Below are 56,606 nucleotides of genomic sequence, written 5' to 3'. Positions count from 1 at the left end.
CCGCGCTGTTGACCCAGGGAAAGGCCCCACATGCGACGACCAGGACGCTCCTCTCTCCACAGATCGGCTCTCGCCGCGGGAAGTCTGGTGGCCGTGACCAGCATGTTGCTGGCCGGCTGCGGCTCCAAGGCCACCGACACCGACGCCGCGAGCGCCGAGTCCTGCGTCGACACCTCCGGCCCGGCCATCAAGGTGGGTTCGCTGAACTCGCTGTCGGGCACGATGGCGATCTCGGAGGTCACCGTCCGCGACGCCATCAAGCTGGCCGTCGACGAGATCAACGGCGCCGGCGGAGTGATGGGCAAGCAGATCCAGCTCATCGGTGAGGACGGCGCTTCGGAGCCGACGGTGTTCGCGGAGAAGGCCGAGAAGCTGATCAGCAGCGACTGTGTCGCCGCGGTGTTCGGCGGCTGGACGTCGTCGAGCCGGAAGGCGATGCTGCCGGTGTTCGAGAGCGCCAACTCACTGCTGTACTACCCGGTCCAGTACGAGGGCCTGGAGGCGTCGAAGAACATCTTCTACACCGGCGCGACCACCAACCAGCAGATCGTCCCCGCGCTGGACTACCTCAAGGAACGCGGCGTCACATCGCTGTACCTCGTCGGCAGCGACTACGTCTTCCCGCAGACGGCGAACCGGATCATCAAGGCCTACGCCGACGCGAACGGCATCGAGATCAAGGGCGAGGACTACACCCCGCTCGGATCCACGGACTTCTCGACGATCGTCAACAAGGTCCGCACCGCCGACGCGGACGCGGTGTTCAACACCCTCAACGGCGACTCCAACGTCGCGTTCTTCCGTGAGTACCGCAACGTCGGCCTGACGCCGCAGGACATGCCGGTGGTGTCGGTGTCGATCGCCGAGGAAGAGGTCGGCGGCATCGGCGTGCAGAACATCACCGGACAGCTGACGGCCTGGAACTACTACCAGACCATCGACACCCCGGTGAACAAGGCGTTCGTCGAGGCCTACAAGAAGGCCTACGGCGCCAACAAGCCCACCTCCGACCCGATGGAGGCCGCCTACGTGTCGGTGTACCTGTGGAAGAACACCGTCGAGAAGGCGCAGTCGTTCGACGTCAAGGCGATTCAGGACAACGCGGGCGGCGTCTCGTTCGACGCGCCCGAGGGCAAGGTCACGATCGACGGCGAGAACCACCACATCACCAAGACCGCCCGCATCGGCGAGATCCGCCCCGACGGGCTGATCTACACGATCTGGGAGTCCCCGGGACCGATCGAGCCGGATCCGTTCCTCAAGTCGTACCCGTGGGCCGCGGGCCTCTCCAGCTGATCGGGGCGAGCGAAGCGACGGGAGAAAGTCCTCGATGGATGTCCTGATCGGGCAGCTGGCAACGGGATTGAGCCTCGGCTCGATCCTGTTGCTGGCTGCGCTCGGGCTCTCACTGACCTTCGGTCAGATGGGGGTCATCAACATGGCCCACGGCGAGTTCATCATGGCCGGCTGCTACACCGCCTACGTGGTGCAGCAGGTGTTCTCCAGTGCCGGTGCGTCACTGCTGATCTCGCTGCTGATCGGGTTCTTCGTCGGCGGCGCGATGGGCGCGCTGCTCGAGGTGACGCTGATCCAGCGGATGTATCACCGTCCGCTGGACACGCTGCTGGTCACGTTCGGCGTGGGGTTGATCCTGCAGCAGATTGCCAGGGACATCTTCGGCGCCCCTGCGGTCAACGTCGTTGCGCCGGCGTGGCTTTCCGGCGGGGTGGAGATCCTCGGCGCGGTGGTGCCGAAGACGCGCATCTTCATCCTGGTGCTGGCGGTGCTGTGCGTGGCGGTGCTGGCCACCGTGCTCAAGACCAGTCCGATGGGCCGGCGCATCCGCGCCGTCGTCCAGAACCGCGACCTGGCGGAGACCAGCGGGATCTCGTCGCGCAAAACCGATATCACCACGTTCTTCATCGGGTCGGGTCTGGCCGCCGTCGCCGGGGTGGCGCTGACCCTGATCGGGTCGACGAGCCCGACCACCGGACAGAGCTTCCTGATCGACGCCTTCCTCGTGGTGGTCGTCGGCGGTCTGGGGCAGATCAAGGGCACGGTCATCGCGGCGATGGCGCTGGGATTCCTGAACTCGTTCATCGAGTACAACACCACCGCCTCGCTGGCCAAGGTGCTCGTCTTCGTGATCATCGTGATCTTCCTGCAGGTTCGTCCCCAGGGCCTGTTCACCGTTCGGACAAGGAGTCTCGTATGAGGACGCTGCTCGGGCGGTGGCAGACGTGGGCGGGGTTCGGCGTCGCGGCGCTCCTGCTCTTCGCGGTCGCGCCCGCGGTCCTGTCGGATTTCCGGCTCGGCCTGCTGGGCAAATTCCTCTGCTTCGCGATCGTCGCGGTCGGCATCGGCCTGGCATGGGGCCGGGGCGGAATGCTGGTCCTCGGTCAGGGGGTGTTCTTCGGCCTCGGCGGATACATGATGGGCATGCACCTCAAGATCTCCGACGCACAGCTGCGCGGAGACGACGTGCCGGACTTCATGCAGATCGCCGGTGTGCGCGATCTACCCGGCTATTGGGCGCCGTTCGCCTCGCCCGCCGTCACGCTGCTGGCCATCGTCGTCATCCCGACCGGCATCGCCGCGGTGCTGGGGTTCGGGGTGTTCAAACGCCGGGTCAAGGGCGCCTACTTCGCGATCCTGTCCCAGGCCCTGGCGGCCGCGCTGGCCATCCTGCTGGTCGGGCAGACCGGGCTGGGCGGAAGCAACGGCCTCACCAACTTCCGGACGTTCTTCGGGTTCGCGCTCAACGATCCGGTCAACAAGCAGATGCTGTACTTCATCGCCGCGGCCGTGCTGCTGATCGTCGTGGCGGTGGCGCGCCAGCTCATGCAGAGCCGCTACGGCGAACTGCTCGTCGCGGTCCGCGACGGGGAGGAGCGCGTGCGCTTCCTCGGCTACGATCCCGCCAACATCAAGGTCGTCGCCTACACCGTGGCCGCACTGTTCGCCAGCATCGCCGGTGCGCTGTTCGCCCCGATCGTCGGGTTCATGGCGCCGTCCCAGGTGGGCATCCTTCCGTCGATCGCCTTCCTCATCGGCGTCGCGATCGGCGGCCGCACCACGCTGCTCGGGCCGGTCCTCGGCGCCATCGGCGTGGCGTGGGCGCAGACGCTGTTCTCCGAACGCTTCCCGTCGGAGTGGATCTACGCCCAGGGGCTGCTGTTCATCGTCGTCGTCGGGTTCTTCCCCGCCGGTCTGGCCGGCCTCGGCGTGCTGCTCACACGGCGCCGGAGGAAGAAGGCCGAACCCGCGGCCGCGCAACCGGATCCCGACCCGGAACCCGAGAAGGTGGGAGCGCCCACATGACCACCACCACCGACCGCGAACCGGTCGCAGGCGGCAACGCCGGCATGGGTGCGGAGTATCTCGAAGTCCGCGGGCTGACCGTCGATTTCGACGGGTTCAAGGCGGTCAGCGATGTGAACCTCACCCTGTTCCAGGGTGACCTGCGTTTCCTCATCGGGCCGAACGGGGCCGGCAAGACGACGGTCATCGACGCGATCACCGGTCTGGTCAACGCGTCCGGGTCGGTCAACAAGTCCGGCGTCGAACTGCTCGGCAAGAAGGTGCACCAGATCGCCAAGCTCGGCGTCGGACGGACCTTTCAGACGGCGAGTGTCTTCGAACAGCTCACCGTGCTGCAGAACCTCGACATCGCCGCGGGCGCACACCGGTCGGTCTGGACGCTGCTGCGCCGCAGGCACGGAGTGTCACCGGCCATCGAGGAAGCGCTGGAGACCGTCGGCCTGACCGAGATGGCGGACAAACCCGCCGGCGTGCTGGCGCACGGGCAGAAGCAGTGGCTCGAGATCGGCATGCTGCTCGTCCAGAACGCGGACGTGCTGCTGCTCGACGAACCCGTGGCCGGGATGAGCACCGAGGAGCGCGAGGAGACCGGGAATCTGTTGCGGCGCATCGGCGGTCAGCGCACCGTGGTCGTGGTCGAGCACGATATGGACTTCATGCGTGCGTTCGCGACGTCGGTGACCGTGCTGGCCCGGGGTCAGGTGATCGCCGAAGGATCGGTCGCCGAGGTGCAGGCCAACCCGAAGGTGCAGGAGGTGTACCTGGGCACGGCGGCGGCCGGTGCGGACGGTATCGACGGCGACCTCGTCGTGGAAGGTGACTGACATGCTGCAGCTCGTCGACATCCGTACCGGGTACGGGCGGTCACAGGTCATCCACGGCGCGAGTGTCGAGGTGCCCTCCGACGGGGTGGCCGCGGTGATGGGTCACAACGGCGCGGGGAAGACGACGCTGCTGCGCGCGGCGGTCGGGCTGCTCAAATGCACGGGCGGTCGGGTGCTGTTCGACGGTGAGGACATCACCAGGCTGCGGCCCAGCGCGCGGGTGGCCCGGGGACTGGCCTACGTCCCGCAGGGACAGCAGTCGTTCGGGCAGCTGACCACCGCGGAGAATCTGCAGGTGGTCGCCGACGGCCGCAAGAACGGCAGACAGCTGATCGACGAGCAACTCGACCTGTTCCCGGCGCTCAAGGAACTGTTGACCCGCCGCGCCGGCCTGCTCTCGGGCGGGCAGCGGCAACAGCTCGCGATCGCCCGCGCACTGATCACCAGCCCGAAGTGCCTGATCCTCGACGAACCCACCGAAGGCATCCAGCCGTCCGTGGTCGCCGAGATCGAAGCGGCGATCACCGCGTTGACCGCTCGCGGCGACCTCGGTGTGCTGCTCGTCGAACAGCACATCGGCTTCGCACTGGAATCGTCGCAGCGGTACTACATCCTCGAAGCCGGCCGCATCACCTCCAGCGGCACCGGTGGTTCGGCGTCGGAGGCCGATGTGCGGGCGGCGATGGCGATCTGAGCTACTGTCGGCCCATGAAGGCCGTCAGCTGCGAACGCGGCACCCTGTCGGTGGTCGACCTGCCCACCCCACAGCCGGCGAAGGGCCAACTGGTCCTCGACGTGCGACGCTGCGGAATCTGTGGATCCGACCTGCACGCCAAGGACCACGCCGACGAGTTGACCGACGTCATGGACCACCTCGGCTATCCGGACTTCATGCGAGGCGACACGCCGGTCGTCCTCGGCCACGAGTTCTGCGGTGAGGTGGCCGAACGCGGCAAGGGTGTGGGCAAGGAGTTCAAGCCGGGCACGCCCGTGGTGTCCTTCCCGCTGGTACGGGCGGCCGGCGGCGTCCACCTGACCGGCCTGTCGCCGCTGGCCCCTGGCGGCTTCGCCGAGCAGGTCCTGGCCGAGGCGTCGATGAGCTTCGCCGTCCCCAACGGTCTCGACCTCGACATCGCGGCGCTGACCGAGCCGATGGCCGTCGCCCTACATGCCGTGCGGCGCAGCGAGATCCGCAGACGCGACGCGGCGATCGTGATCGGCTGCGGGCCGGTCGGGCTCGCGGTGATCTGCCATCTCAAGGCGCTCGGTGTGCGCCAGATCGTCGCCAGCGACTTCTCCGCCACACGACGTGCGCTCGCCACCCGCTGCGGCGCCGACGTGGTGGTCGACCCGGCCGTCGACTCCCCCTACGAGGCGTGCGGTCAGCGGGGCGCGGTCACCGAGGCGCCGCAACTCTACGAGCTCGGGGTCGGCTCCATGGAGAAGTTGCGCCGGCTGCCCGGCTGGTCGCACCTGTACCGGGCCGCCGACGCGCTGGGCGCCGCGGGACCGAAACGGCCGATCGTGTTCGAATGCGTCGGGCTGCCCGGGATGATCGACGGCATCATCGCCGCCGCCCCGCTCCAGTCCCGGGTCATCGTGGTCGGCGTCTGCATGGGCGAGGACCGCTTCCGGCCCACCCTGGCGAACGCGAAGGAGATCGACCTGCGATTCGTCTTCGCCTACACGCCGCTGGAGTTCCGGGACACGCTGCACCTGCTCGCCGAGGGCAAGCTCGACGCGTCGGCGCTCGTCACCGGCACCGTCGGCCTCGACGGCGTCGCGACCGCCTTCGAGGTGCTGGGATCGGCCGAGGCGCACGCGAAGATCCTCATCGACCCGCGCAGCACCGCGGTCGCACCCTAGCGCAACCGCGAAACGACCTCGGCCACAACGTCTTCGCGCGCGACCTCGGTCTGGTCGCCGGTGCCGAGGTTCTTCACCTTCACCGCGGCGACCCCGGGGTCGGCGATCAGCGCGACGGACGCGCCAGTGCGGTCCGCCGCCTTGAGGGCGGCCTTGAGGCTGCGATCGCCGTACGCCACGTCGGCGCGGACGCCGGCCCGGCGCAGATCGGCGGCCAGCACGGCGACGTCGACCTTCGCGTCGGGCGCGGACGGGATGCAGTACACGTCGATGCGCGCCGCCTCGTCCGCCGCCTTCCCCTCGGCCCGCAACGCCAGCACCGTGCGGTCGACCCCCAGCCCGAACCCGATGCCCGAGACGTCCTGCCCGCCCAGCCGTCGCATCAGCCCGTCGTAACGGCCGCCGCCACCGATGCCGGATTGCGCGCCGAGGCCGTCGTGGACGAATTCGAACGTGGTCTTGGTGTAGTAGTCGAGGCCGCGCACCATACGCGGGTTGATCACGAACGGCACACCGAGAGCGTGCAGATGCGTCTGCACCGTCTCGAAATGCGCTTTGGCGCTGTCGGACAGGTGGTCCAGCATCACCGGAGCGTCGGCGGTCATCTCGCGCACGTGCGGGCGCTTGTCGTCGAGGACGCGCAGCGGGTTGATCTCCGCACGGCGCCGGGTGTCCTCGTCGAGGTCGAGCCGGAACAGGAAGTCCTGCAACAGTTCCCGGTACTGCGGCCGGCAGGTGTCGTCACCGAGAGAGGTGAGTTCCAGGCGGAAGCCGTCGAGGCCCAGTGACCGGAAGCCGGCGTAGGCGACCGCGATCACCTCGGCGTCGAGCGCCGGGTCGTCCACCCCGATCGCCTCGACGCCGACCTGCTGGAGCTGGCGGTAGCGCCCGGCCTGCGGCCGCTCGTAGCGGAAGAACGGCCCGGAGTAGCAGAGTTTGACGGGCAGCGCCCCGCGGTCGAGCCGGTGCTGGATCACCGCGCGGATCACCCCCGCGGTCCCCTCGGGCCGCAGCGTCACCGACCGGTCCCCGCGGTCGGCGAAGGTGTACATCTCCTTGCTCACCACATCGGTGGACTCCCCCACCCCGCGCGCGAACAGCGCGGTGTCCTCGAAGATCGGGAGTTCCACGTCGCCGTATCCGGCCCGCCGCGCCGCGGTGAGCAACCCGTCGCGGACGGCGACGAACTGCGCCGACTCCGGCGGGAGGTAGTCCGGGACGCCCTTGGGCGCCTGGAAGACGGTCTCGGTCACAGTCTGAGCCCTTCGAGGAACGGGTTGGTGCGGCGTTCGTCGCCGATCGTGGAGGCCGGTCCATGCCCGGGCAGCACGACGGTGTCGTCGTCGAGCACCAGCAGTTTGGTCAGGATGGACCCCAGCAGGTCGCGACCACTGCCGCCGGGCAGGTCGGTGCGGCCGACGGAACCGCGGAACAGGGTGTCACCGGTCAGCGCCACCGGTGTGGTGTCTCCCGGCAGCCGGAAGACCACCGACCCGCGGGTGTGGCCGGGCGTGGGGTCGACGGTCACCGGCATACCGCCGAGGTCGAGCGTCTGCCCGTCGCGGTCGAACTCGACGAGCTGCCGCGGCTCCCGGAACAGCGCCCCCATCAGCATCTGCCCGATCCGGGGTCCGAAACCCTTGATCGGATCGGTGAGCATGAACCGGTCCTCGGGGTGGATGTAGGCCGGGCAGCCGTAGGTGTCGGCGACCTTCTGCGCCGACCAGATGTGGTCGATGTGGCCGTGCGTCAACAGCACCGCCGCCGGGGTGAGTCGGTGTTCGTCGAGGACACGGCGCAGCGGCGCCATGGCCCGCTGCCCCGGGTCGACGACGATCGCGTCCGACCCCGGCCGCTGGGCGAGCACGTAGCAGTTGCACGCCAGCATGCCCGCCGGAAATCCGGTGATCAACACGTATGCCAGTTTCCCATGCCGGACGGGGTGACCCTTTCCAGCGGGTCGTTCACCTGACCCTCAGCAACTTTTGGCACACTCGGTGCCGACCGGACGCGGGTATGACCGCGCAGACGAGGAGGACAGCGGCGGTGCCGACAAACGAACAGCGACGCGAGGCGGCCAAACGCAAACTCGAACGGCAGCTCGAACGCCGGGCCGAGAAGGCGCGTAAGCGGCGGATCGCGACGATCGCCGGTTCGGCGGTGGCGGCGCTCGCCGTGATCGGCGTCGTCGTCGCGACGATCGTGCTCACCGACGGCGACTCGTCGGACACCACCGCATCGGCGCAGACCCCCAGCCCGACCACCTCGGGGGCGCCCGCTCAGCCGGCCGCGGACGGCCGGCTGCCCGCGTTCGCGCCGCCTGCCGGTCTGGGCGCCGACTGCCAGTACCCCGGGGCCGGACCGGCGAGCAAGCAGGTCAACCCGCCGCGTACGGGCACCGTGCCCACCGACCCCGCCGAGGTCAGCGTCAGCATGTCCACCAACCAGGGCAATCTCGGTCTGCTGCTCGACAACGCCAAGGCGCCGTGCACGGTCAACAGCTTCGCCAGCCTGGCGCAGCAGGGTTACTTCAACGACACGCCGTGCCACCGGCTGACCACCAGCCCGGCGCTGTCGGTGCTGCAGTGCGGCGACCCGACCGGCGAGGGCACCGGCGGACCGGGTTACGAGTTCGCCAACGAATACCCGACGAACCAGTATCAGCCGGACGACCCCGCACTGCAGGAAGCGGTGCTCTACCCGCGCGGGACGCTGGCGATGGCCAACGCCGGACCCAACACCAACGGCAGCCAGTTCTTCCTCGTCTACAAGGACAGCCAGCTGCCGCCCGGCTACACCGTGTTCGGCCGCATCGACGACACCGGCCTGGCCACGCTGGACAAGATCGCCGCGGCCGGCGTCCAAGGCGGCGGTCAGGACGGCGCACCGACCGACGAGGTCCAGGTCAAGACGATCCTGCTGGACTGATGAGCCACCCGCCGGGGCCGTGGCCCCCGCCGCCGGGGTACCCGCCCGGTCACCCCGGTGGATATCCGCGTCCGCGCACCACCAACTCGTGGGCCGTGGCCGCGCTGGTGTGCGCGCTCCTCGTCGCACCGCTGGGCATCGTCTTCGGCCACCTGTCGCTGTCCCAGATCAAACGGACCGGGGAGGACGGCCGCGGCCTCGCGCTCGCCGGCCTGATCATCGGGTACCTCATGACCGCGCTGACCGTGATCGTCGTCGTCCTCAGCCTGCTGTTCCTGGTGGCGGTCGCCCAGCAGGCCGGCGAACTGCGCGTCGACGACGGCGGCCGCACCCGCAGCGCCGCACCGCCGTCGGGTGACCGGCTGCCCGCCTTCGTGCCACCCCGCAATCTCGGCGCCAACTGCCAGTACCCGAAGAGCGACCTGCCCGCCGCCGCGCCGGTCAGGCCGCCGCGCACCGGGCGCGTGCCGACCGACCCGGCGACGGTCACCGCCGGCGTGTCGACCAGCCAGGGCAACATCGGCCTCGAACTCGACAACGGCACGTCACCCTGCACGGTGAACAACTTCGCCAGCCTTGCCCAGCAGGGGTTCTTCGACGACACCACCTGCCACCGGCTCACCACCGCGCGCACGATGAAGGTGCTGCAGTGCGGCGATCCGACCGGCACCGGCGCGGGCGGGCCGGGCTACCGGTTCCCGAACGAATACCCGACGAGCCAGTACCGGCTGTCGGATCCCGGGCTGCGGCGTCCGGTCGTCTACCCGCGGGGCACGCTGGCGATGGCCAACACCGGGCCGGGCACCAACGGCAGCCAGTTCATGCTCGTCTACGGGGACACCCTGCTGCCGCCGAAGTACACGGTGTTCGGGACCGTCGACTCCACCGGCCTGGCGACGCTCGACAGGATCGCCGCCCGCGGTGTCGCCGGCGGCGGGGACGACGGGAAACCGGCCGCTGAGGTCACGATCACCACCGCGCGACTCGACTGACCGGTCAGGCCGCGCTGGTCACCCGGTAGACGTCGTACACGCCTTCGACGTTGCGCACCACCCGCAGCAGGTAGCCGAGGTGCTTGGGGTCGCCCATCTCGAAGGTGAAGCGGCTGATCGCCACCCGGTCGTTCGACGTGGTCACCGACGCCGAGAGGATGTTCACCTTCTCGTCGGCGAGCACCCGGGTGACGTCGGAGAGCAGCCGGTGGCGGTCGAGCGCCTCGACCTGGATGGCCACCAGGAACACCGACGACGGCGACGGGGCCCACTCGACGTCGATGATCCGTTCGGCCTGCTCCTGGAGCGAGGATGCGTTGGTGCAGTCGGTGCGGTGCACGCTGACCCCGCCACCGCGGGTGACGAACCCCATGATCTGGTCGCCCGGCACCGGGGTGCAGCACTTGGCCAGCTTCGTCAGGACCCCCGGCGCGCCGGGCACCGACACGCCCGTGTCGTCGGTGCTGCGCTGACGGACCGGCATCGTCGCCGGGGTGGACCGTTCGGCGAGCTCGTCCTCGGCGGCCTCGTCGCCACCGAACTGGGCGAGCAACCGCTGCACGACGTGGCGCGCCGAGACGTGCCCCTCACCGACCGCGGTGTAGAGCGCAGAGACGTCGGCGTAGCGAAGCTCCCGTGCGAGCGCGGCCATCGACTCGGCATTCATCAAGCGCTGCAACGGAAGTCCGCCGCGCCGCACCTCACGGCCGATCGCGTCCTTACCGGCTTCGAGAGCCTCCTCGCGGCGCTCCTTGGCGAACCACTGGCGGATCTTGGCCTTGGCGCGCGGGGACACCACGAAGGTCTGCCAGTCCCGCGACGGGCCCGCACCCTGCGCCTTGGAGGTGAAGATCTCGACGACCTCGCCGTTTTCGAGTTTGCGCTCCAGCGCGACCAGGCGGCCGTTGACCCGCGCGCCGATGCAGCGGTGCCCGACCTCGGTGTGCACGGCGTAGGCGAAGTCGACCGGTGTGGACCCGGCGGGCAGCGTGATCACGTCGCCCTTCGGCGTGAAGACGAAGATCTCCTGGACCGCGAGGTCGTAGCGCAGCGACTCCAGGAACTCACCCGGGTCTGCGGCCTCCCGCTGCCAGTCGAGGAGCTGACGCATCCAGGCCATGTCGTCGATCTCGGCCGCGGTGTGGCCTGCCGGTACACCGTTGCGGCCCTTGGCTTCCTTGTACCGCCAGTGCGCCGCGATGCCGTATTCGGCGGTGCGGTGCATGTCGCGGGTGCGGATCTGCACCTCGAGCGGTTTGCCCTCCGGCCCGACGACCGTGGTGTGCAGCGACTGGTAGACGCCGTAGCGGGGCTGGGCGATGTAGTCCTTGAACCGCCCCGCCATCGGCTGCCACAGCGAGTGCACGACACCCACCGCGGCGTAGCAGTCGCGGATCTCGTCGCACAGGATGCGCACGCCCACCAGGTCGTGGATGTCGTCGAAGTCGCGGCCCTTGACGATCATCTTCTGGTAGATCGACCAGTAGTGCTTGGGGCGGCCCTCGACGGTGGCGTTGATCTTCGACTTCGTCAGGGTGTTGACGATCTCCGCGCGGACCTTGGCCAGATACGTGTCGCGCGACGGTGCCCGGTCGGCGACCAGGCGCACGATCTCGTCGTATTTCTTCGGGTGCAGGATCGCGAACGACAGATCCTCGAGCTCCCACTTGACCGTGGCCATCCCCAGCCGGTGGGCAAGGGGCGCAATCACTTCCAGCGTCTCCCGGGCCTTGCGCGCCTGCTTCTCCGGCGGCAGGAACCGCATGGTCCGCATGTTGTGCAACCGGTCGGCGACCTTGATCACCAGCACCCGCGGATCACGCGCCATCGCGATGATCATCTTGCGGATCGTCTCGCCCTCGGCGGCGGTCCCCAGCGCCACCTTGTCGAGTTTGGTGACCCCGTCGACCAGATGGCCGACCTCGGCGCCGAAGTCGGCGGTCAGCGCGTCGAGGGTGTACCCCGTGTCCTCGACGGTGTCGTGCAGCAGCGCGGCGATCAGCGTGGTCGTGTCCATCCCCAGTTCGGCGAGGATGTTGGCCACCGCCAGCGGATGGGTGATGTACGGGTCGCCGGAGCGGCGCATCTGGTCGGCGTGCCGTTGTTCGGCGACCTCGTAGGCGCGCTGCAGCAGCGTCAGGTCGGCCTTGGGGTAGAACTCCCGGTGCACCGCCACCAGCGGTTCGAGCACGGGGTTGACCGCACTGCGCTGCGCGGTCATCCGGCGGGCGAGGCGGGCCCGCACCCGCCGCGAGGCACTCGACGTCGTCTTGGGAGAGTCGGTCTTGGGCGCGTCGGACTTGGGTGGTTCGGCCGGCGCCGGGGATTCGGGGATGTCGGCGATCGGCAGCGGCGCGGTGACCGGTGAGGTCGTGGTCGTGTCGTCAGCCATCAGTCCACCTCCTCGTCCACCTCTGCTCCGGCCGCGCAGACCTCGAGGATATCCCTCACACCGTGTAGAGGCTGCTGACGGACAGCGGGTGCACCACCTCACGCCCGCCCAGGGCGGTCAGCTCCAGCACCACCGCGGCGTTGCGCACCGTGGCGCCGCCGCTGGTGAGCAGTCGATGCGTGGCCGCGACGGTCCCGCCGGTGGCCAGCACGTCGTCGATGATCACGACGGTGCGCCCGGCGATGTCCAATCCGTCGGCGGGGATCTCCAGCGTGGCCGAACCGTATTCGAGGTCGTAGGTCTGCGAGTGCACCGGAGGCGGCAGCTTGCCCCCTTTGCGCACGGCCAGGACCCCGGTGCCCAGCCGCAGCGCCACCGCGGCGCCCAACAGGAATCCGCGGGCATCGATACCGGCCACCAGGTCCGCGCCCTCCGCGGTGGCGGCCAGCGCGTCGGTGACCGCGATCAGACCGTCGGCGTCGGCGAGCAGCGGCGTCAGGTCCTTGAACTGGACGCCGGGCTCGGGGAAGTCGGGCACCTCGCGCATCAACGACGCGATGACCTGCGCGATGTCGGTCACCGTGACAGCCTCCAGCGGTCCATGTTCCAGCCGGCGCCCCACCGGGTGGGGTTGCCGATCACCGCGTACATCTTCGACGAGGTGAGCAGTGTGCGCTGCTGACGGTACAGCGGCAGGGTCGGCATGTCGGCCCACAGCATCGGCGCGCCCTCGCCGAGCAGCCTGGCCTGTTCTTTGGGATCGGAGCTGACCGCCAGCGAGCCGATGATGCCGTCGATGCGCGGATTGGAGTATCCGCTCAGATTGTTGCCGTTACCGGTGTGCAGCGCGTAGGCGTCCAACGCCGACGCCCCGGTCGAACCACTGCCAGGAGCGCCGCCGGTGCTGGCGAGGAGGACATCGATCTCGTTGGCGCGCAACGTCAATGGCCCGACCGACGGACCCGCGGCGTCGACCACCCTGATACCCGCCGGTTCGCAGGACTTGGCGATGGCCCCGACGGTCGCGGCCAGTCTGGCGTTGGGGCTCTGATAGCCGATCCGCACGGTCAGCGGGCGGTTCCCCAACGCGTCGCGAGCGGCCTTCGGATCGGCGACGGCGAATCGGCCGACCTCGCCGGTGGCCTCCGCGGCGGCGAAGGCGTCCTCGCCGGCCGGGTTGAGCCGGGAGTTGGCGATCGGCGCCTCGGCGTTGCGGGCGATGACGTCGCGCGGTGTGCAGAACGCCAGCGCGCGACGGGCCGGCGGGGCGGCCAGCGGGCCGCGCGGGGCGAAGATCAGCTGTTCGATACCCGCTGACGGGCTGTCGGAGCGGACGTAGTCCTCGGGCATGTTCAGCGCGCCGGAGGAGCCTGCGGCGATGTCGACGACGTCGTAGGCGCCTTCGTTGACGCGCTCCTGGATGTCGGCGCCGCGCGGCCACACCGTGATCCGGTTCGTCACGGGTGCGGCGCCCCACCACTTGTCGTTGGCCACGAGGGTGACGGCGCCCTCGTCGGTCACCGACTCGAGCTTGTACGGCCCCGACGACGGGAACTTCTTCAGATCCTCGGAGCTCAGCCCGGGCTCGAGGTCCCAGGTGGTGTTCCACGCGTCGGCGATGCGGTCGACGACCGGCAGGTCACCGTTCGTCAGCGCGGCGGTGACGTCGACGCCGAGTTCGTCGGCGAGGACGTGCGACGGCATCAGCGCGGTCGCGCTGAACAACTGCCCGAAGTCGACGAATCCGCGGTCCGGCGCAAACGACACCCGCGCGCGTTTCTGGCCCGGGGCGCAGTCGACCGATGCGACGTCGCTGTAGCCGCCCCGGTTGGCGGCGTCGAACCGCGGGAAGCGGCCCGACTGCGACGCCCACGCCAGGACCAGGTCGTCGCAGGTCACCGGTTTACCGTCGGAGTAGACGGCCTTGTCGCTGATCTGGTAGTCGAGCACCAGCGGCGCACGGCCGACCACCGCGATGGTGCCGAAGTCGTGGTCGCCGACGATCTGGCCCTCGGGACCGTGGTAGTTGAACCCGGTCAGCACGCGGGCGAAGGCCTGCGGGCCGCCCGACGCGGCGCCCGCGACGGTGTTGGTGTTGTAGCTGACGAGCGCGCCGTCGACGGCGTAGTCCACCGAGTCCGCGGCGGTGCCGCAGGACGACAGCGCGGAGGCCGTCAGCGTCGCCACCGTCGCCGCCACGGCGGCCCGCCGGATCCGAGCGTGCATCGGGCCTACCGGCCCCGGGGGGTGCGCTTACCCGTGGGGCGACTGGGCCTGCTCGGCAGTGACGGTTTCGCACCCGGCGCGGGCTTGTCGGCCGGCGGGGCGGTCGCGGCCTTGACCGTCGACGTGGCCGTGACCTTCTCCGGTTCGCCGGCTTCGGTGTCGTCCTCGACCGGTGCGGTGAGCGCCGCACCCCTCGGGGCGCCGGGCTTGCGCCGGTTGAGCACACGGCGGGTGTGGTCGCGCACCAGCTGCGTGCGTTCACGCAGCGACACCAGCAGCGGGGTGGCGAAGAAGATCGACGAGTAGGTGCCGACGATCACGCCGACCAGCTGGACGAGCGCCAGGTCCATCAGCGTGCCGACGCCCAGCAGCCACACCGCGATCACCATCAGCGCGATGATCGGCAGCACCGAGATCAGGCTGGTGTTGATCGAGCGCATGAACGTCTGGTTGACCGCGAGGTTGGCCTGTTCGGCGAACGTGCGCCGGGTCGTGTGTTCGAAGCCGTGGGTGTTCTCCTCGACCTTGTCGAACACGATCACCGTGTCGTAGAGCGAGAAGCCCAGAATGGTGAGCAGGCCGATCACGGTCGCGGGACTCACCTCGAACCCCACCAGGGAGTACACACCCGCGGTGACGATCAGGTCGAAGAACAGCGTCGCCATCGCCGCGATCGCCATCCAACGTTCGTAGCGGATACCGATGTAGAGCGACGCCAGCACCAGGAACACCCCGAGCGCGATCAGCGCCTTGTCGGTGATCTGGCCGCCCCACGTCTCGGACACCGCGGAGTCGCTGATGGCCTGTTCGCTGGGCCGGCCGTCCTCGCCGAAGGGCTGGAAGCGGTCGAACAGCGCGGTGCGCAGTTCGGAGGCCTCGTCGTTGGTGAGCGTCTCCGACCGGATCTGCACGGTCGCCGAGTTCCCACTGCCGACGGTGACCACCGACTCCGGCGCCTTGCCGAGGGTCTCGTTGAAGACGGTCTCGACCTGGGTGACCTCGGCGTTGCCGTTGGCTCCCGCCACCGGCATCCCGACCTTGGTGCCGCCCTCGAAGTCGATGCCGAAGGTGAATCCGCGGATCAGGATGCTGGCCAGCGCGATGACGACGATCGCCCCGCTGATCGCGTACCACATCTTGCGCCGCCCGACGACCTCGAAGGCGCCGGTGCCCGTGTAGAGCCGGACGAAGAAACCGTGTCTGGGTGCCGTCTCGGTGCCCGTCCCCGTCACGGCGTCCGGGGTGTGCTTTCTCGCCATTGCCTATCCCCGTCCCGCGGTCGCGTGTGCGGCCGCCCGTCGTTCGCGCGCGATCTGCTGGACCGCGCCGAGGCCGTTGAACTTCGGTTTGGCCGCCCAGGTCGTCTTCGAGGCCAGGTAGACCAGCGGCCAGGTCACCAGGAACACCACGACGACGTCGAGGATGGTGGTCAGCCCGAGCGTGAACGCAAAGCCCTTGACCTGCCCGACAGCCAGGAAGTAGAGCACCGCCGCGGCCAGGAACGTCACCGCGTTGCCGGACACGATCGTCTTCCGCGCTCTGGCCCAACCGCGCGGTACCGCCGACCGGAACGACCGTCCTTCGCGGATCTCGTCCTTGATGCGTTCGAAGAACACGACGAAGGAGTCCGCGGTGGTGCCGATACCGATGATCAAACCGGCGATACCGGCGAGGTCGAGGGTGTAGTTGATGTACCGACCCAGCAGCACCAGGATCGCGAACACCATCGCCCCGGAGGCGACCAGCGACAGCGCGATCAGCACGCCGAGCAGGCGGTAGTACAGCAGCGAGTACAGCAGCACGGCCGCCAGACCGACCGCACCGGCGATCAGCCCGGCCTTCAGCGACGCCAGCCCGAGCGTGGCCGACACCGTCTCGGCTTCGGACGACTCGAAGGACAGCGGCAACGAGCCGTACTTCAGCACGTTGGCGAGTTCACGGGCCGACGCGTCGGTGAACCGGCCGTTGATCTGCGTGCGGCCGCCCGGGATGGCTTCCTGGATCTCGGGGGCGCTGACCACGCGGGAGTCCAACGTGAACGCGGTCTGGGTGCCGACGTTCGCGGCGGTGAAATCCGCCCAGACCTTGGCCGCTTCGTCCTTGAACTCCAGGTCGACGATGTACTCGCCGCGCTGGTTGTCCAGCCCGGACGACGCGTTGGCGATCTGCTCACCGCTGATGATCGACTTGTTCAGCAGGTACACCGTCTGCCCGTCGGTCGAGCAGGTGATCAGCGGCAGGTTCGGGTCGTCGTTGCCGGCGAGGACGTCGTCCTCACCGCAGCGGGTGGCCTGGAACTGCAGCGCCAGCAACTGGATGGACGGGTCGGTGCTCTGCCGCAACTGCTTCTCGTCGGCGATGCGCTGCGCGAGGTCGGCGCGCTCGTCGGGCACGCCCGGCGCCTGGGTCGGCGCGGGTGCGGCCGGACCGCCCGGTGCCTGCGGTGCCGGGGCCGGCGCCGGGGTGGGTTCGGTGGGCGACGGGGCCGGCTGCTGCGGGTAGGGCCGGGGCTGCGGCGCCGGTGGCGTATCCGCGGGCGGAACCTCACCCGCCGGCGCCTGGCCCGGGGGCGGCGCCTGGCCGGGCTGCGGGACGAGACCGGGCAGGCCGGGCAGACCCGGCGCCGGCTGCGGCTGACCGGGCTGGGCGGGTTCCTCGCCGCCCTGTTCGCCACCCCGGGCGGCGGCCGGCTGCGCCTGCATCGCGTGCACGACCGGCCGGATGTAGAGCCGTGCGGTCTGCCCGAGGTTGCGGGCCTCGTTGCCGTCGTTGCCCGGAACGGTGATGACCAGGTTGTCGCCGTCGACGACGACCTCCGAGCCCGACACCCCCAGCCCGTCGACGCGCGCACTGATGATCTGCTGTGCCTGGGCCAGCGATTCCCGGGTCGGCGGGGAGCCGTCCGGGGTCCGCGCGGTCAGGGTCACGCGGGTGCCGCCCTGCAGGTCGATTCCCAGCTTCGGGTCCGCCTTCTTGTCACCGGTCAGGAAGACCAGGAGGAAGGCGCCGACCAGAAGTACCAGGAAGAGCGACAGGTAGCGGGCAGGATGTACCGGCGCCGAAGACGATGCCACGTTGCTTGGGTCCCCTCGAGTTCAGTTCGTCAGCACCGCAAAGGGTACGTGCGGCTGCTGAGGGCTTGGCTGTCAGTCTCCCCGTGATCAGTCGCGCTTGGACCGGTCGGGATCGGACGTCGCGTCGGCGACGGGGCTGTCGAATACCTCGGTGGCCGCCGAATCGTCGGTGTCGAGTTCGTCGGAGGGGTCGATGCGGTCCCGCACCGCGAGCTTCATCCAGGTGGTGACGACGCCGGGGGCGATCTCCAGGTGCACGTCGTCGTCGGTGATGCCGGTGATGGTGCCCTGCAGACCGGAGGTGGTGTGGATCCGGTCGCCGATCTGCAGCGAATTGTGCAGGTCGATGGTGGCCTGCATGGCCTTCTTCTGGCGGCGCGAGGCGAAGAACATGAACGCGCCCATGATGATGAGCAGGGGTAGGAATACGACCAGATCCATGGCAGCAAGCGTCTTTCGTTTCGAGGTATTCGCGGTCACGGCGCCCTTGATCCCCCCGGAAAACAGGCGCCTCGTAGTTGACCAGTGTGCCATTGTCCGGCCCCGGATCCGGATGCCCGGTCGCCTGCGACCACCTCCGCGGGTCCGATTCCACGGAAATCGCACAAATCCCGCGTGCTTGTTGCGCAATCCATAGTGGAGCCCTCCCCCGACAGCCGTTTCCCGCCGCACACCACCGTGTCGCCGACTAGGCTCATGACGTGGACACCCTCGAGCAGAGCCGCCACCTCGCCACGGCCATCCCCGGCCCGAAGTCACAGCAGCTCATCGACCGCAAGGCCGCCGCCGTCTCGCGCGGTGTCGGCACCACGATGCCGGTGTACGCGGCGCGTGCGCACGGCGGGATCGTCGAGGACGTGGACGGCAACCGGCTGATCGATCTGGGCTCGGGCATCGCGGTCACCACGGTCGGCAACGCGGCGCCCCGGGTCGTCGAGGCGGTCGCCGCGCAGGCCGGTCACTTCACCCACACCTGCTTCATGGTCACGCCGTACGAGGGTTACGTCGCCGTCGCCGAGGCGCTCAACCGGCTCACCCCCGGCAGCGGCGAGAAGCGCTCGGCGCTGTTCAACTCGGGATCGGAGGCCGTCGAGAACGCGATCAAGATCGCACGGTCCTACACCCGCAAGTCGGCCGTGGTGTCCTTCGACCACGCCTACCACGGCCGCACCAACCTGACCATGGCGCTGACCGCCAAGGTCATGCCCTACAAACACGGGTTCGGACCGTTCGCCCCCGAGATCTACCGCGCCCCGCTCTCCTACCCGTTCCGCGACGCCGAGTTCGGAAAGGAACTCGCGACCGACGGCGAGCTGGCCGCCCGCCGGGCCATCGACGTGATCGACAAGCAGGTCGGCGCCGACAATCTGGCCGCGGTGATCATCGAACCGATCCAGGGCGAGGGCGGCTTCATCGTCCCGGCCGAGGGATTCCTGCCGACGCTGCTCGACTGGTGCCGGCGCAACGACGTCGTGTTCATCGCCGACGAGGTGCAGACCGGCTTCGCCCGCACCGGCCGGATGTTCGCGTGCGAGCACGAAGGCATCGAGCCCGACCTGATCGTCACGGCCAAGGGCATCGCTGACGGCATGCCGCTGTCGGCGGTGACGGGCCGCGCCGAGATCATGGACTCCCCGCACGTCTCGGGGCTCGGCGGCACCTACGGCGGCAACCCGGTCGCGTGCGCGGCGGCGCTGGCCACCATCGAGACCATCGAATCGGAGAACCTCGTCGGCCGCGCGGCCGCGGTCGAGGTGCTGATGAAGGACCGGCTGGGCCGGCTGCAGGCCGAGGACGACCGCATCGGCGACGTCCGCGGACGCGGCGCCATGATCGCGGTCGAACTGGTCGAACCCGGCACCACCACACCGAACGCCGCGCTGGCCAAGGCGCTGGCGGCCGGGGCGCACGCCGCAGGCGTGATCGTGCTGACGTGCGGCACCTACGGCAACGTGCTGCGCTTCCTCCCGCCGCTGGCCATCAGCGACGAACTGCTCGTCGAGGGGCTCGACGTGCTGGCCCTCCTCCTCCGCGATCTCTGACAGACCGCGACCTCTGACAGACAAGGAGCACTGCATGACCACGGTCAAGAACTTCATCGACGGCCACCTGGTCGACTCCGTCTCCGGCGCCACGATGCCACTGGTGGATCCGTCGACCGGCGAGGAATACGGCACCGCACCGGTGTCCAACGAACAGGACATCGACAACGCCTACGCCGCGGCGTCGAAGGCGTTCAAGGACTGGAAGCGGACCACGCCGGCGCAGCGGCAGAAGGCGCTGCTCGACTTCGCCGACGAGGTCGAGAAGAACGCGGACGATCTCGTCGCCGCCGAGGGCCGCAACACCGGTAAGCCCAACCACGTCACCATGGCCGAGGAGATCCCGCCCATGGTCGACCAGATCCGGTTCTTCGCCGGCGCGGCGCGCGTCCTGGAAGGCAAGTCCGCGGGCGAGTACATGGAGAACCACACCTCGTGGATCCGCCGCGAACCCGTCGGTGTCGTCGGACAGGTGGCGCCGTGGAACTACCCGATGATGATGGCGATCTGGAAGATCTGCCCGGCGATCGCGGCGGGCAACACCGTCGTCATCAAACCCAGTGACACCACCCCGGTGACCACCGTGATGCTGGCCGAACTGGCGGCCAGGCACCTCCCGCCCGGGGTCCTCAACGTCGTCACCGGCGACCGCGTGACCGGCGCCAACCTGGTCGCCCACCCGACGCCGGAGATGGTGGCGATCACCGGGTCGGTGGCCGCGGGCCGGGCTGTCGCGGTCAGCGCCGGCGGCCACCTCAAGCGCACCCACCTCGAACTCGGCGGCAAGGCTCCGGTGATCGTGTTCGATGACGCCGACATCGCCTCGGCCGCCGAGGGCATCGCGACGGCGGGCTATTTCAACGCCGGACAGGACTGCACGGCGGCCACCCGGGTGCTCGCACCGGCGCGGATCGCCTCCGACCTCACCGACGCGCTGGCCGAGCAGGCGAAGGCCGCGACGACGACGTTCGGCAAGCCGGCCGACGACGAGGACGCCTGGGTTCCGCCGGTGAACAACGTCAACCAGCTCGACCGAGTGCTGGGCTTCTTCGACGACGTGCCCTCGCACGCGAACGTCGCAGTCGGCGGAAACCGCCAGGGCGACAAGGGCTTCTACATCGAACCCACGGTGGTGGGCGGCCTGCGCCAGGACGACCGGATGATCCAGCAGGAGATCTTCGGCCCGGTCATCACCGTGCAGAGCTTCTCCGACGAGGACGAGGCGATCGCCTGGGCCAACGGCGTCGAGTACGGGCTGGCCTCGTCGGTGTGGACGAAGGACGTGTCACGGGCACTGCGGGTGTCGGCGGCGCTGGACTTCGGATGCGTGTGGATCAACACGCACATTCCGCTGGTCGCCGAGATGCCGCATGGCGGCTTCAAGTCGTCGGGACACGGTAAGGACCTGTCGATGTACGGCCTCGAGGACTACACCCGCGTCAAGCACGTGATGGCCTACATCGGCTGAAGGCAGCAGAGATCCCGGTCGTCACCCCTCGGGTCTCCCGACGACCGGGATCTCTCATCGACCGATCAGGTCAGTGGTGTGCCATCGGCCGGTTCCGCCCGCCCCGGATCCGGTCGAGCAGTCCGCGCTTGCGCTGACCGGCAACGGGTGCGGCCATCGGCTGCGGCCCGGTCTGTGCCACCGGCTGCGGCCCGGTCGGCGTCACCGGACCGGTCTGCGTCACCGGCTGCGGACCCGTGTGCGTCACCGGAGCGGCGGCCACCGGTTGGGATCCGGTATGCGTCGCCGTGGCGTGGTCACGGTCGGTCAGGGCGCGGTCGTGGTCGGCGACGGGACGCTGCGCGTACTCGACGTCCCGGACGCTGCGGACCGACAGCCGTCCGAGCGCGAGCGCACCGAGGAAGACGATCAGGGCACCGAGCCCGTAGAAGTAGGTGAGTTCCAGCCACACCCGCTTGGTGTCGGTTCCGGCCACCGGAGTGCCGGCGCTGCCGAGACCGAGCGGCCCGGCCAGCGCCCGCCCGATGACGAACCACGCGCCGGCGGCGACGGCGAGCCACGCACCGAGCGACGCGGTCGCGCGGTTGCGCGACGTCAACATGAGCAGACCGCCCACCACGGTCACGGCGCCGGGCAGCACTTCCAGCCACCCTCTGGCGTTCGTCCACGTCCACGGCTGATCCGGGGTGAACGCGAAATCGAAGTTCGGCCCGACGAACGGAATGAGCGCACCCCACAGGCCGAGCAGGATGAGCAGGAATCCGCTGGTGGCGCCGCGGCTACGGGGAATCCTCATGCGGCCGCCGCGCGGCTTGTCCGGACGCTCGGATCCGATCATTGTTGCCTCCTCTGTCGTGCGCACCGGATACCCGACGGCGGCCCGGCGTAATCCAGGAGTCAGGCCACCACGCTCTCGACGCGGACGACCGGTGGGATGGCGAGCATCAGCAGACCGGTCAGGCCGATCCAGGCGACCATGCTGTAGGCGCCCGGCAGCCCGACCCAGGTGTGCAGCAGCGGCAGTACCCCGAACACGGCGAGCCCCGCCGACCACCTGGGCAGGACGCCGGTGCGCCACACGACATACGCTGTCGCGGAAATCAGTGCGGCCGAACCGATGTGGCTGTAGTGGTAGAGCCACACCGCCAGCGTCAGGAACGGCGGCGCATAGTCGATCGACGTGACGTCCGACGCCTGTGCGATCGCCGCCGGAACCGCCACCTCGGCCGCCAGCCCGGCGGCGGTCAGCGCGAGGAACATCCCGCCGCCGACGACCGCCGTGTAGACCGCGCCGGTCGGGCCGGCCGCCGAGCGCAGCAGGGACAGCAGCACCCCGAGGAACGCCAGACCGAACAGCAGGTGCAGTAGCGGCACGGTGCCGTTGGCGGTGGTGAACGATGCCGCGTCGGCGAAGTACGCGTTCGCCTCGTCGAGGGTCCGGGGCCGCTCCGGCGAGGCCGCGAGGTAGGCGGGGATCGCAGCGCCCGCGCTGATCAGACCGCACACGCCGCCGATCCGGATGGTGCCGCTGCCCATGTCTGATCCCCTCTCAGTCGAACAGTCCGGCCTGGCCCAGTCCGGTGACGCCGGCGGGCGGGGTCAGGCCGAGGTGCGTCCAGGCCGACGCGGTGGCGACGCGGCCGCGCGGGGTGCGGGCGATCATCCCCGCGCGCACCAGGAACGGCTCGCACACCTCCTCAACGGTGGTGGCCTCCTCCCCGACCGCGACCGCCAGCGTCGAGACACCGACCGGTCCGCCACCGAAGCTGCGGGTCAGCGCCGAGAGCACCGCGCGGTCGAGCCGGTCGAGACCGAGTTCGTCGACGTCGTAGACCTCGAGTGCCGCCTTGGCGATATCGCGGGTGATGACACCGTCGGCGCGCACCTCGGCGTAGTCGCGCACCCGGCGCAGCAGCCGGTTGGCAATGCGGGGCGTGCCCCGCGAGCGCCGGGCGATCTCCGCGCCGGCCTCACCGCCGAGGTGGATGCCGAGGATGCCCGCCGACCGGGCGAGCACCCGTTCGAGTTCGGCCGGCTCGTAGAAGTCCATGTGCGCGGTGAAGCCGAACCGGTCGCGCAGCGGGCCGGTCAGCGCACCCGACCGGGTGGTCGCGCCCACCAGGGTGAACGGGGCGACCTCGAGCGGAATCGACGTGGCGCCAGGGCCTTTGCCGACGACGACGTCGACCCGGAAATCCTCCATCGCGAGGTAGAGCATCTCCTCGGCGGGCCGGGCGATCCGGTGGATCTCGTCGATGAACAGCACGTCGCCCTCGACGAGATTCGACAGCATCGCCGCCAGGTCCCCGGCGCGTTCGAGCGCCGGACCCGAGGTCACCCGCAACGAGGACGAGAGTTCGGCCGCGATGATCATCGCCAGCGACGTCTTGCCCAGCCCCGGCGGTCCGGACAGCAGGATGTGATCGGGTGTGCCGCCGCGGTTCTTCGCGCCCTCGAGCACCAGCTGCAGCTGTTCGCGCACGCGCGGCTGGCCGATGAACTCCCCCAGCGACCGGGGCCGCAGGCTCGCGTCGATGTCGCCCTCGCCGACGGTCAGTGCGGCTGAGACGTCACGCTCGTCGGGTTCGGGGCCTTCCGCGCCGGTGTCGTCGAAGCGGCCCATCTACTTCTTCCCCAGCATCGACAACGCCGCCCGCAGCGCGCTCGACGTGGTCGCGTCCGGATCGTCGGCGAGCACCTTGTCGCACGCCTCCTCGGCCTGTTTGGCCGGGAACCCGAGCCCGACGAGGGCTTCGACGACGGGGCCGCGCACGGCGTGGCCGCCGACCGCGCTCGCCACCGCGCCCGTGCCCGTCACCGCGCCGATCTTGTCGCGCAGTTCCAACACCATCCGCTCGGCGCCGCGCTTGCCGATGCCGGGCACGCGGGTCAGCGCGGTGATGTCGCCGTCGGCCAGCGCCTGCCGCAGGGTCGGGGCGTCGTAGACCGCCAGCGTCGCCAGGGCGATCTTCGGACCCACACCGGACACCCCCAGCAGCGTGCCGAACAGGTCGCGGGACTCGCCGTCGGCGAACCCGTACAGCGTCATCGAGTCCTCGCGCACGATCATCGCGGTGACGAGGCGCGACTCCGCGCCGCGGGGCAGCGTGGCCAGCGTCGACGGGGTGGCCATGACCTTGTAGCCGACACCGGCGGCCTCGATCACCGCGTGGTCGAGCGCGATGTCGATGACCTCACCGCGCACCGAGGCGATCATCTCGCCGCCCTGAGCTTGGCCTGATACGTGCGGCGCTGTTCGGCGGCGAGCTTCTCCGCAGCGGCCATCCGGGCGATCATGGGGGCGCGCCAGCAGTGGCAGATCGCCAGCGCCAGCGCGTCGGCGGCGTCAGCCGGTGTCGGTTTGGCCTGCAGCGCAAGGATTCTCGTCACCATCTCGGTCACCTGGGCTTTGTCGGCGCGGCCGTTGCCCGTGACCGCGGCCTTGACCTCGCTGGGCGTGTGGAAGTGCACGTCGATGTCGCGTCTGGCGGCGGCCAGTGCGATCACCCCACCGGCCTGCGCCGTCCCCATCGCCGTGTTGGCGTTCTGGTTGGCGAACACCCGCTCGATCGCGATGACGTCGGGCCGGTGGGTGTCCATCCAGTGCTCGACGGCTTCGCTGATGATCAGCAGCCTGCGGTGCAGTTGCTCGTCGGAGGGCGTCCGCACCACGTCGACGTCGAGAGCGATGACCTGGCGCCCGCGTCCACTCTCGATGACCGAGAGCCCGCAACGCGTCAACCCGGGATCGACTCCCATCACCCGCACAGCACAGCCCCTTCGTGAGAACACGTGTTCGACAACACTAGCGGGCCGTGCGCGCCTGCCCCGGCAGACACACCGCTCAGGTGTACGGACGCAGGTCCTGGGGCGGGACGCCCGGCTCGGGCACCACACCGGCCACGCGGATGCCGTCGACGATCTCGGCGATCCGCCGCCCCGACGCGCGCCAGCCCTTGATCTTCTCCTCCGCCACGTCCTCGCCCTCGCGGGTGACCACGACCTTCCACGGCACCCCGCACAGCTTCCCCAGCGCCCAGAACGGCCACGCCAGCACCAACGGCAGCGCGATGACGAACATCAGCAGGCCGAACCAGTCGTTGCCCCAGTTGAGCATGTCCAGGCGGTCCAGTAGGGGCATCCAGCGCCGGCGCACGCGCCACCGCGCCCCGTTCGCATCCTCGAGTTCCGGCACGGTCAGATCACGAACCTGCCGGACCGGGCGCCCTGTGAGATCTCCCACGCCAGTTCCGCGATGCGCCCTTCGGAGCGCCGCCATCCGCGGACCAGTTCGCGGCTCGACTCCTCACCGTCACGTTCGACCACGATCGTCCACCGCCCGCCCAGCCACTTCGTCGACAGCCAGAACGGCCAGAGCACCACGAACGGCAGTGCCAGCAGCAGTCCGAACAGATCGAGGGTGAGATCGAACACGCCGGGGAACGGCCACCACTGCCGGTGCACCGACCACGCCGTTCCGTTCGGATCCGTGACCGCAGCCATGACGTCATCTTGTCCGATCTCGGTGGTTCCCGGCGTCATATGAGTGCGCGGTCATATGACGCGTCGCGCCCGTGCCGCTACCGTCGGGACGGTCCGTCGAACCCGAGCTGTGGAGCAGATGCGCCCGATGCCCGAAGAGACCGAACTCCAATCCGCCACCAATCTCGCCGTCACCCTCAGCTGGGTGGCCGGTGCCGTCGTCGCCGCCTACCTGCTGGGCATCGTGCTCACCTGGGTGTTGTCCCGCGTCGCGCGACGCAGCCACGTCGTCAAGGACATCGAGGTGTGCACGCGGCTGCCGATCCGGGCCATCCTGATGGTCGTGGCGGCGACGATCGCCGTGCAGCGCACCGCCGATGCCGCCACGGCCTGGCGCGGCTGGGTCGACCACACCCTGGTCATCGCGCTGATCGCGACGCTCACGTGGCTGGTGACCGGGCTGGTCAACGTCGCCGAGCGCCAGGTCATCGCACGCTTCGGGGGCGGTGACGCCGGGTTGACCGACGCCGACCGCCACCGCAGGAGGGTCCGCACCCAGGTGACGGTGCTGCGGCGACTGGCGGTCGCGATCGTCGTCGTCCTCGGGTCCGCCGCCATCCTCATGACGTTCCCGTCGTTCAGCGACATCGGCACCACGCTGTTCGCGTCGGCCGGTGTGCTGTCGGTGGTCGCCGGTCTGGCCGCGCAGACCTCGCTGGGGTCGGTGTTCGCCGGGCTGCAGATCGCGTTCTCCGACGCCATCCGCGTCGGCGACGTGGTGGTGCTCGAGGAGGAGTGGGGGCGGATCGAGGAGATCACCCTGACCTACGTGGTGGTCCGGGTCTGGGACGAACGCCGCCTGGTCCTGCCGTGCACCTACTTCACCACCACCCCGTTCCAGAACTGGACGCGCAGCGCCACCGAGATCATGGGCACCGTCGAATTGGACGTCGACTTCTCCGTGCCCTTCGACGACATGCGCGCCGAATTGGACCGGTTGCTGTCGCAGAGCGAGCAGTGGGACGGCCGCAGCGGCGTCCTGCAGGTCACCGACGCGGTCGGCGGGTTCGTGCGGGTGCGGGTCCTGGTCAGCGCCCCCGACGCGAGCGCGCTGTGGGATCTGCAGTGCGCGGTGCGCGAGGGGCTGGTCGACTGGATCCGGCGCACCCACGGCACCGCGCCGAGGTACCGGCTGGAGACCAGCCGGCCCGCGCCGCGGCGCGACGACACCACCGGTGGCGAGACCCGCCGGGTGGGCTCGGCGGTGTTCTCCGGCAGCCCGGAGGCCGACGCCCGCGCCCGCGACTTCGCCGAGTCCAACGGGCACGGCCGCGACTGACCGTCAGAACGACGAGTGCGGGGCCCCGATCCCCGGGTCGATCCTCACCGGCCCCGCCGCCGACGGCGCCACCGGGAAGTCGAAGATGGCTGTCGGGATGTACACCGTCGCACAGGCATTCGGGATGTCGACGACACCGGACAGCCGGCCCTCGATCGGTGCGGCGCCCAACAGCAGGTAGGCCTGCTCCGGGCTGTAACCGAACTTGGTGAGGTAGTCGATCGCGTGCAGGCAGGCCCGCTGGTAGGCCAGATGTGAGTCCAGGTACCGCTGTTCGCCGTCGAGGGTGACCGACGTGCCCGAGAACGCCAGCCACTCGGAATACTGCGGATCGGTGTTGCCGGGCATGAAGATCGCGTTCTCGCTGACGCCGTATGTCTCCATACCGCCGGGGATCACGTCGACGCGCAGATCGATGAACCCGCCCATCTCGATGGCGCCGCAGAAGGTGATCTCACCGTCGCCCTGGGAGAAGTGCAGGTCGCCGACCGACAGATTCGCACCGTCGACGAACACCGGGTAGAAGATGCGGCTGCCCTTGGTGAGGTTCTTGATGTCCTGATTGCCACCGTTCTCGCGCGGCGGTGCGGTGCGCGCGGCCTCGGCGGCGGCCTTGGTGAACGCCTCGCCGGTGAGGCTGCCGAGGATCGCGTCCTGCGGCTCCGGCGGCAGCGCCAGCGGCGGCACCCGGTCCGGATCGGTCGCGATCAGCGCGGCCTCGCGGGTGTTCCACGTCGCCAGCAGGTCGCGCGAGGGCGCGGTGCCCATCAGCCCGGGGTGGACGATCCCGGTGAACTCGACCCCGGGCACGTGCCGCGAGGTCGCCTTCTGGCCGGAGAAGTCCCAGATCGCCTTGTACGCGTCGGGAAACTGCTCGGTGAGGAATCCGCCGCCGTTGCGGGTGGCGAAGATGCCGGTGTAACCCCAGCCCTGCCCGGCCAACGGCCCGGAGTCCTCCTGCGGGATGGGGCCGACATCGAGGATGTCGACGATGAGCAGGTCACCGGGTTTGGCGCCTTCGACCGCGATCGGTCCGGACAGCGTGTGCACGGTGGTCAGCGGCGCGTTGAGGATGTCGTCGGCCGAATCGTCGTTGTGGATGGCACCGTCGAACCACTCCCGACAGTGCACCCTGAACGAGTCGCCCTTCTTCACGGTCACCGCAGCGGGGATGTCGGGATGCCAGCGGTTGTGGCCGACCTTCTCCTGGTCGGTGAACTTCTTCGTCGAGTCGAGCGGAAAGACGATGTCCGGCATGGGATCTCCTTCTACGGTCGTGGGAGTGTGCGGTGCAGCGGATTGGTGCTGACGGGGCGCCGCCGTGTCGCCGGTGGCGGGGCGCCGACGACCGCGGGACTGTCGGCGGTGGCCCGCGTGGCATCCTGCAGCGCCAGTGCGGCGCCGCCGGCGCCACCGAGGTGGGGGGTCGCCATCATGCGGCGGGCCGAACCGCCGCAGTCAGGGCAGGAGACCACATCCGGACGGCTGTGCATCGAGTGCATCTGCTGCGTGGTCCCGCACCCGGATTCGCAGCGAAAGACATAGAGAACCAAGACAATCCCTCACTGTGCTCGAAGCAGGCGAGGGCCACGTTACCGAGCGGACGGGCCGCCCGCGCGGCAGTTGGAGAACCCGACAGCGGACCCCTGTTCCCGGTGTGGTCACCTACAGGTCGGCACCGGTTCAGCTGCCGGACGGCGGCTGCCGTCGGCCGCGGGTCGGCGACCCGAAACTGTTGTGGGGACGCGGTTTCGCCGTGACCGGGGCGGTCCCGGCGCGCGAGCCGGCACCGTCGCTCATGCCCATGTTGTGCGCGGCCCACAGCGCGATGCGGAAGTTGATCCGGTCGGTCTCGTCGAGCGGGTTGGCCCCGGTGAGTTCGGCGATCTTGGCCAGGCGGTTCCGCAGGGTGTTGACGTGCACGTACAGCTCGTTCGCGGCGGCCGAGATGTCGTTGCCCGGCGCCAGGAACGCCTTCAGTGACGCCACGAGGTACGAGCTGCTGTGCTTGTCGTGGTCGACCAGCGGCACCAGCAGGCGGTGCACGAACGGGACCAGGCGCACCTTCGGGACCGCCGCCAGCAGACCGTCGAGGGTGGCGATCTCGTCGATGTGGACGGTCCGCCGCCACCGGATCGCCTCGTGCAGCGCCTCGAGCGCTTCCGGGATGGCGTAGGCCATCGATTGGGCGTCCGCGCCGATCGCGACCCCGCACACCAGTGCGGACGCCGCCAGCTCCGAGGCGAATTCCGCGGTCTGCGGGCAGAGCGCCACGATCCGGTCGTCCAGCAGCGCGACGGCGCCGCCGTGGCGGTCGACCAGGTCGTGGACCTCGGCGTGGACGTCGGAGGTGAAGGCGCACACGGAGACCGTCACACCGGACAGCCCGTGCCGGGCCAGGGCGGACTCGACCGGACCGACGCCGAGGGTGCCCGCGACGAACCACCGCAGGATCGCGCCGAGTTCGCGCTCACGCGCGTCGGCCTCGCGTTCGGCCGCGCGCCGGGATTCCGCCCAGTCGACGATCCGGCGGAACGGGACGGCCGCCCGCTGGACCAGCAGCGGCAGATCCTTGTCGCGGCACGCCTGCACCAGCGCGTCGGGCAACTCGTCCAGCACGTCACCCAGGCCGATGAGGAGGGCGGTCACACCCCGGTCGGTCAGCGTGGTGACGTAGCGGCGGATCGCGTCGGCCGACTGGCCCGCCACCGGCACACCGACGCTGAGGATCAATTCCTCACCGGACAGGTACGGCGAGGGGTCGGCCAACTCGGTCGGATAGACGTAGCGGATCTGCCGGTCGAGAGACCCGACCGGGGTCATCGAGTCGACGTGCAGATCGGGCTCCGCGAGCAGCTGCGCCAGACTCACGGTGCCGTCGTGCGGCGCTGCCACCGTCTCCGCTGCCTGGACCGTCATGGCTGCGCAGTCTAGGCGGCTGATCGTGTTCTCACAGGTCGAGTGTCAGCGTGCTCCCACCGCCTGGGCCACGGCCGGGGTCTCCACCAGCCCGCGGGCCCGCTGAATGGTCTGCACGGCGTGCTGTGTGGCGCGGCGGTAGTTGAGCGTGTAGATGTCCGCGGGAGCGGACACCTCGAACGCCTGCCCGGCCAGCGGAACCTCCTTGGGCTCGAGGCCGTTCAAGATCGGCGTGTCCTCGTCGAACACCTTCGTCTCGGTGGCCAGGATCTCGTCGACCGTGCCACCGCGGAAGTCGCGGTCGGTGGCCACCCCCCAGAAGATGATGCACTTGTCGTAGCTGACCGGAGACGGGAAGTCCACGAGGTAGCGCTTACCGGTCTCCGGACCGAAGTCGTAGAGGATGGTCGCGATCCCCGGGGCGTAGGAGTGGTAGTGCATCCAGGCGTCGCCGACGTCCGAGAAGTCCGAACCGGGCACCTGCCGGTAGAAGTAGGACGCCCACACCTCGCGGCCGTCGCGCCTGACTTCGAGGTCACCGACAACCGGATCGACGTCGCCCATCGAGGGTTCGTGGACGAACGGGAAGTGGGCCATGTCGCGGAAGTTCTCGGTCGCCGCCATGAACCCGCACTCGGCGTGGATCGGTTCGGCCGCAAGCCATTCGAGGTCCAGGCCGGCGATCTCCGGCGGGTCGGGCAGGTCGAACACCGGCTCGCCCAGACAGGTCCACACGTGCCCGAAGCGCTCGATGACGGGATAGGCGTTGATCGCGGCCTTCGGCGGGATCCGCCCCTCCGCGGGCAGCGACGGGATACGGGCGCACGCCCCGGACCGGCCGTCGAACTGCCAACCGTGGTACGGGCAGGCGATGGTGTCGCCCACCACTTTTCCGTCCGCCAGATTCGCCCCGCGGTGGATGCAGCGCCGGTCCGTGACGCGCGCCGCACCGGTCGAGTCGCGGAAGACCACCAGGTTCTCGTCGAGCAGCGTCGCGGACTGCGGGGTGGAGATGTCCTCGGACCTGGCGACGACGAACCAGACGTGCCGGTAGGCCTCGCGCAGCTTCTCGGGGGTCAGGGCTTCGCGGTTCACGGTCGGTTCTCCTTACGCTCTCGGGACGACCGGGGTCGGTTCCGGACGAGTGAGGGTGCGCGGGGCAAGCTGTTGGGCCCGCACGTGGGCGGCGATCTCGGACATGCCGGCCACCCAGACGTCGTCCATGGCGCGGACGTCGGCGATGAACGCGCGCAGGGCCGCGGCCCGGCCGGGACGCCCGGACAGGAACGGGTGGTTGGTCAGGATCCACGCGCCGCCGACGTCGCGCATCGCGTCGAGTTCGCAGCGCCACAGTTCGATCGCCTTGGCGGGCGTCTCGATCAACCCGGTCCCCGAGAAGTCGGGCACGAAGCAGTACTGCTGCCAGTCGTCGAGCGCCCAGCTGACCGGCAGCTCGACCAGCGAGGTGTCCCCGACCGCGAGCTCGTAGGGGTGGTCGGAGTCCATCAGCGTGGAGTCGTAAGTGAAACCGAACTCCGCCAACAGCTTCGGGGTGTGCCAGTTCATCTCCCACATCGGCGCGCGGTAACCGGACGGCCGCACACCGGCGACCTCGTCGAGCGCCTCGAGGCCACGCTGGAGGATCGCGCGCTCGGTGTTCTCGTCGACACCGACCAGCGACTCGTGCAGGTAGCCGTGGTGGGCGATCTCGTGGCCGGCCTTCGCGATGGACCGGATGGACTCCGGATGGCGGTGGGCGGTGTAACCGGGCACGAAGAACGTTCCGGGGACGTCGAACTCGTCGAGGATGTCGAGTAGGCGCGGTACCCCGACGAGTGGTCCGTACGCCTGATGCGACATGGCGCCCATGCGGTCGGCGAATGCCAGATCGGTTGTCAACAGCGGCGATTCGGCATCCACGTCGAAGGTGAACGCGACGGCGCAGCTCTTGCCGTCCGGCCACTGCACCGGGCCGGCGGGGAGGGGGGCGGTCATCATCGAGCCTTTCTTCCGAAGACGGACAGGAATTCCCACGTCACGTTCGCCGCGGCGATCGCGGTGATCTCGGCGTGGTCGTAGGCGGGTGAGACCTCGACGACGTCGACGCCGACCAGGTTCACGCTGTCCAGACCGCGCACCACCTCGAGCAGCTCACGGCTCGACATGCCGCCCGCTTCCGGCGTCCCGGTGCCGGGAGCGTGCGCGGGATCGAGCACGTCGATGTCGACCGAGACGTAGACCGGCGCGTCGCCGACGCGGGTGCGGATCTTGTCGATGATGCCGTCGGCCCCGAGCGTGTCGATGTCGCGGCAGGTGACGACGGAGAAGCCGAACTCGGCGTCGTCGACGAGATCCTGTTTGTCGTAGATGGACCCGCGGACCCCGACGTGGATGTTCCGGTCGAGCAGCAGGCCTTCCTCGAAGGCCCGCCGGAACGGTGAGCCGTGGGTGATGTCGGCCCCGTAGTAGCGGTCCCAGGTGTCGAGGTGGGCGTCGAAATGCACCAGCGCCATCGGCCCGTGGACGGCGTGGGCGGCACGGAGCGAGGGCAGCGCCACGGAGTGGTCACCGCCGAGGATCACCGCGCGCGTGCCGTTGCCGAGCAGGTCGGTCAGCTGGGCGGCGACCTGGTCGACCGCCTCGGCGATGTCGAACGGATTGCACGCCACGTCCCCCGCGTCGGCGAACTGGCACACCTCGAACGGTTTGACGTCCAGCTCGGGGTTGTAGCCGCGGATCAGCCGTGAGCCCTGCCGTATCGCGTTCGGGCCGAAGCGCGCTCCCGGCCGGTAGGTGACCGCGCTGTCGAACGGGACACCCACCACGACGACGTCGGCGTGCGCCACGTCCTCCAAACGGGGCAGGCGCGCGAACGTGGTCCAGCCCGCGTAGCGCGGCTGCACCTGGGGGTCGGCCGGACCGACGATCGCGCCGCGGACCGACGACGTGTTGTCGTTGTTCATCGAAATGCCTTTCCTAGACCCGATTCCGGGACAATCCACCGTCGAGGTTGACGATCTGGCCGACGGCCGCGCCGAGTCCGCGCCCGCAGAGCACGCCGATGACGCGAGCCGCCTGGTCGACCGTGCCGCAGCGCCCGAAGGGCGTTGCGTCACAGGAGACACCGGCTGCGGCATCGCAGATCGACCATTCGGATTCGACGGCGCCGACCGCGACGGCGTTGACCCCGATACCGAACGGGCCGAGGTCGCGGGTCAGTGTCTTCGTCAGCGCGACGATGCCGCCGGCGGCGGTCGCGACCGCGGACAGGGACGCGCCACCGATGTGCCAGCGGGAGGTGGTCAACACCATCCGCCCGCCGGTGCCGGCGTCGCGCATGTGCGCCGCGACGGCCTGGGCGTAGAGGAAGCTGCCGGTCAGCGTGTCGTCGACATGCCGCCAGAACGCGTCCATCGGCTGGTCGCCCAGCGGGGCGACGTAGGGCAGACCGTGCGCCACGACGAGGACGTCGATGCCGCCCATCGCGTCCGCGGCCTCCCCGACCGCCGAACGCACGGCGGTGCCGTCGGCGTGGTCGACGCTCGCCGTCGTCCCCGCGGTGGCGGCCCCGCGCTCGGTGAAGTACCTGCGCACCGCGGCGCCCAGCGCGGTGTCGACCCCGGTCACCAGGACCCGGGTGGTGTCGTCCCCCACGCTCAGATCACCGTTCCGCTGTTGACCGACAACACTTCTCCGCACAGGAACACGTCCTCCTCCAGCAGTGCGCGGACGAGTTCGGCCACCTCGGACGTGTCGGCGATGCGCCGCGCGGGTAGCGCGTCGACGAACTCGGGCGCGCGTTCCCAGGAGTCCTGGGGCAGCAACGGTGTGTCACACGGTCCGGGCGCCACCGCGTTGACCAGCACGCCGTCGGCGGCCACCTCGACGGCGATGCTGCGCAGGAGGCTCAGGGCGGCGCCCTTGGCCGCGGCGTAGTGGGCGTCGTTGCTGCCGCCGCCGATGGCGCGTTCGGAGGCGATGCCGACGATGCGCCCGGCGCCCCGCTGCCGCATCTGCGGCAACACCGCCCGGCACACGTGCGCGAGGCCGCCCACGTGGACCCGCAGCATCCGTTCCCAGGCCGCCTGTTCGATGTCCAGTGCGGGGGTCTCCTCGTAGTGGCCGGCGCAGACGACGGCGGCGTCGATCCGTCCGAGGGCGTCGGTGATCTGCCGGACGGCGTCGGTGACAGCCCGCTCGTCGGCGACGTCGGCGGTCAGCCACATGTCGGTGTCGGGGGCGGGCTCGCGGGAGATCGAGGCGACCGTCCAGCCCGACTGTGCCAACCGCTGGGCGACCGCGGCGCCGATGCCGCTGCCGGCCCCGGTCACCACCGCGACGGGTGCCGTCACACCAGCTCCGTCTCGGTGGACTGCGCCGGCTCGGCCGGGTCGTCGAGGCGGCGGCCACCGACGTTGCGCACCTTGATGATCACCGCGCCGAGCGCGAGGATCGCCCCCATCGCGACGAAGAACGCCCAGTTCATGTACCACGACTCCGACACGGTGCGCGGCCAGACGATGTTGGTGAACTCGAAACCGACCCACAGCACCGCCAGGACGGCCACCGGGGTGCCGAAGCGGCCCAGATTCCACGGCCCGGGAACCCACGTGCCGCGCAGACGCGCCACCAGGCCGGTCACCAACGGGAACAGGAACGCCAGGTAGTAGCCGCCCGCGGTGAACGTGACCAGGACCGAGTAGACGTCGGTCGCGGAGATCAGGTAGACGAACGCGCCGATGACGGTGGTGACGAGGATCGCGGGGATCGGCTGCGCCTCGGTCTTCGACAGCTTGGACAGCACCTGTGACCCCGGCAGCACCCTGTCGCGGGCGAAGGACCAGATGACCCGCGAGCCCGAGGCCTGCAGCGCCAGGAAGCTGGCCAGGAAGCCGATGACGAAGGCCAGCAGGATCGGCTTGACGAACGACTCACCCAGCGCGCTGCGCAGCACATAGGACACCGGGTCGGGCTCCTCGCCGGACCGGACCATCTCGAAGTCGGGCACCGCGAGCGTGACCGCGAGCGACGCGTACGCGATCACCAGGGCGATGAAGGCAATGGAGAACAGCATGGCCTTGGGGACGTTGCGCCGAGGCTCCTTGACCTCTTCGGCGATCGCGCCCGCGCTCTCGAAGCCGAGGATCGACCAGCCGGTGAAGGCCAGCGCCGCCAGGAACGGACCGGAGATGTAGGCCCAGGACCAGCCGCTGGACAGGTCGATGCCGTGCAGGATGGCGTCGAAACCGTGGTGGCGGTGGAAGATCAGCAGGTAGGTGCCCAGACCCACCGACGCGACGATCTCGGCGATGATGCTGCCGACCATGAGCGCCTTGAGGAAGCCGCGCCCGAGGATGTTCGCCCCGGTTCCCGCGAGCAGGATCAGCAGCGCCACGATGCTCTGCTGGACGGCGGTCGGGCGCTCGATCCCGATGAGCTGAGCCAGGAATCCGGCACCGCCGTAGGCGACGGTCGCCATGATGATGACCAGCGCCCACATGTACACCCAGCCGGCCAGCCATCCGGCCACCTCGCCGGCCAGCCGCCTGGTCCACTGGTAGATCGACCCCTCGTAGGGCCAGCGGGACACGAGTTCGGCGAAGGCCAGCGCGACGATGCACTGACCCACCCCGACGATGACGAAGGTCCACCAGAATCCCGGGCCCGCGGTGGCCAGTGACAGTCCGTAGATCCCGTACATCGCCACGATCGGCGAGATGAACGCGAACGCGAATGCGAACGCCGACCACAGCGAGAACTCGCGCCTCAATTCTGTTGGCGCCGAGCCTGTTTGCGCACTGGACGTCATCTGATCTCCCTTTCGCTGCCCCGAGGACACGCAAGTATGGGCATGACGCGGGCGGCCGGGCATGGCGGACGGCGAAGTGTGGTTTGGGCGCACAGTCACCGGGCATGTGACTGTAGGTGTCTACAGGGTTGCCCGGTCACCCCGTCGCACGGTCGGCCGGCGCCGGACAGCACCCATACACTCGCGGCGCCAGCCCATCAGGAAGTGAGGATGTCGTGCCCGACACCGACCAGACCGAGTTCCTCTCGGCCCTCGAGGACTGCCTGCACACCGTCGTCCGCGACACGGTCGCCGAACCGCTGCGGGCGATCGACGAGGACCTGGGCGCCGTCGCGGCGCTCTGCCAGTCCGCGGTGCAGTCCGGCGGCAAACGCCTGCGCCCCCGGTTCGCCTACTGGGCGTGGCGGGTGGGCGCCCCGGCCGACGCGGCGCCGCAACCGCTGGTGCGGCTCGCCACCGCGCTGGAGTTGCTGCACGCGGCGATCCTGGTGCACGACGACGTGATCGACGCCTCCGAGGTGCGCCGCGGACAGCCGTCGGTCCGCGCGGCGCTGGCCGAACGCCACCGCAGCGATGCGGGGTGGGGTGACGCGAGGGCGTTCGGCGACCACATGGCGCTGCTGGTCGGGGATCTGCTGTGGTCGGCGGCCCACGACACCTTCGACCGAGCCGTGGCAGGTCTGTCCGAGCGCGTCGCGAGCCGCACCACGCGCGCGTTCCGGACGATGCGGGTGGAGGTGCTGGCCGGTCAGTTGCTGGAACTACGGGCGCAGGCCGCGCGCGACTACCACGCCGACACGGCGGAGAAGATCCTGCGCTACAAGACCAGCACGTACACCGTCGAGCGCCCCGTCGAACTCGGCCTGGAACTGGCCGGATCAGCCTCGCCGGCCACGGCCGCGATGCTGCGCGACTACGCAGGCGCCGTCGGCCAGGCGTTCCAACTGCGCGACGACCTCGCCGACCTGTTCGGCACGCCGGACACGCTCGGCAAGCAGACCGGTGACGACATCCGGGCGGGCAAACCCACCGAACTGCTGGGTGCCGCGCTGGAACTGGCGACCGGACCGGAGGTCGACGCGCTGACCGCAGTCGTCGGCGATGCGACGGCCGATCAGGCCAGGATCACCGAGGTGCAACAGATCGTGCTGCGGTGCGGTGCGGCGGACCGGGTGCGGCGGCGGATCGCGGACCTGGTCACCACCGCGCACCGGACGATCGCCGATCTGTCCGCCTCGGCGGACGTGACGGCGCTGGCCGGATTGTCCGAGATGCTCGCCGAGTGCACCGAACTGTCGTTCCTGCCCGCGACGTGAGCGCGGGAAGGGCTCACGCCTCGAGCTGAGCCAGGATCTCGTCGGGGATGTCGGCGTTGGTGTACACGTCCTGCACGTCGTCGCTGTCCTCGAGCGCGTCGACGAGCTTCATCACCTTGCGCGCGCCCTCGGCATCCAGCGGCACGGTGACCGACGGCTGGAAGCTGGCGTCGGCGGAGTCGTAGTCGATACCGGCGTCCTGCAGCGCGGTGCGCACGGCGACGAGGTCGGTCGGTTCGGAGATGACCTCGAAGCTGTCACCGAGGTCGTTGACCTCCTCGGCGCCCGCCTCGAGCACCGCCATCAGCACGTCGTCCTCGGAGAGCCCGTTCTTCTCCAGCGTCACCACGCCCTTGCGGGAGAACAGGTAGGACACCGAACCGGGGTCCGCCATGTTGCCGCCGTTGCGGGTCATCGCCACGCGCACCTCACCTGCAGCGCGGTTGCGGTTGTCGGTGAGGCACTCGATGAGGACCGCGACCCCGTTGGGCCCGTAGCCCTCGTAGGTGATCGTCTGCCAGTCGGCGCCGCCGGCCTCTTCCCCGGCGCCGCGCTTGCGGGCGCGCTCGATGTTGTCGTTGGGAACCGAGCTCTTCTTGGCCTTCTGGATGGCGTCGTACAGCGTCGGGTTGCCGCCCGGGTCACCGCCGCCGGTGCGGGCCGCGACCTCGATGTTCTTGATCAGCTTGGCGAAGTTCTTACCCCTGCGGGCATCGATGATCGCCTTCTTGTGCTTCGTGGTCGCCCACTTGGAATGGCCGCTCATCAGGTGTGAACCTCTCTCCAGTCACGATCTCGCCTGACGAGTCTACGTGCAGCGACGTCACTTCCCGGAAACCATGTCGACGAACAGCTTGTGCACGCGCCGGTCCCCCGTCACCTCCGGGTGGAACGACGTCGCCAGCATCCGGCCCTGCCGGACGGCGACGATGTGCCCGTCGGCGCGGCCCAGCACCTCGACGTCGTCGCCGATGCGCTCCACCCACGGCGCCCGGATGAACACGGCGTGCACCGGGGTGTCCAGGCCCACGAACGGGATGTCGCCTTCGAACGAGTCGACCTGACGGCCGAAAGCGTTGCGCCGCACCGACATGTCGATGCCCTTGAGCGGGGTGGCCTCGCGGCCCGGGGCACCGGCCTCGAGGATCTCGCTGGCCAGCAGGATCATCCCGGCGCAGGAGCCGTAGGCGGGCATACCCTCGGCGAGGCGGGCACGCAGCGGTTCGAGCAGTTCGAACTCGCGCAGCAGATGGCTCATCGCCGTCGACTCCCCACCCGGGATCACCAGCGCGTCGACGGTCTCGAGTTCGGTCAGCCGGCGCACGGTGACGGCGTCGGCGCCCGCTTCTGTCAGCGCGGCGAGATGCTCACGGGTGTCGCCCTGTAGAGCGAGCACCCCGACCCGAGGTGTCATGCCCGGCCCGGCGTGAAGTCACGCGGGTAGCGGGTCAACCCTTCCTGCATGACGGCCGCGACCATCTCGCCGTACTGGTTGAACAGCTTGCCCTGGGTCAGCGCCCGGCCCCCGCACGCCGACGGCGACGACTGGTCGTAGAGCAGCCACTCGTCGGCGCGGAACGGCCGCATGAACCACATCGCGTGGTCCAGCGAGGCGATGTTGAGGTACTTGCGTTCGTCGGGGTGGTTGACCTGGGCCGACCCCAGCAGCGTCAGGTCGGACAGGTAGGCCAGCGCGCAGATGTGCAGCACCGGATCGTCGGGCAGCGGATCGTGGTGGCGGAACCACACCTGCTGCTGGGAGGCCTTACCGGGCACCTGGTGGACCAAATCGCGCGGCACGATGCGCACGTCCCATTCGGCGAACTGCGCGAAACCCGCTTCGTCGAACGCTTTTCCGGACCGGAACCCGGGCAGGTCGTCGGGCGGGGGCGCCGACGGCATCGCGTCCTGATGCTCGATACCGCTCTGGTCGGTCTGGAACGACGCGGACATCGAGAAGATCGTCTCGCCGTGCTGGATCGCGCTGACCCGGCGCGTGCAGAACGACCCGCCGTCGCGGATCCGCTCGACGATGTACACCGACGGCGCGCGGGCGTCGCCGGGCCGCAGGAAGTAGCCGTGCAGCGAGTGCACCTGGAATTTCGGGTCGACCGTTCGTACCGCGGACACCAGCGACTGGCCGGCCACGTGACCGCCGAACGTGCGTTGCAGGAAGCCCGATTCCGGGCTGAACACCGCGCCGCGGTAGATGTTGTACTCGAGTTGCTCGAGGTCGAGGATCTGCTCGATCGCCACTAGATCGTCTGTCCTTCGCGCAGGCGACTCATCACGCGTTACCAGCCGCGTTCGGCGAGCCGGTGCGGCTGGGCGATGTCCTCCACGTTGATCCCGACCATGGCCTCCCCCAGCCCGCGCGACACCTTGGCCAGCACGTCGGGGTCGTCGTAGAACGTCGTCGCTTTGACGATCGCCGCGGCCCGCTCGGCGGGGTTGCCGGACTTGAAGATGCCCGATCCGACGAACACCCCCTCGGCGCCGAGCTGCATCATCATCGCCGCGTCGGCGGGGGTCGCGATGCCGCCGGCGGTGAACAGCGTCACCGGCAGCTTGCCGGCCCGGGCCACCTCGACGACCAGGTCGTACGGGGCCTGCAGTTCCTTGGCCGCGACGTACAGCTCGTCTTCCGACAGCGAGGTCAGCCGGCGGATCTCGCCGCCGATCTTGCGCATGTGGGTGGTCGCGTTCGACACGTCACCGGTGCCGGCCTCACCCTTGGAGCGGATCATTGCGGCACCCTCGGTGATGCGGCGCAGCGCCTCGCCCAGGTTGGTCGCACCGCACACGAACGGGACGGTGAACTTCCACTTGTCGATGTGGTGGGTGTAGTCGGCGGGGGTCAGCACCTCGGATTCGTCGACGTAGTCCACCCCGAGGCTCTGCAGGATCTGGGCCTCGACGAAGTGCCCGATGCGGGCCTTGGCCATCACCGGGATCGTGACCGCGGAGATGATGCCCTCGATCATGTCGGGGTCGCTCATGCGCGACACCCCACCCTGGGCACGGATGTCGGCGGGCACCCGCTCGAGCGCCATCACCGCGACGGCACCGGCACCTTCGGCGATGCGCGCCTGTTCGGGGGTGACGACGTCCATGATCACGCCGCCCTTGAGCATCTCGGCCATACCGCGCTTCACCCGGGCAGTGCCCGTCTGATGCGCCGTCCCGTTCTGCGTGGCGGCGCCGTTGGCCCGCTCGTCACGCTTGCGCCCTTCGAGATCCACTGTCCACTCCTCTAAATCGCTACCGATCCAGTGTAGTAGCGGCACCAAATCGATTGATTCCGCAACTCAGCGGATCGTTTGCACCGGCCCCGGTGGCGCCGGCGCGTCGGCCAGTTCGTTGGCCTGGGCCAGCAGTTCACCCAACTGCTGCGGGTAAACGGTCTCTCCGTCGGCGACCAGTTCGTCGATCATTGTGGCATCACACCAGCGGTGCCCGTGAATCGTGCGCTTCTCCAGGGCGGTATGACCGCCGACGGACGGCTCGAACCGTCGGGTGCGGTGCACGAAGAACATCTCCTGGCTGCGCAGGACCGAGCCGTCGAACTCGAAGACCGCATCCCGGCGCCAGACCGGGCCGACCAGCCGCTCCGGGTCCACCCGGAGCCCGGTCTCCTCGGCGACCTCCCGGGCGGCGGCGTGCGCGAGCGTCTCCCCCGCCTCCACCGCCCCGCCGACGGTGAACCACCAGCGCGGGGCGTCGGCCAGCGACGGGTCCGACCCGCAGAACAGCAGCACCGCCCCCGACTCGTCGAGCAGCACGACGCGGGCCGAGACGCGCCGGCTCAGCGGTTCGATGTCGCGCGAGGACACCTCGGCGATCTCGAAGTAGGTCGGCAACGCCGCGGTCCCGCCCAGCCGCAGCAGCCGCACCGGCCTGCGCTCGCGGAGCGCGAGGGTGTCGCGCACCGCGTCGTTGTGGAACCGGCGGGCCAGCAGCACCCTGGCCTCGGCGTCGGCGAGTTCGGCCACCAGCGCCACCGGCAGGGACGCTGGATCGACCAGCGCCAACGCGGCGGACAGTTCGTTCTCGGCGGCCTCCCGGCCGCTGCGCGGCGCCCGTTCGGCGGCATCGGCGAGTGCGGCCAGCCGCTTGCCCTGCGGCCCCCCGGCGTAGGCGTCGACGGCGACCGCGCGGGCCACCACCGCGCGGCGGGCCAGCGCGCCGTCGAGTGCCTGCCAGCTCAGGTCGTAGCGCACGTGCAGCCGGTCGAGGCGGTGCGCGGTCTGGTACGCCCACGCGCCGACGAGCACGACGAGCACCAGCAGGATCGCCAGCGCGACGATCACGACCCACGTCACGGCGCGACCTGCACCTTCACTCCCGCCCCGGCGACGGTCTCGTAGACGCGCATGATCTGGGCGGCCACCACCGACCAGTCGTAACGGCCGACCGCATCGGAGGCGGCGGCGACGTAGCGCCCGCGCGCCTCGTCGTCACCCAGCACCTCGATCAGCCCCTCCGCCAGCGCCCCGGCGTCGTCGACGGTGACCAGCCGGCCCGCCGTGCCGTCGTGCAGCACCCGCCGGAACGCGTCGAGATCGCTGGCGACGACCGGGGTGCCGGCAGCCATCGCCTCCACCAGCACGATGCCGAAACTCTCCCCGCCGGTGTTGGGCGCGCAGTACACGTCGGCGCTGCGCATCGCCGACGCCTTGACCGCGTCGTCGACCTGTCCGAGGAAGCACAGGTGTGACGCCAACGGGCCGGCCTGCTGGCGCAATTCGTCCTCGTCACCGCGGCCGACGATGAGGATCTCCACGTGCGGGTACCGCGCCACGACGGCGGGCAGCGCCCCCAGCAGGACGGCCATCCCCTTGCGCGGCTCGTCGTAGCGGCCCAGGAACAGCACCGTGCGCCCCGGCCGCGGATAACCGTCGAGGCGGGGTGCGTCGGCGAAAGACGCGACGTCGACCCCATTGGGGATCTCGACCGCGTCGGAACCGAGCGCCTCCATCTGCCAGCGCCGCGCCAGGTCGGACACGGCGATGCGGCCGACGATCTTCTCGTGGTACGGGCGCAGGATGCCCTGGAACACCGACAGCGTCAGCGATTTCGTGGTCGACGTGTGGAAGGTCGCGACGATCGGCCCCTCCGCGGCCTGCAACGCCAGCATCGACAGGCTGGGCGCGTTCGGCTCATGCAGGTGCAGGACGTCGAATTCGCCCTGCGCCAGCCACTTCTTGACCAGGCGGTGGGTGGCGGGGCCGAACCGCAGCCGCGCCACCGACCCGTTGTACGGAATGGGCACCGCCTTGCCGCCCGACACCACGTAGTCGGGCAACTCGACGTGCGGTGAGGACGGCGCCAGGACGCTCACCTCGTGGCCGCGTTCGCGCATCACCTGCGCCAGCTGCAGCACGTGGGACTGCACCCCGCCCGGCACGTCGAACGAGTACGGGCACACCATGCCGATGCGCATCGTCAACCGGCTCCGGCCAGCCGGGCGCGGCGCGCGTCGGAGAGGTCGGCGACCCACTGCGGCTGCATCATGTGCCAGTCCTCGGGGTGCTGGGCGATGTTGACCGCGAACCGGTCGGCCAGCGCCTGCGTGATCACCCCGACATCCCCGTTCGCGGTGTCGAGCGGTGCGAACACCCGCATGCCCCAGCCGTCGCCGTCGAACCAGCAGTGCACCGGCAGCAGCGCCGCCCCGGTCTCGCAGGCCAGCTTCGCCGGACCGGCGGGCATCCGGGTCGGCTCGCCGAAGAAGTCGACCGCCACGCCCTGCCGCGTCAGGTCGCGCTCGGCCATCAGGCACACCACGCGGTTGGCGCGCAACCGGTCCCGCAGCAGCTGGTAGGGCGGACGCTCGCCGCCGGACAGCGGGATCACCTCGAAGCCGAGGCTCTCGCGGTAGGCGACGAACCGGTTGAACAGCGACTCCGGGCGCAGCCGTTCGGCGACCGTGGTGAACGTGCCGTGGTTCTGGACCAGCCAGACGCCGGCCATGTCCCAGTTACCGCTGTGCGGCAGTGCCACCACCGCGCCGCGACCCGTGTCCAGGGCGTCCCAGACGTGCTGGATGCCGTCGACCGAGAGCTCCCGCCCCAGCTTGCGATGGTCCATCGTGGGCAGCCGAAACGCTTCGCGCCAGTACCGGGCGTAGGACGCCAGCGACGCGCGCATCAGTTCGTCGGGCACGTCGGCCGGCGCGGCCCCGATGACCCGGGCGAGGTTCTTGCGCAGCTGCCCGGGGCCGCCGTTGCGGGCCGAGTACCACGCACCGGCGTCGAAGGCGTTGCGCGCCACCACTTCCGGTACGGCCCGCACCACCCGCCAGCCGGCGGCGTATCCCCAGTCCGTCAGGTGGTCGGTGCCGGGCAGCCAGCCGCCGAGTGCGGTCACTGGTCGTCCGCCGCCGGTTTCTCTTCGCCCTTGGGCTCGAGCTTGTCCATCGCGCCCGGCGAGGTGCGCACCGTGTGCAGCCGCTGCAGCACGGTGACCACGCTGGCCACGGCCAGGACCCACATGGCCACGTGGATCAGCCACGGCATGTGCAGGAACCACACCCCGGACAGGCCGGTGCCGGTCAGCACGATCACCAGCCGTTCGGGGCGTTCGATGAAGCCGCCGTCGCCGCGCAGCCCGCTGGCCTCCGCCCTGGCCTTGATGTAGGAGATGACCTGCGAGGTGATCAGGCAGATCAGCGTGGCCACCACCAGCGCCGGGCTGTCCATGCCGAAGGCCGCCCACCACAGCAGACCCGCGAAGATCGCGCCGTCGGCGATTCGGTCGCAGGCCGCGTCGAGTACGGCCCCGAACCTCGTGCCCCCGCCGCGTTCGCGGGCCATCGTGCCGTCGAGCATGTCCGCCAGCACGAACACGGCCACCGCGAAGGCGCCCCACCACAGCTGTCCGATCGGGAACAGGGTGAGCGCGGCCAGCACCGTGCCCGCGGTGCCCAGGATCGTGATGCTGTCGGGGGTGAAGCCCACCCGCAGGGCCGCTCTGGCCACGGGGCGGGCCAGTTTGGCGTAAGCGGCCCGGGTCATCAGGTAGACGTTGCTCACTGTGTGAACCCCCCGTCGCTGCGCTCCTGTTTCGCCCATTCGGTGGCGAGCAGTTCGCGGGTCTCACGCAACAGCTGCGGGATCACCTTCGACCCGCCGATGATCGTGATGAAGTTGGCGTCCCCGCCCCACCGCGGCACGACGTGCATGTGCAGGTGTTCGGCGAGCGAGCCGCCTGCCGAGTGCCCGAGGTTGAGTCCGACGTTGAAGCCGTGCGGACGCGACACCGCCTTGATGACGCGGATCGCCTGCTGGGTGTAGGCCATCAGCTCGGCGCTCTCGGCGACGGTGAGGTCCTCGAGTTCCGACACCCGCCGGTACGGCACCACCATCAGGTGGCCGGGGTTGTAGGGGTACAGGTTGAGCACCGCGTAGACCAGCTCACCGCGGGCCACGACCAGTCCGTCCTCGTCGGCCATGTTCGGGATGTCGGTGAACGGCTGCGACGACTGCGAGGAGTCCGAACCCTTCTTCATGGGCGACTCGGCGATGTAACTCATGCGGTGCGGCGTCCACAGCCGCTGCAGATTGTCCGGGTCGCCCACGCCGTGATCGACGATGGTCCGGTCGTCCGGTTCGGTCACGTCGCCCATCGTCTGCTCTTCGCGCAGGCGCTCATCGCCGTTCACGTTCCGGCGCCCGCCTTCACCAGGTCGGCGGTGGGAACGGCGTTGCGCCGCTGGGCGATCCAGCTGACGATCGCCTCGACCGCCTCGTCGCGCGGCACCCCGTTGATCTGGGTGCGGTCACCGAAGCGGAAGGAGATGGCGTCCACGGCCACATCTTTGTCCCCCGCCAGCAGCATGAACGGCACCCGCTGGTTGGTGTGGTTGACGATCTTCTTGGCCATCCGGTCGTCGCTGCCGTCCACCTCGACCCGCACACCTCGCGAACGCAGTTGCGCGGCAACCTCTTCCAGGTACGGGGTGTGTGCGTCGGCGACCGGGATCCCGACCACCTGCACCGGCGCCAGCCACGCCGGGAACGCCCCGGCGTAATGCTCGGTGAGCACCCCGAAGAACCGCTCGATCGAGCCGAACAGCGCGCGGTGGATCAGCACCGGCCGCTGGCGGCTGCCGTCGGCGGCGGTGTACTCCAGCTCGAAACGCTCCGGCATGTTGAAGTCCAGCTGGATCGTCGACATCTGCCAGTTGCGTCCCAGGGCGTCCTTGACCTGCACGGAGATCTTCGGGCCGTAGAACGCGGCGCCGCCCGGATCGGGCACAAGATCGAGACCGGAGGCCTCGGCCACCTCGCGCAGCGTCTCGGTGGCCTCGTCCCAGATCTCGTCGGAGCCGACGTACTTGTCCGGATCCTTGGTCGACAGTTCCAGGTAGTACTCGTCGAGGCCGTAGTCGGCCAGCAGGTCGAGCACGAACTGCAGCAGCGAGGTCAGCTCGTCGCGCATCTGCTCGCGGGTGGCGTAGATGTGCGCGTCGTCCTGCGTCATCCCGCGCACCCGGGTCAGCCCGTGCACCACACCGGACTTCTCGTAGCGGTACACCGATCCGAACTCGAAGAGCCGCAACGGCAGTTCCCGGTACGACCGGCCCCGCGAGCGGTAGATCAGGTGGTGCATCGGGCAGTTCATCGGCTTGAGGTAGTAGTTCTGCCCGGGTTTGCGCACCGCGCCGTCGGCGTCGAACTCCGCGTCGATGTGCATCGCGGGGAACATCCCGTCGGCGTACCACTCGAGGTGCCCGGAGGTCACGTAGAGCTGTTCTTTGGTGATGTGCGGGGTGTTGACGAACTCGTAGCCGGCCTCGAGATGCTTGGCCCGCGAATAGTCCTCGAGCTCTTTACGGACGATGCCGCCCTTGGGGTGGAAGACCGGAAGGCCGGAACCGAGTTCGTCGGGGAAGCTGAACAGATCGAGTTCCACCCCGAGCCTGCGGTGGTCGCGGCGCTGCGCCTCCTCGATGAGCTCGAGGTGACGGTCGAGCGCCTCCTGCGACTCCCAGGCCGTCCCGTAGATGCGCTGCAGGCTGGCGTTGGCCTGATCGCCGCGCCAGTAGGCCGCCGAACTGCGGGTCAGCTTGAACGCCGGGATGTACTTGGTCGTCGGGATGTGAGGGCCGCGGCACAGGTCGCCCCAGACGCGTTCGCGGGTGCGGGGATTGAGGTTGTCGTAGGCCGTCAGCTCGTCACCGCCGACCTCCATGACCTCCGGGTCGCCCGACTTGTCGTCGACCAGTTCGAGTTTGTACGGTTCCGCCGCCAGTTCCTCGCGCGCGGCGTCCTTCGACTCGAATACGCGCCGGGAGAACAGCTGACCGTCCTTGACGATCTGGCGCATTTTCTTCTCGAGCGCCTCGAGGTCCTCGGGCGTGAAGGCCTGCGGGACGTCGAAGTCGTAGTAGAAGCCGTCGGTGATCGGCGGGCCGATGCCGAGCTTCGCCTCGGGGAACAGGGTCTGCACCGCCTGGGCGAGGACGTGCGCCGCGGAATGGCGGATCACGCTGCGGCCGTCGTCGGTGTCGGCGGCGACCGGGACGACCTCGACGTCGGTGTCGGGCGCCCACGCCAGGTCGCGCAGCCGGCCGTCGGCGTCGCGCACCACCACGATCGCGTCGGGCGCACCGCGAGCCGGCAGCCCCGCGTCGCGCACCGCGGCCCCGGCGGTCGTCCCAGCAGCGACCCGGATCGGGGCTGCGGGGGCTGGGCTGGCGGCGGCGCTCATCGGTGACTCTTTCCGGTGGGTCGGGGACGGGTCGATCGCGACCATGCTATCGGTGCGACCGGCAGTAACTTGAGCGTGCTACGACGATCCGGAACCCAACCCGAACGGACTGTTCAGCCACTCGTGCTCGATGCCGAAGATCCGGGCGGCCCAGTCCACGGCGCCGAGCAGCCACAGCGTGGTGAACACGACGAGTGCGGTGAGCAGCCCGCCGAGGATCTGGATGATCGCGTGCTGGCCGTGGAACCAGTCCATCACCCGGTCGTAGCGTTCGCGGGCGTAGGCCAGCAGGCGTTTGGCCCAGTCGAACTCGGTGGCCAGGATGCCCAGGCCGATGAACACGATCGCCCAGCCCGGCCCCGGATAGGGAATCGCCAGGACGCCGAGCCCCAGCACCACGAGGCCGATCAGGCCGACGGCGATGCGGTAGAAGAACTCGACCCGCGGTCGCCGGCGCAGCCCGTCACGCCAGCGCTTCCAACCGCCCTTGATCCGCGACCAGCGCGACGGGTCCTCGGTGTCCTTGCCGGTGTCCTTGCCGGTGTTGTTGTCGGTGTCGTCGTCGGTCACGGCTGCCCCGGGTTGAGTCGGACGAACAATGCCTCGGCGTCGGCGAGCAGGGTGTCGCCGTCGAGAAGCCGGCCCTCGACGAAGATCTTGCGCCCCTCGATCCGGTCGATGCCGGCCTCGACGCGCAACGTCTTCTCCACCGGCGCGATGTTGCGGTAATTCACGTGCAGGAACGCGGTGCGCTGGAACCGGCTCTGGGTGAGCTTGTAGGTGGTGTAGCCGAGCACCGAGTCGAACAGCAGCGCCACCGCGCCGCCGTGCGCGGCCCCGTTGCGGCCCAGGTAGAAGCGGCGGAATCTGGCCTCCCCGGCGATCCGGCCGTCGTCGGTCTTGGCCAGGAACATCGGCACCTGCAGAATGTTTCCGCGGTTGGGCAGGTCCAACCTCCGCCCGGAGGGCGAGGTCCACTCGTCGGCCCGGTAGGGCTCCAGAAGGCCGGTGACCTTCTCGATCAGCCCGGCAGCCTCGGTGACGACCTCGTCGGGTGCGTCGGCCGCGCGGGCGAGATCCTGCAGCTCACGAACCGCCTCGACGAACCTGCCGTAGTCGGGTCCGCCGCGGGTGGTCGGTTCCGGAGGGTTGAACCCGCCCCCGTCTCGCGCCTGAGTCGATTCACTCGCCACACCGCTCACCGTATTGGGCGCACACGGTGAGAGGGTGGCGGGGTGAAGCTGAGCGACCTCGCCGATCTGCCCTTGACCTACCCCGAAGTCGGCGCGACGGCCGGACCGATGCCGCCCGGCTACCACCATGTGCGGCGGTCCACGGTGATCGGATCCGGCCGGGTGCGCTTCGAGGAGGCCGCCGACGCGGTGATGCGCTGGGGCATGCTGCGCGGCGCCGGTCTGCGCGTCCGGGCGACCACCGAGGTCGCCGAGGTGGGTTCCGAGGTGATCGTCGGCCTGGGCCCGGTGACCGTCCCGTGCCGGGTCGTCTACGTCATCGACGAACCCGACCGTCGCGGCTTCGCCTACGGCACACTGCCCGGTCACGCCGAGACCGGCGAGGAGTTGTTCGCCGTGCGCTTCGACTCGGCGACCGGCCGGGTGTACGCCGAGGTGGCGGCGTTCTCCCGGCACGGCACATGGTGGAGCAGGCTCGCCGGCCCGGTCACCTCAGTGCTGCAGCGCGTGGTCACCGGGCGGTACCTGCGGGCGCTCTGAGACCTCGCCGGCGGTGCGCCGGACCGCCACGTCGATCTGATAGGTCAGCAGGGCCAGCGTGAACAGCCCGACCGACATGCTGAGCAGCGCGGCGAACCCCTCGGTGGCGAAGTCGACGAAGGCGTTGAGGAAGGTGAACAGCAGCGCGGCGTTGCGCAGCCACCGCAGCGGCCACAGGCGGGTCGTGCGGCGGCGGGCGATCATCGCGGGCACGGCGATCGCCGAGGTCGCCGCGGCGTTGACGAGCAGGATCACCGACGCGGGGTTCATCCCGTCCACGCGCAGCGTGATGTCGTCGTCCTGGTAGAAGTAGCCGCCCAGGAACACGCCCAGCAGCCCGAAGAACAGGCCGCTGATCGCGCTGACCACCAGGAGCCAGCCGACCACGGGCACCCAGCGCGGACTGCGGAAGAAGCCGGGGATCAGCCGAGGCGCCCACTGCTGCAGGCGGTGGAGCCGGTCGCTCGAGGTCTCCGCTGACACCAGCAGGGCCCGCACGGACCCGACCGCGGAGGGCTCGGCCCCCGCCTGTTCGGCCTGGACCAGCAGGGCCAGCCCCAGCGCCCGGCGCCGGTCGGCCAGACCGCGCGCGACGCCGTCCGCGGCGATCACCGCCGCCGAGGCCAGGGATTCCCGTGCGCTCAACGGCCGGAAGTCGCGGAGCACCCGTGCCCCCACGAGGATCAGCACCACCAGGATGTACATGATCTCGGCGGACGGCCCGTAGAAGTAGTCGTTGTCCTTGGTGACGAACTTGCCGACCTCGTCGAGGAACAAGCCGAAGCCGATACCGCCCATGACCACCGCGGCCACCCGGGCACCCGCTCCGATCAGCAGCCAGCCGGTCAGCAGCGCGAGCATCATCAGCGCACCGCCCCACAGCGCGTGGGCGATGTGGAGATTGCCGCCGCCGACCTGCGGATAGCCGGTCAGCTCGAGGTAGAGGCGGGTGAGCAGGATGGTCGCGATCGCGATGAGCACGAACGCCTCCGCCGACCCCGAGCCGGTGGCGTCACGAGTCATCAGACCGCGACGGTGTGGACGGGTTCTGTTCATGCATCCTCCGGCGTTTGGAGCGCGTAGCCTTAAGCAACTTATCGGAGGAAGATGATCGGAATATGCTGGTGAACGAACCTGCCGACGTCGACGGAGTGCACCGGCGGATCGCCGAACTCGTGCAGGAACTGCACGGCAGGACAGACGCCGACGCCGACACGGTGCTCGCCGAACTCGTCGAGCACGCCGCGGCCGAGATCCCGGGTGCCGACTACGCCGGTGTGACCGTCACGCGCAACGCGAGGAAGATCGAGACCCCGGCGGCCACGCACAAGTGGCCGATCGTGCTCGACGAGATCCAGGAGCGCCACCGCGAAGGACCGTGTCTGACCGCGGCCTGGGACGAGCGCATCGTCCATGTCCGCGACCTCGAGCGAGACGACCGCTTCCCCCGTTACCGGCGGGATGCGCTGGAACGGACGCCGATCCGGTCCATCATGGCGTTCCAGCTCTTCATCGCCGATGAGACGATGGGGGCCATCAACGTCTATGCCGAGACACCCGACGCCTTCGACTCGGCGTCGCGCGAGATCGGACTGATCTTCGCCGCCCACTCGTCGGTGGCCTGGAACTCCGCGCGCCGCGACGAACAGTTCCACCAGGCGCTGGCCAGCCGCGACATCATCGGACAGGCCAAGGGCATGATCATGGAGCGCTACAGCGTCGACGCGGTGCAGGCGTTCGCGCTGTTGCGCAAGCTGTCGCAGGACTCCAACGTCCCGTTGATCCAGATCGCGACCGACCTGACGAGGAAAGCCACTTCGTCCGGGATCTGACGCGCGGGGTTTGCATCCGCCCAGCCGGGGGCACCACATCCTCACACAGTCAAGTCAGAGGGTTGGTGTGTGATGAGTCTCGAATCGAAGCCGGGCGCCGATGCGTCGCTCGGCGAACTGATGAGCCGACTGTCCGCCCAGACGTCGCGGCTGGTGCGCGACGAGTTGCGGTTGGCGCAGAAGGAGTTCCAGGAGTCGGCGAAGCACGCCGGGATCGGCGCCGGATTGCTCAGTGTCGCCGGGCTTTTCGCCTTTCTGGGGCTGGCCACCGTGATCGCCGCGGCGGTGGCGGCGCTGTCGCTGGTGTTGCCCGTGTGGGCGGCGGCACTGATCGTCGCGCTGGTGCTGTTCGTCATCGCCGGTGTCGCGGCCCTGGTCAGCAAGAAGCAGGCCGACGAAGTGACCCCCGCAGCGCCCCGCACCGTCGAGACGGTGAAGGCCGACATCCAAGAGGTAAAGGACCGAGCGTCATGACCGCACCTGACCGCCCCGAACCCGGCCCCGACGCCGGAGTCGAAGACATCGAGGCCGACATCGAGGCAACCCGGCAGGAACTCGGCGAGACGGTCGAGGCGCTGTCGGCCAAGCTCGACGTCAAACAGCAGGCGAGGGACAAGGTCGACGAGACCAAGCAACGGGTGGCGGACAAGGCCCACACGGCCCAGCACGTCGTCACCGAGAAGGCGCATGCGGCGCAGCACGTCGTTACCGACAATCCGCAGAAATCGATCCCCGTCGCCGCCGTCGTCGTCGCCGTGGTGGTGGCGGTGGGCGTCGTCGTGTGGCGCAGGCGCCACTGACCGCGCACACCGCGTTGTGCCCGTGAAAGGCCCACGAAATCAATTTGCTCGAATTTCAAAGAATTACTTCTTTATCAGGTTCCCTTAAGGTAGGTTTCACAGCATCCGACGTGGTCGGGGGGACGATTCCTACTTGATGAGGGGGCCATGATGTCGGGCAATGCTGCTGAATCCTGTGAATTTGAGTTTGCGCACGGCGGGCCGGTAAAAGGCAGGCAACGCCGAGTCGGCGGTCGACATCGTCGTGCGAAAACCGCAACGCCGGTGGTGGCCATCGATATGACGCCCGGCGTGCATCTCTCGCGTGCCACCGACCGGCCAGCAAACTCCGCACCACGGCGGGTGCGGCGCCGTCGCGGATCGCTGCGCCCCGCCATCACCGGTGGTCTGGCCGTCATCGGCGCGACCGCGCTGGTCGGGACGTTCGTCACGCCGGCCCCCGCCGAGGCCCGCACCACCGCGTACGCGGTGAGCGCGCCGACTCCGACGCCCCTGCTGGCGGCCCTGACACTGCCGATCCCGCAGGCACAGGTCGACGGTGTCGTCGACGCCGCGGCGCGGCTCGGCCTCGACCTCGACGCCGACCTGCTCCTGAGCGGCGACGTGGTGGCCATGCTGGCCGACATCGGTGCGGCGCTGCGGCTCTGGTTCGACCTCGACGTGGACCTGGACATCGACGTCGACGTCGAGGCGATCAGCGCCGCGTTCGCGGCACTCATCAACGACATCGCTCTCGGGATCGACGGCGGGGCCGCGTTGGTCAACGGTGTGGTCGATCTCGGCGCCGGTCTGGTCTCCGAGATCGCGCTCGCCGCTTCTGCGGCCGGGGTGGAGGTCGTCGACGCGATCACCGGGGCGCTGTTGAGCACGCTGGCGGCGCTGGCCCCCGAGGGAGGCGTCGGGGCCGAGCTGTTCGCCTCGATCGGCGGTGCGATCAACGGCATCGGCGAACTGTTCGCGACCGGGTTCCTGGGCGCGGGCGAGGCCGTCGCGTGGAAGGCCACGCTGGACGACGTCCTGGTGGACCTGTTGGCGACGGGGACGATCGCGTTGACCAACGGGCTGGCCGGGGGGCTGATCGCCGCGCTGGGCGTCGATGCCGACCTGCCCGACCTGCCCGACATCGACGGCGAGGACGTCGTGCTCGCGCTCGGGGCGCTGATCGAACACTTCACCGACGGCATCAACGGCGCCCTGCTGACCGGCGGCGGCGCCGTCGAACTGGGCGTCGAGCTGATCGCCGACCTCGCGCGGGCGGTGGCCGAGACCGGCGTGGACATCCGCGGCGCGATCACGGGTGCGTTCCTCGGCTCGCTGGACGTGCTCGCACCGGACGCGCCGTTCGCCGACGCCGTCGCCGAGCTCGTCGGCGATATCAGCGTGGGGCTCGACGCCGGTATCCGCGGCCTGGGCGAGGCGGTCGCGTGGAAGTTCACGCTCGACGACGTGCTGGTGGACGTGGCCGTGGCAGGCGGGGTCTCGCTCGTCAACGGGCTGACCACCGGGTTGTTCGGTGGCATCGGGCTGCCGCTGCCCGAGCTTCCGGAGGTCGACTTCGCCGCGTCGGTGCGGGCGCTGATCAACCACTTCGCCGTCGCGCTGGGGATCGAACTGGACCTCGAAGGCGACGTCGACGTCGAGGTCCCCCCGAACGAGGACGAGGGTGACGGCCAGGTCGAACTGCTGTCGGACGGCTTCGACGTGCAGCGCTCGGGTCTGGTCGACGACGGGACGGATTCCGGGTCCCTGCCCGCCGATGAGGAGTTGGAGCCGGCCGAGGGGGGCGACGACGACCTGCCCCCGGCGGACGAGGCGACGGGCGACGCGGGCGACTCGGGCGACCCGGATCCCGAGGGAACCGAGGACCTCGGCGACGCCGAGCAGCTGCCGGAGGACGACGACACGGGTGAGGTCTCCGAGGATTCCGGTGAGGAATCAGAAGACGGCGACCCGGAAGCCGAGGACGCCGGCGACACGGGTGCGGAGACGGACGGCGGGGCCGATGCGGAGCCGGGCGGCGATCCGGGCGGTGACTCCCCGACCGAGTGATCACGCGGTGATCGAGCTCATGCAGAACGCTTTTCGGGCTTCCTCTGCATGAGCTCGATCTCACCGTGGTTGACGGTGGTGGGCAGGCGAGCCGCGATCGCCGCGCCGATCAACAGCACCACGCCGGTGATCGCCTGCGCGTTGCCGATTACCTGGCGGAGGACGGCCTCGACACCTGCGACGTCAGGACCCGGCAGGGCGATGTGCGGGCCTATCACGAAGACGATGCCCGAAGCGATGAGGAGCGGCCTCCAGCGCCGGTGCTGCGGCGCGACCATCAGCGGGACGAGGAGTACGGCGTACACCCAGTGGTGGGTGACCGCCAGCGGCGCGGCGGGCGGCGCGGCCAGCGCGACGACGGCGGTGGCGGCCACGTGCATCCCGGACCGCGTGAACCGATGGCCCGCGTAGACGGCCGCCACGATGATCGCGGTGACACCGAGTAGCCACAGGACGTCCTTGGTGTGGCCCGCTGCACCCCACCGGGTGATCAGGCCGGTGAGTGCCTGATTGCGGCTGAACTCGTGGCCACCCGCGCGGTCGGTGCGGAAGAACTCGGTCGCCCAGAAGTAGAGCGACTCCTGGGGACGTGCGAGGAATCCGATCAGGACCGTCGCGCCGAACGCGATGAGCGCCCGGGCCGCGCCTGCGAAGTCCCGCCGGAGCAGGAGAACCAGACCGAAGGCCGCCGGGGTGATCTTGATGCCTGCCGCGATGCCGATGCCGACTCCGCGCAGACGGCGCGGCAGCACACCGAGGCAGTCGGCGACGACCAGGGCCATCAGCACGATGTTCACCTGACCGAACTCGAAGTTCGACCGCACCGGCTCGAAGATCAGCGTCGGTCCCAGCAGCGCCAGGGCCACCAGGTTGGCGGGCCGGACCCGCAGCCGGACGAGCACGGTGCGCAGAATCCACCACAGCAGGAACAGGTTGAGCGCACTCCACCCGATCTGGAGTGCGGTCTGCGGCACGGCAGCCATCGGCGCGAACAGGATCGCCGCGAAGGGCGGGTAGATGAACCGGAACCCCGAGGCGCTCGGGAACTGCTCGGAATACAAGGGCAGGTTCGCCGTGATGGCATACCCGGCGTCCCGGAAGACCGACAGGTCGAGAAGCTTTCCGGTCGCGGCCTGGACGGCATAGCGGACGATCATGCCGAGGGCCAGCAGGGAGCCGAGCAGCCACAAGCCTCGGATCCATGGGCGCAGGCGGTTCGGCGGGGTGTGGACATCGTCCTCGGCGACCTGGTCGACCGAGGGGCGATTCACGAAGCGAACGGTACCCAATACGTGCGGCTGAGAATCCGGTCTCGCGCGACTGCCCGATCAGAGGAGGTGATGGTGGGGTGGTGGTGGTCCCGGCTGGTTTCGAACCAGCGACCTTCCGCGTGTGAGGCGGACGCTCTCCCACTGAGCTACGAGACCGGGTGGGATCGGCCGAACGAGCGGGCCGAACGACGTCGAAGACTAGCATGCGGCAGCGGTGGGGACGGAATCCGCTGGTCATCTTCGACCCCGTTCACCGACTTCGACACCACGGTCGTGAACGCCTCCGGACGACGACCCTGGTGTGGAAATCGGCGTCGGGACTGGTGCGGCCTAAGGGATTTGTGTGGCCAGGCATGTGTGCACTATCGTTCTGCATCGCGACGGACGACGATCTCGCCCGTGGCACGCGGATGTAGCGCAGTTGGTAGCGCATCACCTTGCCAAGGTGAGGGTCGCGGGTTCGAATCCCGTCATCCGCTCGAGGTGCAGAAGCATCAACCCCAGCGGTGGAGTGGCCGAGTGGTGAGGCAACGGCCTGCAAAGCCGTGCACACGGGTTCGATTCCCGTCTCCACCTCCGATGAAGGATCCCGGCGCGATTAGCTCAGCGGGAGAGCGCTTCCCTGACACGGAAGAGGTCACTGGTTCAATCCCAGTATCGCGCACCACGTTTTGCAGGTCAGACAGACCCGGTAGATCCGGGTCTTTCTTGTTTTCGTGCCCGATGCGTGCCTAATTCGGTATGCAGCCGGGGCGCGCGACGGCCGCGGCCCACGCTGGCTGAGGCCGGCGGCGAAACTACGGGCACCGAAGTCGCAGCCACCGCGCCCTGTCGGCGGCTGCTCGCTCCATCTGCTCGAACGGGTTCCTCCCTAAGCGCTCCACCAGGTCGACTCAATCCTCTCGAGCCATTGCGCGTGCAGACTCGGGGTACAGCAGCTTTCCTGAGTCACTCGCGCCCTGAGAACGCCCGGTTCGTCTGTCTCCTGAAACATGTCCTCCTCGGCCATCCCGAGATACACCCACGGATCTGATCAAGCCGCGCACGCTGTGCCTCCTTCGCGGCGTCAGACAACCCGAGTGATTCGAGCGCGGGGTGCTGGTGGTGCACGTCCTTCGCGTGCCAACGCAACACACGTTCGACGCGAACAGTTCGCTTCGCCGAGTGCAACATCCAGAAAGTCGACGACAGTACTTCGAGTGCGCCACGAACCATGGAACGGCGCGGCGCTATGAAGAAAGTTGAGGTCGATGAGAAGTGACTTCATCGCGTGCAGGTGATCGACGCCGTCGACGATGCATATCTGCACCGCGTGCGAAACCTCGCAGGGATCGCGCGCGCGGTCATCGCCGGCCAGCGGCAATCCCGGCGACACCGCGAAGTCCAACGGATCGTTGACCCGTTCCTTATTCGATCGACGTCAGCGGCAAACGTCGCCCACAGCGCGTCAATCTTCTCCTGATCGAGACCGTCCCCATGCGCTGCGATCAGTTCAAACGCGATGCGGCGCGGTACCGCTGCATCGCCGGTCCGGTTTCGACTCGGACGCGCAGCATCCGCATGTAGCCGCGCATCCACAGCTTCGGCAGCACCAGCGACTCGCCGCCGGCGTACGGGTTGGGGTCACCGGGTTCAGCCAGCGACCCGGAGTAGAGCGCGTACATGTACTCGGCGCGCTTCGACGTCACCCGCCAAGCATGCAGCCGCGCCGGCCCAGTCCGTCGGACCCACGCCGACGGCGAAGAGCAGCGCCGCGGGCCAGTTGAAATCCTCGGGGTCTGTGAACCGCACGATTGAGATTGCGAACTTCGACAGCGAGGTCGCTGAGGCGTCTGATCGCACCTCCGCGGCGTGCAGGTACTGCACCGGGCGCTCGGCCAATGAGCCCTCGCGGCGTTTCATCCCCCGGACGGCGGGAATGCGTTCCCACGAGGTCTCGCGGGGTTCAGCAGCGAAGCCCGGTGAGGCCGCCCTCAGACCGCGAATCAAGGGACCCATGAGCATCTCTGACGACTGGACGATGACCGACAAGCCCTGCGGGCGCTGCGGTGCCCCACTGGCCGAACAGACCGGCGCAGGGGGCGATCAGGCGGCCGTACGGACGCGTTGCACCAACGACGCGTGCCCGGAGAGCCGGCGGTGGGGGGGGGGGGGGGGGGGGGGGGGGGGGGGGCGGGGGGGGGGGGGGGGGGGGGGGGGGGGGGGGGGG

Annotated in this window: 56 protein-coding genes, 4 tRNA genes and 1 pseudogene; 21 read left to right on the top strand and 40 right to left on the bottom strand. The window is 69.5% G+C overall.

The window, feature by feature from the left end:
• The first annotated feature begins 30 nt into the window (after positions 1 to 30).
• Genes urtA through AU196_RS05315 form a run of 6 tightly spaced genes read left to right on the top strand, consistent with a single transcriptional unit; the run spans position 31 to position 6,011 of the window.
• A complete protein-coding gene (gene urtA, locus AU196_RS05340; RefSeq protein ID WP_059094051.1) occupies positions 31 to 1,296 on the top strand; it encodes an urea ABC transporter substrate-binding protein in 1,266 nt (421 codons plus the stop codon).
• A gap of 34 nt (positions 1,297 to 1,330) precedes the next feature.
• Positions 1,331 to 2,215 (top strand): urea ABC transporter permease subunit UrtB, encoded by an 885-nt coding sequence (gene urtB, locus AU196_RS05335; RefSeq protein WP_059094050.1) that lies wholly within the window; start codon positions 1,331 to 1,333, stop codon positions 2,213 to 2,215.
• Complete coding sequence (urtC, locus tag AU196_RS05330; RefSeq protein ID WP_059094049.1) at positions 2,212 to 3,321, top strand: urea ABC transporter permease subunit UrtC; 1,110 nt, start codon at positions 2,212 to 2,214, stop codon at positions 3,319 to 3,321. Before urtB ends, urtC begins: the two co-directional genes overlap by 4 nt.
• Entirely contained in the window at positions 3,318 to 4,145 is an 828-nt protein-coding gene (gene urtD / locus AU196_RS05325) for an urea ABC transporter ATP-binding protein UrtD (RefSeq protein WP_059094048.1), read from the top strand. The genes urtC and urtD overlap by 4 nt, the downstream gene beginning before the upstream one ends.
• A gap of 1 nt (position 4,146) precedes the next feature.
• On the top strand, positions 4,147 to 4,839 hold the full coding sequence (gene urtE, locus AU196_RS05320; protein WP_059094047.1) for an urea ABC transporter ATP-binding subunit UrtE: 693 nt from the start codon (positions 4,147 to 4,149) through the stop codon (positions 4,837 to 4,839).
• Between the two features lie 14 nt (positions 4,840 to 4,853).
• Positions 4,854 to 6,011: a zinc-binding dehydrogenase gene (locus tag AU196_RS05315; protein ID WP_059094046.1), complete on the top strand. Its 1,158-nt coding sequence runs from the start codon at positions 4,854 to 4,856 to the stop codon at positions 6,009 to 6,011.
• Here AU196_RS05315 and hisS read toward each other — a convergent pair.
• Both hisS and AU196_RS05305 read right to left on the bottom strand, forming a co-directional pair.
• Positions 6,008 to 7,264: a histidine--tRNA ligase gene (hisS, locus tag AU196_RS05310; RefSeq protein WP_059094045.1), complete on the bottom strand. Its 1,257-nt coding sequence runs from the start codon at positions 7,262 to 7,264 to the stop codon at positions 6,008 to 6,010. The genes AU196_RS05315 and hisS overlap by 4 nt on opposite strands.
• Positions 7,261 to 7,926 (bottom strand): MBL fold metallo-hydrolase, encoded by a 666-nt coding sequence (locus AU196_RS05305; protein ID WP_059094044.1) that lies wholly within the window; start codon positions 7,924 to 7,926, stop codon positions 7,261 to 7,263. The genes hisS and AU196_RS05305 overlap by 4 nt, the downstream gene beginning before the upstream one ends.
• Positions 7,927 to 8,057: 131 nt before the next feature.
• Here AU196_RS05305 and AU196_RS05300 point away from each other — a divergent pair, with 131 nt between their 5' ends.
• Both AU196_RS05300 and AU196_RS05295 read left to right on the top strand, forming a co-directional pair.
• Entirely contained in the window at positions 8,058 to 8,939 is an 882-nt protein-coding gene (locus tag AU196_RS05300) for a peptidylprolyl isomerase (protein ID WP_059094043.1), read from the top strand.
• Positions 8,939 to 9,931, top strand: a complete 993-nt coding sequence (locus AU196_RS05295; RefSeq protein ID WP_059094042.1) for a peptidylprolyl isomerase — start codon at positions 8,939 to 8,941, stop codon at positions 9,929 to 9,931. Before AU196_RS05300 ends, AU196_RS05295 begins: the two co-directional genes overlap by 1 nt.
• 4 nt (positions 9,932 to 9,935) lie before the next feature.
• On the opposite strand, the gene AU196_RS05290 is transcribed toward AU196_RS05295, so the two are convergent.
• From AU196_RS05290 to yajC, 6 genes are all read right to left on the bottom strand, one after another.
• Complete coding sequence (locus AU196_RS05290; protein ID WP_059094041.1) at positions 9,936 to 12,323, bottom strand: RelA/SpoT family protein; 2,388 nt, start codon at positions 12,321 to 12,323, stop codon at positions 9,936 to 9,938.
• 55 nt (positions 12,324 to 12,378) lie between these two features.
• Positions 12,379 to 12,903, bottom strand: a complete 525-nt coding sequence (locus tag AU196_RS05285) for an adenine phosphoribosyltransferase (protein WP_082695632.1) — start codon at positions 12,901 to 12,903, stop codon at positions 12,379 to 12,381.
• On the bottom strand, positions 12,900 to 14,549 hold the full coding sequence (locus AU196_RS05280) for an ABC transporter substrate-binding protein (RefSeq protein ID WP_059094040.1): 1,650 nt from the start codon (positions 14,547 to 14,549) through the stop codon (positions 12,900 to 12,902). Before AU196_RS05280 ends, AU196_RS05285 begins: the two co-directional genes overlap by 4 nt.
• A gap of 5 nt (positions 14,550 to 14,554) precedes the next feature.
• Complete coding sequence (secF, locus tag AU196_RS05275; RefSeq protein WP_059094039.1) at positions 14,555 to 15,808, bottom strand: protein translocase subunit SecF; 1,254 nt, start codon at positions 15,806 to 15,808, stop codon at positions 14,555 to 14,557.
• A 3-nt stretch (positions 15,809 to 15,811) separates the two neighbouring features.
• Positions 15,812 to 17,623 (bottom strand): protein translocase subunit SecD, encoded by a 1,812-nt coding sequence (gene secD / locus AU196_RS05270; protein ID WP_059094038.1) that lies wholly within the window; start codon positions 17,621 to 17,623, stop codon positions 15,812 to 15,814.
• Between the two features lie 87 nt (positions 17,624 to 17,710).
• Positions 17,711 to 18,064: a preprotein translocase subunit YajC gene (gene yajC, locus AU196_RS05265; protein ID WP_059094037.1), complete on the bottom strand. Its 354-nt coding sequence runs from the start codon at positions 18,062 to 18,064 to the stop codon at positions 17,711 to 17,713.
• A gap of 260 nt (positions 18,065 to 18,324) precedes the next feature.
• Here yajC and gabT point away from each other — a divergent pair, with 260 nt between their 5' ends.
• Both gabT and AU196_RS05255 read left to right on the top strand, forming a co-directional pair.
• Entirely contained in the window at positions 18,325 to 19,665 is a 1,341-nt protein-coding gene (gabT, locus tag AU196_RS05260; RefSeq protein ID WP_059094036.1) for a 4-aminobutyrate--2-oxoglutarate transaminase, read from the top strand.
• A 34-nt stretch (positions 19,666 to 19,699) separates the two neighbouring features.
• Complete coding sequence (locus AU196_RS05255) at positions 19,700 to 21,133, top strand: gamma-aminobutyraldehyde dehydrogenase (RefSeq protein WP_059094035.1); 1,434 nt, start codon at positions 19,700 to 19,702, stop codon at positions 21,131 to 21,133.
• A 70-nt stretch (positions 21,134 to 21,203) separates the two neighbouring features.
• Here the strand turns inward: AU196_RS05255 and AU196_RS05250 are convergent, their stop codons facing one another.
• From AU196_RS05250 to AU196_RS26010, 7 genes are all read right to left on the bottom strand, one after another.
• Entirely contained in the window at positions 21,204 to 21,971 is a 768-nt protein-coding gene (locus tag AU196_RS05250; RefSeq protein ID WP_059094034.1) for a hypothetical protein, read from the bottom strand.
• A gap of 59 nt (positions 21,972 to 22,030) precedes the next feature.
• Positions 22,031 to 22,669, bottom strand: coding sequence for a hypothetical protein (locus AU196_RS05245; protein ID WP_059094033.1), 639 nt, complete (start codon positions 22,667 to 22,669; stop codon positions 22,031 to 22,033).
• Between the two features lie 13 nt (positions 22,670 to 22,682).
• Positions 22,683 to 23,756 carry a Holliday junction branch migration DNA helicase RuvB gene (gene ruvB, locus AU196_RS05240; protein WP_059094032.1) on the bottom strand — a complete coding sequence of 358 codons (1,074 nt, stop codon included), beginning with the start codon at positions 23,754 to 23,756 and terminating at the stop codon, positions 22,683 to 22,685.
• Positions 23,757 to 24,350: a Holliday junction branch migration protein RuvA gene (gene ruvA / locus AU196_RS05235; RefSeq protein WP_059094031.1), complete on the bottom strand. Its 594-nt coding sequence runs from the start codon at positions 24,348 to 24,350 to the stop codon at positions 23,757 to 23,759.
• The gene (ruvC, locus tag AU196_RS05230; RefSeq protein ID WP_157546041.1) at positions 24,347 to 24,901 is read right to left on the bottom strand and encodes a crossover junction endodeoxyribonuclease RuvC; all 555 of its coding nucleotides are present in this window, start codon (positions 24,899 to 24,901) and stop codon (positions 24,347 to 24,349) included. Before ruvC ends, ruvA begins: the two co-directional genes overlap by 4 nt.
• Positions 24,902 to 24,977: 76 nt before the next feature.
• The gene (locus tag AU196_RS26015; RefSeq protein WP_231737371.1) at positions 24,978 to 25,328 is read right to left on the bottom strand and encodes a hypothetical protein; all 351 of its coding nucleotides are present in this window, start codon (positions 25,326 to 25,328) and stop codon (positions 24,978 to 24,980) included.
• A gap of 2 nt (positions 25,329 to 25,330) precedes the next feature.
• Positions 25,331 to 25,636 (bottom strand): hypothetical protein, encoded by a 306-nt coding sequence (locus tag AU196_RS26010; protein WP_231737368.1) that lies wholly within the window; start codon positions 25,634 to 25,636, stop codon positions 25,331 to 25,333.
• A gap of 127 nt (positions 25,637 to 25,763) precedes the next feature.
• On the opposite strand from AU196_RS26010, the gene AU196_RS05220 reads away from it, so the two are divergent.
• Positions 25,764 to 26,954 (top strand): mechanosensitive ion channel family protein, encoded by a 1,191-nt coding sequence (locus AU196_RS05220; RefSeq protein WP_059094148.1) that lies wholly within the window; start codon positions 25,764 to 25,766, stop codon positions 26,952 to 26,954.
• Between the two features lie 3 nt (positions 26,955 to 26,957).
• Here the strand turns inward: AU196_RS05220 and fmdA are convergent, their stop codons facing one another.
• The 9 genes from fmdA to AU196_RS05175 form a co-directional block, all read right to left on the bottom strand.
• Positions 26,958 to 28,211: a formamidase gene (fmdA, locus tag AU196_RS05215; RefSeq protein WP_059094030.1), complete on the bottom strand. Its 1,254-nt coding sequence runs from the start codon at positions 28,209 to 28,211 to the stop codon at positions 26,958 to 26,960.
• 11 nt (positions 28,212 to 28,222) lie between these two features.
• The gene (locus AU196_RS05210; protein WP_059094147.1) at positions 28,223 to 28,447 is read right to left on the bottom strand and encodes a hypothetical protein; all 225 of its coding nucleotides are present in this window, start codon (positions 28,445 to 28,447) and stop codon (positions 28,223 to 28,225) included.
• Positions 28,448 to 28,637: 190 nt separating this feature from the next.
• Positions 28,638 to 29,873 (bottom strand): PucR family transcriptional regulator, encoded by a 1,236-nt coding sequence (locus AU196_RS05205; protein WP_059094029.1) that lies wholly within the window; start codon positions 29,871 to 29,873, stop codon positions 28,638 to 28,640.
• Between the two features lie 45 nt (positions 29,874 to 29,918).
• The gene (locus tag AU196_RS05200) at positions 29,919 to 30,968 is read right to left on the bottom strand and encodes a Rieske 2Fe-2S domain-containing protein (protein WP_059094028.1); all 1,050 of its coding nucleotides are present in this window, start codon (positions 30,966 to 30,968) and stop codon (positions 29,919 to 29,921) included.
• Positions 30,969 to 30,980: 12 nt separating this feature from the next.
• A complete protein-coding gene (locus tag AU196_RS05195) occupies positions 30,981 to 31,868 on the bottom strand; it encodes a polysaccharide deacetylase family protein (RefSeq protein ID WP_059094027.1) in 888 nt (295 codons plus the stop codon).
• A complete protein-coding gene (speB, locus tag AU196_RS05190; protein ID WP_059094026.1) occupies positions 31,868 to 32,836 on the bottom strand; it encodes an agmatinase in 969 nt (322 codons plus the stop codon). Before speB ends, AU196_RS05195 begins: the two co-directional genes overlap by 1 nt.
• Before the next feature lie 13 nt (positions 32,837 to 32,849).
• Positions 32,850 to 33,527, bottom strand: coding sequence for an SDR family NAD(P)-dependent oxidoreductase (locus AU196_RS05185; RefSeq protein ID WP_059094025.1), 678 nt, complete (start codon positions 33,525 to 33,527; stop codon positions 32,850 to 32,852).
• 2 nt (positions 33,528 to 33,529) lie between these two features.
• Entirely contained in the window at positions 33,530 to 34,225 is a 696-nt protein-coding gene (locus tag AU196_RS05180) for an SDR family NAD(P)-dependent oxidoreductase (protein WP_059094024.1), read from the bottom strand.
• A complete protein-coding gene (locus AU196_RS05175; RefSeq protein WP_059094023.1) occupies positions 34,222 to 35,682 on the bottom strand; it encodes an APC family permease in 1,461 nt (486 codons plus the stop codon). The genes AU196_RS05180 and AU196_RS05175 overlap by 4 nt, the downstream gene beginning before the upstream one ends.
• Before the next feature lie 215 nt (positions 35,683 to 35,897).
• Between AU196_RS05175 and AU196_RS05170 the strand changes: the two genes are divergently transcribed.
• Positions 35,898 to 36,998 carry a polyprenyl synthetase family protein gene (locus tag AU196_RS05170; protein WP_231737365.1) on the top strand — a complete coding sequence of 367 codons (1,101 nt, stop codon included), beginning with the start codon at positions 35,898 to 35,900 and terminating at the stop codon, positions 36,996 to 36,998.
• Positions 36,999 to 37,011: 13 nt separating this feature from the next.
• On the opposite strand, the gene AU196_RS05165 is transcribed toward AU196_RS05170, so the two are convergent.
• The 12 genes and pseudogenes from AU196_RS05165 to AU196_RS05110 form a co-directional block, all read right to left on the bottom strand.
• A complete protein-coding gene (locus AU196_RS05165; protein ID WP_059094022.1) occupies positions 37,012 to 37,764 on the bottom strand; it encodes a YebC/PmpR family DNA-binding transcriptional regulator in 753 nt (250 codons plus the stop codon).
• 57 nt (positions 37,765 to 37,821) lie between these two features.
• On the bottom strand, positions 37,822 to 38,412 hold the full coding sequence (pdxT, locus tag AU196_RS05160; protein WP_059094021.1) for a pyridoxal 5'-phosphate synthase glutaminase subunit PdxT: 591 nt from the start codon (positions 38,410 to 38,412) through the stop codon (positions 37,822 to 37,824).
• The gene (gene tesB / locus AU196_RS05155) at positions 38,409 to 39,254 is read right to left on the bottom strand and encodes an acyl-CoA thioesterase II (RefSeq protein ID WP_059094020.1); all 846 of its coding nucleotides are present in this window, start codon (positions 39,252 to 39,254) and stop codon (positions 38,409 to 38,411) included. Before tesB ends, pdxT begins: the two co-directional genes overlap by 4 nt.
• Before the next feature lie 38 nt (positions 39,255 to 39,292).
• A complete protein-coding gene (gene pdxS, locus AU196_RS05150) occupies positions 39,293 to 40,240 on the bottom strand; it encodes a pyridoxal 5'-phosphate synthase lyase subunit PdxS (protein ID WP_059094019.1) in 948 nt (315 codons plus the stop codon).
• Between the two features lie 66 nt (positions 40,241 to 40,306).
• Positions 40,307 to 41,320: an NUDIX hydrolase gene (locus AU196_RS05145; RefSeq protein WP_059094018.1), complete on the bottom strand. Its 1,014-nt coding sequence runs from the start codon at positions 41,318 to 41,320 to the stop codon at positions 40,307 to 40,309.
• Complete coding sequence (locus AU196_RS05140; protein ID WP_059094017.1) at positions 41,317 to 42,441, bottom strand: glycosyltransferase family 4 protein; 1,125 nt, start codon at positions 42,439 to 42,441, stop codon at positions 41,317 to 41,319. Before AU196_RS05140 ends, AU196_RS05145 begins: the two co-directional genes overlap by 4 nt.
• 2 nt (positions 42,442 to 42,443) lie before the next feature.
• Positions 42,444 to 43,367: a phosphatidylinositol mannoside acyltransferase gene (locus tag AU196_RS05135; protein ID WP_059094016.1), complete on the bottom strand. Its 924-nt coding sequence runs from the start codon at positions 43,365 to 43,367 to the stop codon at positions 42,444 to 42,446.
• Entirely contained in the window at positions 43,364 to 44,032 is a 669-nt protein-coding gene (gene pgsA, locus AU196_RS05130; protein WP_059094015.1) for a phosphatidylinositol phosphate synthase, read from the bottom strand. Before pgsA ends, AU196_RS05135 begins: the two co-directional genes overlap by 4 nt.
• Positions 44,029 to 44,623, bottom strand: a pseudogene (locus AU196_RS05125) (ATP adenylyltransferase); the annotation flags it as partial. The pseudogene AU196_RS05125 and the gene pgsA, both read right to left, overlap by 4 nt.
• 34 nt (positions 44,624 to 44,657) lie before the next feature.
• On the bottom strand, positions 44,658 to 46,712 hold the full coding sequence (thrS, locus tag AU196_RS05120) for a threonine--tRNA ligase (RefSeq protein ID WP_059094145.1): 2,055 nt from the start codon (positions 46,710 to 46,712) through the stop codon (positions 44,658 to 44,660).
• A 78-nt stretch (positions 46,713 to 46,790) separates the two neighbouring features.
• A complete protein-coding gene (locus tag AU196_RS05115; protein ID WP_082695627.1) occupies positions 46,791 to 47,282 on the bottom strand; it encodes a TIGR02611 family protein in 492 nt (163 codons plus the stop codon).
• Entirely contained in the window at positions 47,279 to 47,905 is a 627-nt protein-coding gene (locus AU196_RS05110; protein ID WP_059094014.1) for a PaaI family thioesterase, read from the bottom strand. The genes AU196_RS05115 and AU196_RS05110 overlap by 4 nt, the downstream gene beginning before the upstream one ends.
• Before the next feature lie 42 nt (positions 47,906 to 47,947).
• Between AU196_RS05110 and AU196_RS05105 the strand changes: the two genes are divergently transcribed.
• Positions 47,948 to 48,445 (top strand): DUF1990 domain-containing protein, encoded by a 498-nt coding sequence (locus AU196_RS05105; protein WP_059094013.1) that lies wholly within the window; start codon positions 47,948 to 47,950, stop codon positions 48,443 to 48,445.
• Here the strand turns inward: AU196_RS05105 and AU196_RS05100 are convergent.
• Positions 48,398 to 49,501 carry a hypothetical protein gene (locus AU196_RS05100; RefSeq protein WP_059094012.1) on the bottom strand — a complete coding sequence of 368 codons (1,104 nt, stop codon included), beginning with the start codon at positions 49,499 to 49,501 and terminating at the stop codon, positions 48,398 to 48,400. The two genes, AU196_RS05105 and AU196_RS05100, sit on opposite strands and share 48 nt — an antisense overlap.
• A 62-nt stretch (positions 49,502 to 49,563) precedes the next feature.
• Between AU196_RS05100 and AU196_RS05095 the strand changes: the two genes are divergently transcribed.
• The 4 genes from AU196_RS05095 (at position 49,564) to AU196_RS05080 (ending at position 53,126) form a co-directional block, all read left to right on the top strand.
• Positions 49,564 to 50,277, top strand: a complete 714-nt coding sequence (locus AU196_RS05095) for a GAF and ANTAR domain-containing protein (protein ID WP_197415709.1) — start codon at positions 49,564 to 49,566, stop codon at positions 50,275 to 50,277.
• Between the two features lie 72 nt (positions 50,278 to 50,349).
• The gene (locus AU196_RS05090; protein ID WP_197415708.1) at positions 50,350 to 50,751 is read left to right on the top strand and encodes a phage holin family protein; all 402 of its coding nucleotides are present in this window, start codon (positions 50,350 to 50,352) and stop codon (positions 50,749 to 50,751) included.
• Positions 50,748 to 51,077, top strand: a complete 330-nt coding sequence (locus AU196_RS05085) for a DUF3618 domain-containing protein (RefSeq protein ID WP_059094009.1) — start codon at positions 50,748 to 50,750, stop codon at positions 51,075 to 51,077. The genes AU196_RS05090 and AU196_RS05085 overlap by 4 nt, the downstream gene beginning before the upstream one ends.
• A gap of 291 nt (positions 51,078 to 51,368) precedes the next feature.
• Complete coding sequence (locus AU196_RS05080; RefSeq protein WP_231737362.1) at positions 51,369 to 53,126, top strand: ICP22 family protein; 1,758 nt, start codon at positions 51,369 to 51,371, stop codon at positions 53,124 to 53,126.
• A gap of 17 nt (positions 53,127 to 53,143) precedes the next feature.
• On the opposite strand, the gene AU196_RS05075 is transcribed toward AU196_RS05080, so the two are convergent.
• Both AU196_RS05075 and AU196_RS05070 read right to left on the bottom strand, forming a co-directional pair.
• Positions 53,144 to 54,397 carry a glycosyltransferase family 87 protein gene (locus tag AU196_RS05075; RefSeq protein WP_231737359.1) on the bottom strand — a complete coding sequence of 418 codons (1,254 nt, stop codon included), beginning with the start codon at positions 54,395 to 54,397 and terminating at the stop codon, positions 53,144 to 53,146.
• 81 nt (positions 54,398 to 54,478) lie between these two features.
• Positions 54,479 to 54,553 (bottom strand) — tRNA-Val (locus AU196_RS05070).
• 250 nt (positions 54,554 to 54,803) lie between these two features.
• On the opposite strand from AU196_RS05070, the gene AU196_RS05065 reads away from it, so the two are divergent.
• The 4 genes from AU196_RS05065 (at position 54,804) to AU196_RS05050 (ending at position 55,859) form a co-directional block, all read left to right on the top strand.
• Positions 54,804 to 54,876: transfer RNA gene (locus AU196_RS05065), tRNA-Gly, on the top strand.
• 26 nt (positions 54,877 to 54,902) lie between these two features.
• Positions 54,903 to 54,973, top strand: a tRNA-Cys gene (locus tag AU196_RS05060).
• Between the two features lie 16 nt (positions 54,974 to 54,989).
• A tRNA-Val gene (locus AU196_RS05055) sits at positions 54,990 to 55,064 on the top strand.
• 603 nt (positions 55,065 to 55,667) lie between these two features.
• Positions 55,668 to 55,859 (top strand): hypothetical protein, encoded by a 192-nt coding sequence (locus AU196_RS05050; RefSeq protein ID WP_059094008.1) that lies wholly within the window; start codon positions 55,668 to 55,670, stop codon positions 55,857 to 55,859.
• Positions 55,860 to 55,884: 25 nt separating this feature from the next.
• Here AU196_RS05050 and AU196_RS05045 read toward each other — a convergent pair whose 3' ends face one another.
• Positions 55,885 to 56,085: a ribosome modulation factor gene (locus AU196_RS05045; RefSeq protein WP_059094007.1), complete on the bottom strand. Its 201-nt coding sequence runs from the start codon at positions 56,083 to 56,085 to the stop codon at positions 55,885 to 55,887.
• Positions 56,086 to 56,606 lie beyond the last annotated feature (521 nt).

The organism is Mycobacterium sp. IS-1742 (assembly GCF_001500125.1).
In the GTDB taxonomy this organism is placed as follows: Bacteria; Actinomycetota; Actinomycetes; order Mycobacteriales; family Mycobacteriaceae; genus Mycobacterium.
Note: the sequence above shows the minus strand (reverse complement) of the source record. Positions and strands in the feature narration are given on the sequence as shown.

Excerpts from the sequence above, each read along its gene's own strand:
- fmdA (WP_059094030.1), bottom strand. The coding sequence starts at position 28,211 with ATGCCGGACATCGTCTTTCCGCTCGACTCGACGAAGAAGTTCACCGAC.
- AU196_RS05095 (WP_197415709.1), top strand. The coding sequence starts at position 49,564 with ATGCTGGTGAACGAACCTGCCGACGTCGACGGAGTGCACCGGCGGATC.
- AU196_RS05195 (WP_059094027.1), bottom strand. The coding sequence starts at position 31,868 with ATGACCGCCCCCCTCCCCGCCGGCCCGGTGCAGTGGCCGGACGGCAAG.
- AU196_RS05205 (WP_059094029.1), bottom strand. The coding sequence starts at position 29,873 with ATGACGGTCCAGGCAGCGGAGACGGTGGCAGCGCCGCACGACGGCACC.
- AU196_RS05250 (WP_059094034.1), bottom strand. The coding sequence starts at position 21,971 with ATGATCGGATCCGAGCGTCCGGACAAGCCGCGCGGCGGCCGCATGAGG.
- ruvB (WP_059094032.1), bottom strand. The coding sequence starts at position 23,756 with ATGGGCCGCTTCGACGACACCGGCGCGGAAGGCCCCGAACCCGACGAG.
- AU196_RS05280 (WP_059094040.1), bottom strand. The coding sequence starts at position 14,549 with ATGCACGCTCGGATCCGGCGGGCCGCCGTGGCGGCGACGGTGGCGACG.
- AU196_RS05315 (WP_059094046.1), top strand. The coding sequence starts at position 4,854 with ATGAAGGCCGTCAGCTGCGAACGCGGCACCCTGTCGGTGGTCGACCTG.
- AU196_RS05295 (WP_059094042.1), top strand. The coding sequence starts at position 8,939 with ATGAGCCACCCGCCGGGGCCGTGGCCCCCGCCGCCGGGGTACCCGCCC.
- AU196_RS05255 (WP_059094035.1), top strand. The coding sequence starts at position 19,700 with ATGACCACGGTCAAGAACTTCATCGACGGCCACCTGGTCGACTCCGTC.
- urtE (WP_059094047.1), top strand. The coding sequence starts at position 4,147 with ATGCTGCAGCTCGTCGACATCCGTACCGGGTACGGGCGGTCACAGGTC.
- urtC (WP_059094049.1), top strand. The coding sequence starts at position 2,212 with ATGAGGACGCTGCTCGGGCGGTGGCAGACGTGGGCGGGGTTCGGCGTC.
- AU196_RS05290 (WP_059094041.1), bottom strand. The coding sequence starts at position 12,323 with ATGGCTGACGACACGACCACGACCTCACCGGTCACCGCGCCGCTGCCG.
- thrS (WP_059094145.1), bottom strand. The coding sequence starts at position 46,712 with ATGAGCGCCGCCGCCAGCCCAGCCCCCGCAGCCCCGATCCGGGTCGCT.
- AU196_RS05220 (WP_059094148.1), top strand. The coding sequence starts at position 25,764 with ATGCCCGAAGAGACCGAACTCCAATCCGCCACCAATCTCGCCGTCACC.
- speB (WP_059094026.1), bottom strand. The coding sequence starts at position 32,836 with ATGAACAACGACAACACGTCGTCGGTCCGCGGCGCGATCGTCGGTCCG.
- urtD (WP_059094048.1), top strand. The coding sequence starts at position 3,318 with ATGACCACCACCACCGACCGCGAACCGGTCGCAGGCGGCAACGCCGGC.
- AU196_RS05090 (WP_197415708.1), top strand. The coding sequence starts at position 50,350 with ATGAGTCTCGAATCGAAGCCGGGCGCCGATGCGTCGCTCGGCGAACTG.
- ruvA (WP_059094031.1), bottom strand. The coding sequence starts at position 24,350 with ATGATCGCCTCGGTGCGCGGTGAGGTCATCGACATCGCGCTCGACCAC.
- AU196_RS05085 (WP_059094009.1), top strand. The coding sequence starts at position 50,748 with ATGACCGCACCTGACCGCCCCGAACCCGGCCCCGACGCCGGAGTCGAA.
- AU196_RS05140 (WP_059094017.1), bottom strand. The coding sequence starts at position 42,441 with ATGCGCATCGGCATGGTGTGCCCGTACTCGTTCGACGTGCCGGGCGGG.
- AU196_RS05175 (WP_059094023.1), bottom strand. The coding sequence starts at position 35,682 with ATGACGTCCAGTGCGCAAACAGGCTCGGCGCCAACAGAATTGAGGCGC.
- AU196_RS05245 (WP_059094033.1), bottom strand. The coding sequence starts at position 22,669 with ATGGGCAGCGGCACCATCCGGATCGGCGGCGTGTGCGGTCTGATCAGC.
- AU196_RS05165 (WP_059094022.1), bottom strand. The coding sequence starts at position 37,764 with ATGAGCGGCCATTCCAAGTGGGCGACCACGAAGCACAAGAAGGCGATC.
- urtA (WP_059094051.1), top strand. The coding sequence starts at position 31 with ATGCGACGACCAGGACGCTCCTCTCTCCACAGATCGGCTCTCGCCGCG.
- AU196_RS05100 (WP_059094012.1), bottom strand. The coding sequence starts at position 49,501 with ATGAACAGAACCCGTCCACACCGTCGCGGTCTGATGACTCGTGACGCC.
- urtB (WP_059094050.1), top strand. The coding sequence starts at position 1,331 with ATGGATGTCCTGATCGGGCAGCTGGCAACGGGATTGAGCCTCGGCTCG.
- pdxT (WP_059094021.1), bottom strand. The coding sequence starts at position 38,412 with ATGACACCTCGGGTCGGGGTGCTCGCTCTACAGGGCGACACCCGTGAG.
- secF (WP_059094039.1), bottom strand. The coding sequence starts at position 15,808 with ATGGCGAGAAAGCACACCCCGGACGCCGTGACGGGGACGGGCACCGAG.
- AU196_RS05210 (WP_059094147.1), bottom strand. The coding sequence starts at position 28,447 with ATGCACAGCCGTCCGGATGTGGTCTCCTGCCCTGACTGCGGCGGTTCG.
- yajC (WP_059094037.1), bottom strand. The coding sequence starts at position 18,064 with ATGGATCTGGTCGTATTCCTACCCCTGCTCATCATCATGGGCGCGTTC.
- AU196_RS26010 (WP_231737368.1), bottom strand. The coding sequence starts at position 25,636 with ATGGCTGCGGTCACGGATCCGAACGGAACGGCGTGGTCGGTGCACCGG.